A 54,069-nucleotide genomic window follows, 5' to 3' on the forward strand; every position below is an offset into this window, starting at 1 on the left:
GTAAGTTCAGCGCTACGAAGTCGCGGCCCTGTTTGGCCAGCATACCGATCAGTTTCCAGTTACCCACAACCAGGATGATATCGCCCAGCAGCAGAGGCTCATCCGCCAGCGAACCTTCCAGCGCCACGCCATTGCGCTTGAGCCCCACCACATTCAGTCCGTAGCGGGTACGAAAACCAATTTCGCGCACCGATTTACCAATCAGTTCTGACTCAGGAATTAATGAAATCTCTGCCATGCCCACATCAAGGGCCTGGTCAGAAAAATACTCGCCGCGCAGTACCATCGGCTCCAGCAATTGCTCACTACAAAATTGCCGGAGATCGACATCAGCCGCAGACATATCAATAAGCAAAACGTCACGCGCGCGAAATTCAGAAACCCCATTAACGTTCACGATAACGCGACGAAAACGCCGCCAGCGTTCAACACCGATGACGTTAGCGCCATAACGCTCACGTAATTTGAGATCATCCAGCCGTTGACCTATCATTGGCGATCCGGGGCGAATAGCCAGACGTCGCGCACGCCCGGTCAGTCGATATTCACGGATAAGATCGCGAAAGGTTCGACGCGTCCAGCCTTCGCGCTGCGGGGTCTGGGTATCCCCTTTCAGCATGAAACGCATCACTAACATATACAAAATACCCAGCACCAGCACGACCAGGCCAATAGGTGTTACGCTAAAGAAACTGAAGCCGTGATAGCCTTCACGCAGCAATTCACTGTTGACTACCAGGTTCGGCGGCGTCGCCACCAGCGTCATCATGCCGCTAATCAGCCCGGCAAAACTTAACGGCATCATCAGACGTGACGGCGAAGTTTGCATACGCATGGCAACGCTTAACACCACGGGAATAAAGATAGCGACAACGCTGGTTGAACTCATAAACGCGCCAAGCCCCGCGACGGTCAGCATCAACAAAACCAACATTTTGATTTCACTGTTGCCCGCCACTTTGACCAGCCATGTTCCCATTACGGTGGCAACACCGGTACGGACCAAACCATCGCCAATAATAAACAAGGCGGCAATCAGGACAACGTTAGGATCAGAAAAGCCGGAAAATACTTCGGGGACCGTCAGCGTTCCGCTTAATGCAAACGCGACAATAACAAACAAAGCGACCGCATCCATACGCACTCTGCCCGTCGCAAACAAGACGATGGCAACGGCCAGTAATGAAAGAACCCAAATCAATTCACCGTTCACAACTTATCCTTGTTAATTGAGGGGGATGACTTGATTCTGCCATAAAAAAGCCCCGACGAGACGGGGCTAAATCATGATCAGGTGTTTCACTGAATAATAACATCGCCATTTGGCTGTTTGGTCACAGTAATTTGCTCCAGACTGTGGAGGACCAAATCGACCTCATTCAGGCGCGGGGTATCTGCCGGAGCGTTAACCGCAATGACATGGCAACCCGCCGCTAGGCCAGAAAGCACGCCAGCGGGAGCATCTTCCACCACCACACACTCCTGCGGCGCAAGCCCCAGCAGCTGCGCACCTAACAGATACGCATCAGGTTCTGGTTTTCCGCGCTTCACTCGCTCAGCGGTTACAAACACCTCTGGTGCGGGAAGCCCCGCTATTTTATGGCGCGCTCGCGCTACCGGCATGGAGCCAGAAGTCACAATGGCCCACGGAATACCTGCTTTATTCAAATGATTGAGTAAGGCGATTGCCCCAGAAAGCGCGGTAATACCTTCGGTTTCCGTGGCCTCGATTTGCTCCAGACGCGTAAACTCGGCGGCAATATCAGCCTCGGATTTGCCCGCCATAAAATGGCGCAAAGAGGTGATCGCCTGTTTACCGTGAATGAAAGCCAGCACCTCTTCCGGCGCTAACCCATGACGTCTGGCCCAGTTGCTCCACGCCCGTTCTACCGCAGGCAGGGAATCCACCAGCGTTCCATCAAGATCAAACAGAAAACCTTTGCACCGCACGCGGGCCTCCTCAGGCGTTGATAATTTGATTAATTTCGTTGGCGCTCAAATGGTACTGACGCGGGCAGGCATGCCACACATTAAGCATGCGCTGATATTTTTCCCACATTGGCGTCTGGGCGTTAAAACCATGAGTCCCAGCGTCAAAATGGGTATAGCGCCCTTCCACATTAACCATAAAGCGGACATAACCGAGGTAACGTGCTTCAGTGGCGGCGTCAAAGCCGAGGAAGGTGACACGACGTTCATCGATGGATTGCTGGTCCTGCAAATTAGACCAGGAAACATGCAACGCATGATACATCTCCATAATGTCGATGATAGTGCGGCAGGTTTCTTCTTTCAGCTCGCCAAACTCGCGATCCAATTCACGCATCTGTAATCCGTAACCACGCTCAATAATTGTTTGCAGGCGACGGTAACGTTCAGCATTTGCCGGATCGAGCATAGTCATCATCTTGTACTGATTAGACAAAATAAGACGTTGCGCGTTGGTCATTTCCATTGTTGACTCCTGTATCACTCTACTACGGTGAAAAAAAAGAAGGCTGAGTATGCCTTCTTTTATATGCGTAATCAGGGGTCAATTACAAATCATCAAGGAAAGTTTTATCCAGTTGTTTGAAGGCGCGCTTAAGCGTGTCAGCTAATGCCTGGTAATCAGGCTTGCCTTCAACGGGTGCCAACACCTGTCCAGACTCCTGCAATTTACCGCGAACTTCATAAAACCAGTTAAGGATTGCAGGGGGTAATGGCGTTACAGAACGCTTGCCCAGCCACCACAATCCCTGCATGGGTAAACTTAAGGCGAACAGTGCAGTGGCAACTGCCGGCCCAAGCAGACCGCCCAGGGCAATCTGCCAGCAGAGAGTAAATACGGCGATCGGCGGCATAAAACGGATCGCATAACGCGTCATCTTGATAACGCGATTTTCGACAAAGACCGGGGCAAGGCGTTTTTCCAGTGGCCACGTCTTTGAGTAATGCTGTCCGCGGCGAAACAAGCTAAAAAAATTAACAGAACGATTATCCGGCGTTGACATGCTTCACCTCAACTTCACATATAAAGATTCAAAAATTTGTGCAAATTCACAACTCAGCGGGACAACGTTCAAAACATTTTGTCTTCCATACCCACTATCAGGTATCCTTTAGCAGCCTGAAGGCCTAAATAGTACATATTCATTGAGTCGTCAAATTCATATACATTATGCCATTGGCTGAAAATTACGCAAAATGGCATAGACTCAAGATATTTCTTCCATCATGCAAAAAAAATTTGCAGTGCATGATGTTAATCATAAATGTCGGTGTCATCATGCGCTACGCTCTATGGCTCCCTGACGTTTTTTTAGCCACGTATCAATTATAGGTACTTCCATGTCGAGTAAGTTAGTACTGGTTCTGAACTGCGGTAGTTCTTCACTGAAATTTGCCATCATCGATGCAGTAAATGGTGAAGAGTACCTTTCTGGTTTAGCCGAATGTTTCCACCTGCCCGAAGCACGTATCAAATGGAAAATGGACGGCAATAAACAGGAAGCGGCTTTAGGTGCAGGCGCCGCTCACAGCGAAGCGCTCAACTTTATCGTTAATACTATTCTGGCACAAAAACCAGAACTGTCTGCGCAGCTGACTGCTATCGGTCACCGTATCGTACACGGCGGCGAAAAGTATACCAGCTCCGTAGTGATCGATGAGTCTGTTATTCAGGGTATCAAAGATGCAGCTTCTTTTGCACCGCTGCACAACCCGGCTCACCTGATCGGTATCGAAGAAGCTCTGAAATCTTTCCCACAGCTGAAAGACAAAAACGTTGCTGTATTTGACACCGCGTTCCACCAGACTATGCCGGAAGAGTCTTACCTCTACGCCCTGCCGTACAACCTGTACAAAGAGCACGGCATCCGTCGTTACGGCGCGCACGGCACCAGCCACTTCTATGTAACCCAGGAAGCGGCAAAAATGCTGAACAAACCGGTAGAAGAACTGAACATCATCACCTGCCACCTGGGCAACGGTGGTTCCGTTTCTGCTATCCGCAACGGTAAATGCGTTGACACCTCTATGGGTCTGACCCCGCTGGAAGGTCTGGTCATGGGTACCCGTTCTGGTGATATCGATCCGGCGATCATCTTCCACCTGCACGACACCCTGGGCATGAGCGTTGACGCAATCAACAAACTGCTGACCAAAGAGTCTGGCCTGCTGGGTCTGACCGAAGTGACCAGCGACTGCCGCTATGTTGAAGACAACTACGCGACGAAAGAAGACGCGAAGCGCGCAATGGACGTTTACTGCCACCGCCTGGCGAAATACATCGGTGCCTACACTGCGCTGATGGATGGTCGTCTGGACGCTGTTGTATTCACTGGTGGTATCGGTGAAAATGCCGCGATGGTTCGTGAACTGTCTCTGGGCAAACTGGGCGTGCTGGGCTTTGAAGTTGATCATGAACGCAACCTGGCTGCACGTTTCGGCAAATCTGGTTTCATCAACAAAGAAGGTACCCGTCCTGCGGTGGTTATCCCAACCAACGAAGAACTGGTTATCGCGCAAGACGCGAGCCGCCTGACTGCCTGATTTCACACCGCCAGCTCAGCTGGCGGTGCTGTTTTGTAACCCGCCAAATCGGCGGTAACGAAAGAGGATAAACCGTGTCCCGTATTATTATGCTGATCCCTACCGGAACCAGCGTCGGTCTGACCAGCGTCAGCCTTGGCGTGATCCGTGCAATGGAACGCAAAGGCGTTCGTCTGAGCGTTTTCAAACCTATCGCTCAGCCGCGTACCGGTGGCGATGCGCCCGATCAGACTACGACTATCGTGCGTGCGAACTCTTCCACCACGACGGCCGCTGAACCGCTGAAAATGAGCTACGTTGAAGGTCTGCTTTCCAGCAATCAGAAAGATGTGCTGATGGAAGAGATCGTCGCAAACTACCACGCTAACACCAAAGACGCTGAAGTCGTTCTGGTTGAAGGTCTGGTCCCGACACGTAAGCACCAGTTTGCCCAGTCTCTGAACTACGAAATCGCTAAAACGCTGAATGCGGAAATCGTCTTCGTTATGTCTCAGGGCACTGACACCCCGGAACAGCTGAAAGAGCGTATCGAACTGACCCGCAACAGCTTCGGTGGTGCCAAAAACACCAACATCACCGGCGTTATCGTTAACAAACTGAACGCACCGGTTGATGAACAGGGTCGTACTCGCCCGGATCTGTCCGAGATTTTCGACGACTCTTCCAAAGCTAAAGTAAACAATGTTGATCCGGCGAAGCTGCAAGAATCCAGCCCGCTGCCGGTTCTCGGCGCTGTGCCGTGGAGCTTTGACCTGATCGCGACTCGTGCGATCGATATGGCTCGCCACCTGAATGCGACCATCATCAACGAAGGCGACATCAATACTCGCCGCGTTAAATCCGTCACTTTCTGCGCACGCAGCATTCCGCACATGCTGGAGCACTTCCGTGCCGGTTCTCTGCTGGTGACTTCCGCAGACCGTCCTGACGTGCTGGTGGCCGCTTGCCTGGCAGCCATGAACGGCGTAGAAATCGGTGCCCTGCTGCTGACTGGCGGCTACGAAATGGACGCGCGCATTTCTAAACTGTGCGAACGTGCTTTCGCTACCGGCCTGCCGGTATTTATGGTGAACACCAACACCTGGCAGACCTCTCTGAGCCTGCAGAGCTTCAACCTGGAAGTTCCGGTTGACGATCACGAACGTATCGAGAAAGTTCAGGAATACGTTGCTAACTACATCAACGCTGACTGGATCGAATCTCTGACTGCCACTTCTGAGCGCAGCCGTCGTCTGTCTCCGCCAGCGTTCCGTTATCAGCTGACTGAACTGGCGCGCAAAGCGGGCAAACGTATCGTTCTGCCGGAAGGTGACGAACCGCGTACCGTTAAAGCAGCCGCTATCTGTGCTGAACGTGGTATCGCAACTTGCGTACTGCTGGGTAATCCGGCAGAGATCAACCGTGTTGCAGCGTCTCAGGGTGTAGAACTAGGTGCAGGCATTGAAATCGTTGATCCAGAAGTGGTTCGCGAAAGCTATGTTGGTCGTCTGGTCGAGCTGCGTAAGAACAAAGGCATGACCGAAACCGTTGCCCGCGAACAGCTGGAAGACAACGTGGTGCTCGGTACGCTGATGCTGGAACAGGATGAAGTTGATGGTCTGGTTTCCGGTGCTGTTCACACTACCGCAAACACCATCCGTCCGCCGCTGCAGCTGATCAAAACTGCACCGGGCAGCTCCCTGGTATCTTCCGTGTTCTTCATGCTGCTGCCGGAACAGGTTTACGTTTACGGTGACTGTGCGATCAACCCGGATCCGACCGCTGAACAGCTGGCAGAAATCGCGATTCAGTCCGCTGATTCCGCTGCGGCCTTCGGTATCGAACCGCGCGTTGCTATGCTCTCCTACTCCACCGGTACTTCTGGTGCAGGTAGCGACGTAGAAAAAGTTCGCGAAGCAACTCGTCTGGCGCAGGAAAAACGTCCTGACCTGATGATCGACGGTCCGCTGCAGTACGACGCTGCGGTAATGGCTGACGTTGCGAAATCCAAAGCGCCGAACTCTCCGGTTGCAGGTCGCGCTACCGTGTTCATCTTCCCGGATCTGAACACCGGTAACACCACCTACAAAGCGGTACAGCGTTCTGCCGACCTGATCTCCATCGGGCCGATGCTGCAGGGTATGCGCAAACCGGTTAACGACCTGTCCCGTGGCGCACTGGTTGACGATATCGTCTACACCATCGCGCTGACTGCGATTCAGTCTGCACAGCAGCAGTAATCTCGTCATCATCCACAGCTTTGCGCTGCGGATATCTGAACCGGAAATAATCACTATTTCCGGTTTTTTATTCTCTTAATTTGCATTAATCCTTTCTGATTATCTTGCTTAACTGCGCTGCATCAATGAATTGCGCCATCTCACTTTGCATACTTACCACTTTGTTTTGTGCAAGGGAATATTTGCGCTATGTCCGCAATCACTGAATCCAAACCAACAAGAAGATGGGCAATGCCCGATACGTTGGTGATTATCTTTTTTGTTGCTATTTTAACCAGTCTTGCCACCTGGGTAGTTCCGGTGGGGATGTTTGACAGTCAGGAAGTGCAGTATCAGGTTGATGGTCAAACAAAAACACGCAAAGTCGTAGATCCACACTCATTTCGCATTCTGACTAACGAAGCAGGCGAACCTGAGTATCACCGCGTACAGCTGTTCACGACGGGCGATGAACGCCCGGGCCTGATGAACTTCCCGTTTGAAGGGTTAACCTCAGGATCGAAATACGGGACAGCCGTTGGCATCATCATGTTTATGCTGGTGATTGGCGGCGCGTTTGGCATTGTGATGCGTACAGGAACCATTGATAACGGTATCCTGGCGCTTATTCGCCATACCCGCGGGAATGAAATTCTCTTTATTCCTGCGCTGTTTATTCTGTTTTCACTTGGCGGCGCGGTATTTGGTATGGGAGAAGAGGCCGTCGCCTTTGCCATTATCATCGCACCGCTAATGGTCCGGCTGGGCTATGACAGTATTACCACCGTCCTGGTGACTTATATTGCCACGCAAATCGGTTTTGCCAGTTCGTGGATGAACCCGTTTTGTGTGGTTGTTGCTCAGGGGATTGCCGGCGTTCCGGTGCTTTCTGGCTCCGGGTTGCGCATCGTGGTGTGGGTTATCGCCACTCTGATTGGCCTGATCTTTACCATGGTGTACGCCTCACGAGTGAAAAAGAATCCTCTTCTGTCACGCGTGCATGAGTCCGACCGCTTCTTTCGTGAAAAGCAGGCGGATGTTGAACAACGTCCGTTTACCTTTGGTGACTGGCTGGTATTGATTGTCCTGACAGCCGTAATGGTCTGGGTGATTTGGGGCGTGATCGTTAATGCCTGGTTTATTCCAGAAATTGCCAGCCAGTTCTTCACCATGGGTCTGGTGATTGGCATCATCGGCGTTGTTTTCCGCCTTAACGGCATGACGGTTAATACCATGGCTTCATCCTTTACCGAAGGGGCGCGAATGATGATCGCCCCTGCCCTGCTGGTGGGTTTCGCCAAAGGGATTTTGCTGCTGGTTGGTAATGGTGAAGCAGGTAATGCCAGCGTGTTAAATACTATCCTCAACAGCATTGCCAATGCCATTAGCGGTCTGGACAACGCGGTCGCGGCCTGGTTTATGTTGCTCTTCCAGGCTGTATTTAATTTCTTCGTGACGTCCGGTTCTGGTCAGGCGGCATTAACTATGCCGTTACTGGCACCGCTTGGCGATCTGGTCGGTGTTAACCGTCAGGTTACCGTGCTGGCGTTCCAGTTTGGTGATGGCTTCAGCCACATCATTTACCCAACCTCAGCTTCGTTAATGGCAACGCTCGGTGTGTGCCGGGTGGACTTCCGTAACTGGCTGAAGGTGGGCGCGACCCTGCTTGGACTGCTGTTTATTATGTCCAGCGTCGTAGTGATCGGCGCTCAGTTGATGGGCTACCACTAAAAATGTTAAGAGCCGCAATTGCGGCTCTTTTTTCATTCTGCCGTTTCAGTCTCTACGGCTTCATTTTTGGCATTGCGCTTCATCCACAACGCCAGCGCTTTCAGCGAGTCTGGAGTGAACTCATCGCAGCGTGCGGTGATTTCTTCCGGCGTCAGCCAGCAAACTTCACTGACTTCATCTTCCTGTAGGGCGAAGGGACCGTGAGAGACGCAACTGAACAACGCGCCCCAGACACGGCAATTTTTATCTTCGAAATAGAACTGCCCGTGCTCGGCAAAGGGGACACCGGCAATGCCCAACTCTTCTTCCGCTTCGCGACGCGCGGATTCCAGCAGTTGCTCATCGGCCTGAACTACACCGCCTGCGGTCGCATCTAACATGCCGGGTAAAAAGTCTTTTGTCTCGGTACGACGCTGGACCAGAATTTTGCCCATGCCATCATGCACGACGATGTAAGTTGCACGATGACGCAGACACTGTGCCCGCATTTGTTCCCGGCTGGCTTGTGCAATGACTTCGTTCTCTTCATTGACAATATCCACCCATTCAGTACTTGCCAAACGACGCTGTTCCATTATCAGGAAACCTTCTTTTTCTGGCGCTCTTACGGCGCATTTTGAGTTGTGGGTAAATTACGGATTAATCGCGACCTGCGCAATGATACTTTGATCATTGAGTGCGATTACACTAAGTACGTCATTATCCAGCATGCCATAACTCGCCGGATTACCGCCTTTCGGAATACTCACCGAGCCGGGGTTGAAGTGGAAAATCTCCCCCCGCTGTTCTGCCACTGGCAGATGGGTATGACCGTACACCAGCACATCGTTCTGGTTTAAAGCAGGTAGATTTTCCGGGCCAAAAAGATGACCATGCGTCAAAAACAGACGTTGTTTTTCCAGTAATACCTGTTGCCACGGCGCGGTTATCGGGAAATGCAGCATCATTTGATCCACTTCGCTGTCGCAGTTGCCACGCACAGCGATAACCTTATGTGCCACTTCATTAAGCCGTTCAGCGACTTTGGCTGGCGCGTAACCCTCCGGTAAAGCATTACGCGGGCCGTGATTCAACACGTCGCCAAGGATCACCAGCCACTGGGCACCGCTTTGGACAAACAACTCCACAACACGTTCCGTCGCCGGTAACGACCCATGAATGTCCGATGCAAACATCAGTTTCATCACTCACTCCTCGTCGAAAAAACGTAAGCTATGATACTGGATTCTGTCGTTGCTATCAGCCAGATTGCTTCGCCGAAAGTGCAATAAAACGCTGGACAGACGCTCGCTGCCACTGGAATGTCGCATAATCCACCAGGCGTTCTGGCACCTCATCGCCATGTAGTACCAGGCGGTTAATCATTAGCGCCAGATCAGTATCAGCAATGCACCATTCACCAAATAAATTCGGCTGACCCAGTGCTAACAAATGTTCTGCCATCGCGAACAGTTTCTCTGCACTGGCTTTTCCCTCGGCCGTTAGTGGCGCTTTTTTCGCCCCCGCAAAGACAACATCCGTCGGACGCTCTTCGCGGATGGGCATCAGATCGCTGCGCAGCCAGGCCTGAATCTGTCGTGCACGCGCACGATTTTCTAAATCAAGCGGATAAATACGTTCCCAGGTCGGTGGCGCAAATCGATCTTCCAGATACTCCGCAATGGCAGAAGATTCACTCAACTCAAAATCATCGATTTGTAATAACGGCACACGGCGTGTCTGACCGTAACCTTGCCACGTCGGCTGCAAATGTTCACCGCTGTCGAGGTCGATGGTCTTGATATGAAACGACAGGCCTTTTTCCTGCAACGCCACCCAGGCGGATAACACATAAGGGGAGAAAAAGTGGGCATCTGACCAAAGCGTGATAGCGGGTTTACTCATTATGTCCTCGGCAATAAAGGGGGCTGGCTATCAAACTATAGAGCCTTTTTGTCACTGTCACGTGACGAATACTCACGTAAGTCGCCGCGCTTTCTATACTTGTGGTGTTCAGATGATTAAACAACCGGAGCTGCAATGATCGATCTCTATTTCGCCCCGACACCCAATGGTCACAAAATTACGCTGTTTCTCGAAGAAGCAGAGCTTGATTATCGCTTGATTAAGGTAGACCTGGGGAAAGGCGGTCAGTTTCGTCCGGAATTTTTGCGCATTTCGCCCAACAACAAAATTCCGGCAATTGTTGATCATTCTCCTGCCGATGGCGGCGAACCGTTAAGCCTCTTTGAGTCTGGTGCCATTTTGTTGTATCTGGCTGAGAAAACAGGACTCTTTTTGAGTCATGAAACGCGTGAGCGCGCCGCCACATTACAGTGGTTATTCTGGCAGGTAGGCGGACTGGGGCCGATGCTTGGGCAAAATCATCATTTTAATCACGCAGCCCCCCAAACCATTCCTTACGCTATTGAACGTTATCAGGTTGAAACTCAGCGTCTTTACCATGTACTAAACAAGCGGCTGGAAAACTCGCCCTGGCTGGGAGGCGAGAACTACAGCATTGCGGATATTGCCTGCTGGCCGTGGGTTAATGCCTGGACTCGCCTGCGAATTGACCTCGCAATGTATCCGGCAGTCAAGAACTGGCATGAGCGGATCCGTTCGCGCCCTGCCACCGGGCAGGCACTGCTAAAAGCACAACTCGGTGATGAGCGTTCGGATAGTTAACAGAAACAGGTTCTCGTGTATTATTTCATCCTAAGTAAAACAACGGAGAACCTGCAATGGCACAACCTGCCGCTATTATTCGTATAAAGAACCTTCGTTTGCGTACGTTTATCGGAATTAAGGAAGAAGAAATTAACAACCGTCAGGATATTGTTATCAATGTGACGATCCACTACCCCGCCGATAAAGCGCGCACTAGCGAAGATATCAACGATGCGCTGAATTATCGCACCGTAACGAAAAACATTATTCAGCATGTAGAGAATAACCGTTTCTCTTTGCTGGAAAAATTAACTCAGGATGTGCTCGATATCGCACGTGAACATCACTGGGTGACGTATGCTGAAGTGGAGATCGATAAACTGCACGCGCTGCGCTACGCCGATTCGGTATCCATGACCTTAAGCTGGCAGCGTTAATCGCCATATCGGGAGGCTGCATGAACATAGTGATCACCGGAGGGACGGGATTAATTGGTCGCCATTTGATTCCGCGTTTGCTGGAGCTGGGCCATCAAATTACGGTAGTGACGCGTAACCCGCAGAAAGCCAGTTCCGTTCTCGGCCCTCGGGTGACACTATGGCAAGGGCTTGCCGATCAAAGCAACCTCAACGGCGTTGATGCGGTAATCAACCTGGCCGGAGAACCGATTGCTGATAAACGCTGGACTCACAAGCAAAAAGAGCGTCTCTGCCAAAGCCACTGGAATATCACGCAAAAACTGGTCGATTTGATTAATGCCAGCGACACGCCGCCGTCGGTACTCATTTCCGGCTCGGCAACGGGCTATTATGGCGACTTAGGTGAAGTGGTGGTTACCGAAGAGGAACCGCCGCATAACGAATTTACTCATAAACTCTGCGCCCGCTGGGAAGAGATTGCCTGCCGGGCGCAAAGTGACAAAACGCGAGTGTGCCTGCTGCGAACCGGCGTGGTACTGGCACCGGACGGCGGTATTCTCGGTAAAATGCTGCCACCGTTTCGTCTTGGCCTGGGCGGGCCGATTGGTTCCGGTCGGCAGTATCTGGCCTGGATTCATATTGATGATATGGTCAACGGCATTCTCTGGCTGCTGGATAACGAGCTGCGCGGGCCATTTAATATGGTTTCGCCCTACCCGGTACGCAATGAACAATTTGCCCATGCGCTCGGTCATGCGCTGCATCGCCCGGCTATTTTGCGCGTCCCCACAACCGCCATTCGGCTGTTAATGGGCGAATCTTCAGTACTGGTATTAGGTGGACAACGCGCGCTGCCTAAACGGCTGGAAGAAGCGGGTTTTGCGTTTCGCTGGTACGATTTAGAAGAGGCGCTGGCGGATGTCGTTCGCTGATGTGGTTTACAGCAAACATCCGCCAGTTAACTCCCTGTGTTACAGGATTAGTGGCTTTGCGCGATAAGATCGTCTGGTGAAAGTCGGGTCACCATCATAACTAACTCTCTGTCTAAACCTCTATCCAGCATCTCCTGAGCAATACGCAGGGCTTCTTCGTGTTTGCCCTGCATTGCGCCTTCTTCACGTAATCTGTCAGCAATGGTCATCAGTTTCTCCTTTTCTTGTGGTGCGCGTTCTGTTATCTCACCAATAAATGCACGGAAACGCTGGGCATCCCCTGTTTGTAATACGTAATTAAACAGGGCTTTTAGCTGTCTGTCATTAGTGTTCCCTGTAACTAGCAGCGAAACAATTTGGTCGACTAATCCCAACAGATCGCGCTGACGAATATGTTTCTGAATTAACTCCAACAGCGCCATTTTGCGGTGTTGCATAATCTCGTCATCCGGCACCACGGCAATATCCACCAACGGAAACGCTGATGAATATATTTTGCGGGCTATAGCAGGCTCGGCAAATTCATCAAGCCAGCAGAGTGAATAAGGATAAGGACTTCTGCAACCATGATAAAACAGCATCGGGATCACCAATGGAAGCTCTTTATAGCCCGCATCAAGATGGTTTTGCATTGCCGCAATGGAATAACGCATCATGCGAAAAGCCATTAATTCTTCCGGCTTACTTTGGTGCTCTATCACTACATAAATATAACCCACTCCCTCCTGCGTTTTCACAGACCACAAGAGGTCGGAATAATATTGCCGCAGGTCTTCATCAATAAAACTGTTTGGTTCTAGTTTAAGCGTCGTTAAATCACACAGTTTGCGCAGCGGCGCGGGAAGATGAATATTAATAAAATTCCGCGCGGTGTCTGGATGGCGTAAAAAAGATTTAAATACCGCATCATGCGGCGTGGAAGTTGTCGATATTGTCATGGCGTTCCGTCACCCCTCAAATTTAAGATGACGCGACAATAACCACGATTAACACCCAATGCAGCAGGCAGTTTTTATCTTTGGACAGCGAATTCAGAAGTATTTTTAGCGGACTGCAACTTTTACATTTCAGCGGAAGCTGACTCGCAAATTCCCCTTGAAAATACTCCGGCAGCGTTAGCCACCGGAGAGGAAATTATTTCAGCGATCCCTTAAGGAACTGTTGCAGACGAGGGCTTTGCGGGTTGCCAAATAACTGCTCCGGCGCGCCCTCTTCTTCTATTTTCCCCTGATGGAGGAAAATGACGTGAGTAGAAACATGGCGAGCAAAGCCCATTTCGTGAGTCACTACCACCATGGTTTTCCCCTCTTCTGCCAGTTGCTGCATAATACGTAACACTTCGCCTACCAGTTCAGGATCGAGCGCCGAGGTAGGTTCATCAAACAGTAAAACTTCTGGTTCCATCGCCAGCGCCCGCGCGATAGAAACACGCTGTTGCTGACCGCCGGAAAGATGCACCGGATATTTCCCCTGCGCACGTTCGTCTATCCCGACTTTCGCCAGATACTTCACCGCCCGCTCGCACGCTTCCTGCTTGCTCAGGCCCAACACCTGAATCGGCGCTTCCATGACGTTTTCCAACACCGTCATATGGCTCCAGAGATTGAAGTGCTGGAATACCATCGTCAGGCGTGTGCGCAGTAAGCGCAGTTGATTTTTATCGGCGACTTTGAGTTGACCGTCTTTGTCGCGCACCAGATTGATCGTCTGGCCATTGACCACGATCGATCCTTCACTCGGTTTTTCGAGGAAGTTAATGCAGCGCAGAAAGGTACTTTTCCCCGATCCCGACGATCCGATGATGCTTATTACATCTCCGGCATTCGCTTGCAGTGAGACCCCTTTCAGCACTTCGTGTTCGCCATAGCGTTTGTGCAAATCGATAACGTTTAATTTATTCTCGGACATCGTATTCTCAGTGCGTTGAAGAAGGTTTCACATGCTGCAACCAGCGTTTTTCCGCTCTGCGAAAGAGGCTGATCAGGACATAAGAGATGATTAAATAGAGCACCGCGGCAATGCCGAAGGCGGTAAAAGGTTGATACGTGGCGGCGTTAATATCGCGGGCTATTTTCAGCAGATCCGGCACAGTGGCCGTAAACGCCAGCGCAGTAGAGTGCAGCATCAGGATCACTTCGTTGCTGTATGCCGGTAACGCAATACGCAGCGCAGAAGGCAAAATAATGCAGCGATACATTTTAAAGGTCGAGAAGCCATAGGCTCTGGCGGCTTCAATTTCCCCATGCGGAACCGAACGGATTGCCCCAGCAAAAATCTCGGTAGTGTAAGCGCAGGTGTTAAGCGTCAGCGCCAGCACGGTACAGTTCAGGCCACTGCGGAAGAAAGCGTTAAGGAATTCGGTTCCCTTAACAATCTCAAGCGTGTACATGCCGGAATAGAACACCAGCAACTGAACATACAGCGGCGTACCGCGAAAAATATAGGTAAATAACCAGATTGGAAACTGGATGTATTTATTACTGGAGACACGACCAATCGCCAGAAACAGCGCCAGGACTCCGCCTATCACTACCGACAAAATAAGCAGCCACAGAGTGATCGCCACACCAGTAAAGCGATAACCGTCGGTCCACAGCAGCGGTTTCCAGTATTCATGTAAGATTTCGATCACAGGTCAGCCCTCTTCACACCCACGGAGTAGCGGCGCTCAAGGAACAGCAGCACACCATTGGAAACGGTGGTGAAAACCAGGTAAATCACGCCACAGACGATGGCGAAATAGAACGGTTCCCAGGTACTTTTGCCTGCCAGCTGCGTGGCTTTGACCACATCTTCCAGGCCGAGTAACGAAACCAGTGCGGTAGATTTGAGGATCACCTGCCAGTTGTTGCCAATGCCTGGCAGGGCGTAACGCATCATCGCCGGAAACATGATCCTCCGAAACACTTGCCCGCGAGTAAAACCGAACGCCGTCGCCGCCTCTATATGCCCTTTCGGCACTGCCATAAACGCGCCACGGAACGTTTCGGTAAAATAAGCACCGTAGATAAAACCGAGAGTGATAATACCAGCGACCATCGGATCGATATCAATCTGCCCGACGCCCATCGCCTCCGTCACCATGTTTAGCGCAATCTGCAAACCATAGAAAATCAGCAGCATCAACACCAAGTCCGGCACGCCTCGAATCAGCGTGGTGTACCCTTCGAAAATCAGCCCCAAAAGCCGATTTTGCGAGAGCTTACCGCCAGCGCCAATTAAACCGATGATTACAGCGAGCACTACAGAGCTGATAGCCAGCTCCAGCGTGACGAGCGCACCCTGTAAAATAACACCTGAAAACCCATACAACATGCTGCCTGTCCTGTCGTGTGTGGTGAATTACCGCCTCTTGTCTCCCTCCGGTTACCCGAAGGGAGCGGGCTTTCTTTCACCGATGGCGATTAACCACCATAAACATCAAAATCGAAGTACTTTTTCGCTAATTTCTCGTAAGTACCGTCAGCGCGCATTTCGGCAAAGGCTTTGTTCAGTGCCTCGCGCAGTTCGTTATCTTCTTTACGCAGGCCCATGCCGGTCCCTACGCCAAACAGTTTTTCATCTTTAACAGACGGACCACCGAATTTGTAATCTTTACCGACGGGTTGTTTGAGGAAACCTTCGCTGGCAGCGACCTCATCCTGGAACGCGGCATCAATACGTCCGGCAGTCAGGTCAGAATAAATGTTGTCCTGCCCCTGATACGAGACGATTTCAATGCCTTTTGGTGCCCAGTGTTCATTACCGAACGTCTCCTGGGTGGTGCCCTGCAATACGCCTACCCGTTTGCCTTTCAGCGACTCGACTGTCGGCTGAATGTCAGAATTTTTCGCCACCACCAGACGAGAATCGGCAGCGTACAGTTTGTCGGTGAAGGCAATTTCTTGCTGACGTTTTTCCGTAATGGAAAGCGATGACATGATGGCGTCAATCTTCTTCGCTTTTAAGGACGGGATTAACGCATCCAGCGGGTTTTCGACAAACGTACATTGCGTATTGATGCGCTTGCACAACTCCTTCGCCAGCTCGATATCGAAACCAACCAGTTCGCCTTGTGAATTTTTTGATTCAAATGGCGCATAGGTCGGGTCGGTACCGATGCGGATGTTTTGCGGAATTGCAGCAAGTGCCGCAGTTGCGCTGGAGAAGGCCAGAACCAGAGAGAGCGATAGCACCAGTTTTTTCATAATGTCCTCAACTGACAGTCTTTTTATAGGGAATATTTACAGGTTTGTTACACTTATCGTGCCATAAAATTGACCATCAAGGCAAAATATCCCGCCCCGTTAGACGTATTATTTTTCATTAAAAATGCTTAAGTATGCATTTCAATGCACCACGATAGTGCAACAAACCTGGCGTGCACCATGATGATCATTCCATCAGGTACAGCTTCCCAGCGACGTATCAGTCACCGTAGACATTAAAGTCGAAATACTTTTTCGCCATCTTGTCGTAGGTGCCGTCCTGACGCAGCTCGCCAAGCGCCTTATTGAAGGCAGCCGTCAGTTCAGCATCATCTTTACGTAGCCCTACACCGGTGCCATCACCGAAGTATTTTTTGTCTTTTACTGATGAGCCAGCAAAGGCGAAATCTTTACCAGCAGGTTGCTTGAGGAATCCTTCGCTGGCAGCAACTTCATCTTGTAACGCAGCATCCAGACGTCCTGCAGCCAGATCGGAATAGACCAAATCCTGGTTGGCATAGGCCACCACATCCACGCCTTTACTACGCCAGGTCTCGTTAGCGTAAGCTTCCTGGGTTGATCCCTGCAGCACACCAACATGTTTACCTTTCAGTGAATCCAGCGTTGGCTGAATCGGTGAACCTTTGGCAGCAATCAAACGAGAATCTGCGGCGTACAGCTTGTCGGAGAAGGCAATCTCCTGCTGACGTTTATCGGTAATGGAAAGCGACGAAATAATAGCGTCGATTTTTTTCGCTTTCAGTGAGGGGAGCAGCGCGTCAAAGTCACTGGCAACCCAGGTACATTTCACCTGCATCCGTTTGCACATCTCGTTACCGAGATCGATATCAAAGCCAACAAAATCACCTTTAGCATCTTTCGACGAGAACGGCGCATAGGTGGTATCGGTTCCGATACGTACCGTCTCCGGTAGCGCCGCATAGCTGGAAGCCGCTGCGGAGAGACCGACTAATAAAGACAGAGCGAGAATCGACTTCTTCATACATAACCCTCAAGTGAAAATGGCTTTTTTATGTTGTGTATTGTGTTGTGTGTTTGCAGGCTCTTTCATGCAGGTCTTATGCCATCTTGACGACAACAGTAACATTCAACGTTAAATATGTTAATAAGACGTTGCATTATTGTCCTGAAGTTGAAGATAGCAGGTATAGCGGTTGAATCGCAGCGTTTCGATTGAATGGCAGAAACAAAATGTCGAGGATTTGATCGCGGTTGCAAAATTGCCCTGAAACAGGGCAACAGCGGAGTTATGCGCCCTGCCAGCGGGCAAAGAGATCTTCAGGAAGGGTTATTGCAAACTGGTCAAGAACACGATTAACCGTCTGATTTATCACATCATCAAGGGATTGCGGGCGATGATAAAACGCCGGAACGGGAGGCATAATCACCGCACCGATTTCTGCCGCCTGAGTCATTAAACGCAGATGGCCTAAGTGCAATGGTGTTTCACGCACGCAGAGCACCAACGGGCGACGCTCTTTCAGCACCACATCTGCCGCACGGGTCAGTAAGCCATCAGTATAGCTATGGACAATGCCGGACAGGGTTTTGATTGAACAGGGTAAAATCACCATCCCCAGCGTCTGGAAAGAACCGGAAGAGATGCTGGCGGAAATATCGCGCGCATCGAGCGTGACATCAGCTAATGCCTGCACTTCGCGCAGGGAAAAATCCGTTTCGAGGGATAAGGTCTGGCGCGCCGCCTGGCTCATCACCAGATGCGTTTCGATATCTGTGACATCGCGCAGAACCTGTAATAAGCGCACGCCATAAATCGCGCCGCTGGCACCGCTGATGCCTACAATGAGTCGTTTCATAAATAGTTGCCCTGTCAGACTTGCAGGCAGACTTTGCAGTATTTCGGCGGGAGTTGCAAGTCAGGGTGCCAGACCGGCACCCTCAGCGAAGGCATCATCCTTCGTTATGCATTTCGAGATTTTCCACTTCGTTCTGACGTTGCACTGCTTTGGCGTCATCATTACGTAACGTATCGAGGAAATCGAGGTAGCCCTGATCAACATCTTTGGTGACGTAGACGCCGTTGAACACCGAGCATTCAAACTGCTGGATATCCGGATTTTCAGCGCGAACGGCGTCGATCAGATCGTTCAGATCCTGGAAAATCAACCCGTCAGCACCGATGATCTGGCGAATTTCATCAACTTCGCGACCGTGAGCGATCAGTTCCGTGGCGCTCGGCATATCAATACCATAAACGTTCGGGAAGCGAATTTCCGGTGCCGCAGAAGCGAGGTACACTTTCTTCGCTCCGGCTTCGCGTGCCATCTCGATAATCTGCTCAGAAGTGGTGCCACGGACGATGGAGTCGTCGACCAGCAGGACGTTTTTATCGCGGAACTCGGCGCGGTTGGCATTCAGTTTACGGCGCACGGACTTACGACGCAGCTGCTGGCCCGGCATGATAAAGGTGCGGCCAACATAGCGGTTTTTAACGAAGCCCTGGCGGTACGGTTTGCCCAGAATACGAGCAATTTCCAGCGCGATATCACACGAGGTTTCTGGGATCGGGATCACCACGTCGATATCCAGATCTTCCCATTCGCGGGCAATTTTCTCGCCCAGTTTCGTGCCCATATTCACACGCGCGCTGTAAACGGAAATTTTGTCGATAAACGAGTCCGGGCGGGCAAAGTATACATACTCAAACAGGCACGGATTGCTGACCGGATTGTCAGCACATTGACGGGTAAACAACTGCCCTTCTTCAGTGATGTAAATCGCTTCGCCCGGCGCGACGTCACGCAGGAAATCAAAGCCCAGCGTATCGAGCGCTACGCTTTCGGAAGCGACCATATATTCTGTACGGTTCTCGTCAATATCACGTTTTCCCAGTACCAGCGGACGAATCCCGTTTGGATCGCGGAAAGCAACCATACCGTGGCCGATAATCATCGCCACACAGGCATACGCGCCGCGGATTAAGCGGTTTGTGGCAGCAATGGCAGCGAAAATATTGTCGGCTTCCAGCGGGTAGTGGCGGAAGTTGTCCAGCTCGCTGGCGAAGATATTAAGCAGAATTTCCGAGTCGGAAGTGGTGTTGATGTGGCGGCGTTTTTCTTCAAACAGTTTTTTACGCAACTCGTGAGCGTTGGTCAGATTGCCGTTGTGGGCAAGCGTAATGCCATACGGGGAGTTAACGTAAAACGGCTGCGCTTCAGAGGCGCTGGAGCTGCCAGCCGTAGGGTAACGCACATGACCAATGCCCATATTGCCCTGCAAACGCTGCATATGGCGAGCTTCAAATACATCGCTCACCAGCCCGTTCGCTTTACGCAAACGGAAGCAGTTATTGGCATCTATGGTGATGATGCCGGCGGCATCCTGACCGCGATGCTGAAGCACCGTTAAGGCATCATAAATCGACTGGTTAACCGGCATAACACCGGCGATACCGACAATACCGCACATACGTCTTTTTCCTCGTTAAGCCACATCTCAGAGCACTTACGCTCTGGGCAAGAAACTTGACGAGCTTTGCAGATAATCAAAAAACCATCTGATGATAAAACTGAATTGCGGGATCAGCTGTGATTTGCTCCAGTCTTCACTTTTCGACACCCCGGTAAAGGAGTCGAGAAAGAAGAGAATGGCGGCAACAATCAACACACCGCGCAACGCACCGAAACAGACGCCCAGCACCCGATCGGTGCCTGACAACCCCGTTTTCTCCACCAACTGGCCTATCACGAAGTTCACGATAGCACCAACGATCAGGGTAGCGATAAACAGTACCGCGATGGCAATCCCATTTCGAACCAGTTCGTCTTCAAAGCCCGTAAACCAGACTGACAGGTAAGTGTAGTAATGACTGGCAACAAAGAAAGCACAACCCCATGTCACCAGCGATAACGCTTCACGAACAAAGCCGCGGATCAGGCTAACCAGAGAGGAAAAAGCAATCACCGCGATTATGGCGTAATCAATCCAGACCATATGTGTCCCACGATTTTACGCCCTGTCATCCTGTTCGGGGCGCATTCTAACAGAAAAAGAAAACGTTTGCGTAGGGATTTCCTTCCCGCGCATCAATAAAAATGGCGCTGAAAAAATATTCAACGCCATCGACTTTTTATGCCTTTGCGGCATCGTGCAATGCGTGTCGGATGCGGCGTAAACGCCTTATCCGACCTACGGTTCTAACACTGCCCAAGCCTGATAAGACGCGCCAGCGTCGCATCAGGCAAGACTGTGTTAATTCGGCGTATAGCCCATTACCACGCCACTTAAGCCAGAAAGTTGCTTCAACTCACCCAGCGAACCTTTCAGCTTATCTTTCGAGGCATCCGGCCCAACCAGAATACGGGTAATTTTACCCTGCACTGGCGTGGATGGCGACGTATAAACCCGATAACCGGCACCGCGCAGCTTACCGACAATCTCATTCACTTTATCGGCATTTTTCAGCGCACCCAGTTGCACAACATAGGCTTTACCCGTTGGCGCTGCTTTTTCTTCCACGACCGGCTTCGGTTCTGGCTTCGGCGCAGGTGGTGCTTCAACCTTTGGTTTAGGCGGCTCCACCGGTTTCGGCTTCGGTGGGGCGACCGGTGCAGGTTCCGGTTCAAACTCGGTGTTATTGGCTGCAATAGTGGCCGGATCGAGCGACGGTGCTGCGGCATCACCTGCCCGCACCTCTTCCGCTGCGCCTTCCGGCGGCTGCGTCGGCAACGCCTGGGTGGCGGCTGGCATCATATCAGGCTCATCACGATCGCCCGCTTTCGGCACCAGCGGGATAGCCGCGAACTCATCCTGATAATGTTTTTTCTGCCCGTCCAGCAGCCCTGGAAGTACAATCACCCCCAGCGCCACCAGCACGATCGTGCCCACTAACCGATTCTGAAACTTACTTGCCACCGCTTCTCCTCGCGTCAATCACTTCCATGACATGTGCGACCGTGTGGAAAGAACCACACACCAGCACGGTGTCTTCCGCTTTAGCGTCCGCCATTGCGGCATCCCATGCCTGCGCAACGCTATCAAATGATTTGCCGTTACCCAAATGCTCAAGCAGTTGTTCTGCCGTGGCACCGCGCGGCCCTTCCAGTGGCGCACAATACCAGTCATCAACCACGCTTTTCAACCAGGCCAGAGTTCCGGCAATATCTTTATCATGTAGCATACCGATAACCGCCAGCACGCGCCCGTTTTTCGGTAGCGCTTTCATACGCCCGGTGAGATATTCCGCCGCATGTGGATTATGCGCGACATCAAAAATAACGCGTGGCGACTCGCTCACAATCTGGAAACGTCCCGGCAAAATTGCGCTGGCAATCCCGTCGCGAATGGCATTTTCACTGACTTCCAGCCCGCTGGCACGCAGTGCCGCCAGCGCCGTTGCGGCATTCGGTTGCGGGACAAGCGGCAACGGCAGATTTTCCAGCGTGCCGTGAGCATCGCTAAACGCCCAGTCATGATCGGTGACGGAATAGTTCCACTCAACGCCCCGACGTTGTAACAGTGCACCTTTTTCCTGCGCCACATCAGCAATGGTAGAAGGCATTTCCGGCTCACCGACAATTGCCGGTTTTTCGCTGCGGAAGATGCCTGCTTTCTCGCGACCAATACTTTCGCGATCTGGACCCAGCCAGTCGGTATGATCCAGCGCAATACTGGTTACTACCGCGGCATCGGCATCGACAATATTGGTTGCGTCCAGACGACCGCCCAGCCCTACTTCCAGAATCACCACGTCAAGTTGTGCCTGCTTGAACAGCCACAACGCCGACAGCGTACCGTACTCGAAATAGGTCAGGGAAATATCACCGCGTGCCGATTCAATCTCCGCAAAAGAGGCGGTGTGGGCCGATTCCGGCAATTCCCGGCCCTGCACACGTACGCGCTCGGTATAACGCACCAGATGAGGCGAACTGTAGACGCCCACTTTGTACCCTGCCGCCATCAGAATCGACTCCAGCGTACGGCAGGTGGTGCCTTTGCCATTCGTACCCGCAACGGTAAACACAAATGGCGCTGGTTTCAGGACGCCAAGACGCGCCGCGACCTGGCTCACGCGCTCAAGGCCGAGCTCGATAGTTTTACTGTGCAGGTTTTCCAGATAAGAAAGCCACGAAGCCAGAGGCGACGCGGCTTGAGGAGTGCGTTTGATAATCATGGTATCCGCTGATTCGTTACGGTGAGAATAGCAAAAGGGCAGAGCCAGTGGCCCTGCCCTTATCAGTTATCAGGCCTCAGGTTCCTGATCCGGTACCGGGGGTACCACTACGCCTTCACGCGGCGCTTCAGGATTCGGCGCTGGCAGATTCATCAACTTCGCCAGAATGCTCGCCAGTTTCAGGCGCATTTCCGGACGACGGACGATCATGTCGATCGCGCCTTTCTCGATCAGGAATTCACTGCGCTGGAATCTAGGCGGCAGTTTTTCGCGAACGGTCTGTTCGATAACACGCGGACCGGCAAAGCCGATTAACGCTTTAGGTTCAGCGATGTTGAGATCGCCCAGCATGGCGAAACTTGCAGAAACACCGCCCATCGTCGGGTCGGTCAGCACGGAGATGTACGGCAAGCCGCGCTCCTGCATTTTTGCCAGTGCCGCAGAGGTTTTCGCCATCTGCATCAGCGACATCAGTGCTTCCTGCATACGTGCGCCACCAGAGGCGGAGAAGCAGATCAGCGGGCAGTTATCTTCCTGCGCCTGCTCAACGGCACGCACGAAACGTGCACCCACAACAGACCCCATTGAACCGCCCATAAAGGCGAACTCGAATGCCGCAGCGACAACCGGCATTCCATACAGAGTGCCTTTCATCACCACCAGCGCATCTTTTTCGCCGGTTTCTTTCTGCGCAGATGCCAGACGGTCTTTATACTTCTTGGAGTCACGAAACTTCAGCTCATCTTTCGGCTCAAGCTCGCTACCCAGCTCCACAAGGCTTCCTTCATCTAACAGGCTATGCAGGCGATTACGCGCTGTCATACGCATGTGATGGTCACACTTCGGACAGACCTCAAGATTACGTTCCAGCTCAGCGCGGTATAAAACCTGACCGCAGCTATCACACTTAGTCCACACCCCTTCAGGAATGCTCGCCTTGCGGGTGGGAGTAATGTTGCTTTTAATTCGTTCAATCCAGCTCATTAGGGACCTTTCTGTCTGAACTTGGTTCGATGCCAGTTTTATCTTTGGGGACGCATAATGCCATTTTTGCCCCCAACAGACCATGAATGTTGCACATTAAAACATAACAGCCCGAAACTTTGGATAAAAAAGTGGTCGAACCGCGGAGTTACTTTTTATTTTGCGGCGCGTGCCGCAGCGCGTTTGTGACGGATTATTTCGATGACGCCCGGCAAAATAGAAACCACAATAATCCCGACGATCAGCAGCTTAAGGTTATCCTGAACCATCGGGATTGTACCGAAGAAATAGCCTGCGTAGGTAAAAAGCAGTACCCACAACAGTGCGCCGATCACGTTATAAGCAGCGAAATGACGGTACGACATGTGGCCCATTCCCGCAACAAACGGGGCGAACGTTCTGACGATCGGCACAAAACGGGCGAGAATAATCGTTTTGCCGCCATGTTTCTCATAAAACTGATGGGTTTTGTCGAGATAACTGCGACGGAAAATTTTCGAATTGGGATTACTGAATAACTTTTCACCGAACAACCGCCCGATAGTGTAATTGACCGCGTCACCCACAATCGCGGCGATCAGCATCAGCACTACCATCATATGGACGTTGAGATCGTTGGTTTCCAGTGATGCCAACGCTCCGGCAACAAACAGCAATGAATCACCCGGTAAAAACGGCATTACCACCAGACCGGTTTCACAGAACAAAATTAAGAACAAAATGGCATAAACCCAGACGCCGTACTCCGCGACTAGCTCTGCCAGATGCACGTCAATGTGCAGGATAAAATCGATGAGGAAATAAATCAGGTCCATATTTGCCTATGCCTTGTACTCGTCATCTTTCAGGCTGTAACTACGTTGGCTACAGCCTGAAATGTTCCGAGCATTATTCTCGTTAGTCCGCCAGAAATAGCGGGCCCATTGGCGGTTTTGGAAGATCATACCGGTCAGGGTAATCCACCGCGACCAGATACAGCCCTTCCGCTTTTGCCGTTGCTGCCGCCAGCGTTCTGTCCTTTGCCGCCAGCAACTCTGCTATCCAGCTCTCCGGCTGGTTGTGGGCACCGACTTCCATCAGGCTGCCGACAATATTCCTGACCATATGATGTACAAAGGCATTCGCTTTGATATCAACCACCACATAAGGACCGTGACGCGTGACATTAATATGCATAACGTTGCGCCACGGGGTTCGGGACTGGCACTGCACCGCACGGAACGAGGTGAAATCATTCTCGCCCAGCAAGCATTGCGCAGCCCGATGCATCCGTTCAGCGTCCAGCGGTTCGTAAAAATGGGTTACCCCTTTACTCAGTACCGCCGGGCGCAGCCGATGATTGTAGATGATGTAGCGATAACGGCGAGCCGTGGCGCTAAATCGGGCATGAAAATCATCAGGTACAGCTTTAACCCAACGCACGGCGATGTCACCAGGTAAATTCGCATTTACGCCCAAGGTCCACGCCGCGTCTTTGCGCTGCGCGGTTGTTTCGAAATGCACCACTTGCCCGGTACCGTGTACCCCTGCGTCAGTACGCCCGGCGCAGAAGACGGTGATGGGTTCGTTCGCCACCTGGGAGAGCGCCTTTTCCAGCTTCTCCTGCACACTGCGGACTTCATTCTGCCGTTGCCAGCCGTAATACTTACTGCCGTCGTACTCAATGCCCAGCGCAATTTTATAAACTGGCAGTTGTTGCTGGTCGGACATTAGTACAGATACTCCTGCACCAGTTTCTCGGCGATTTTTACTGCCATCAGCGCGCCGCCAAAGCGAACGTTATCGGCCACCGACCAGAGCTGGACTTGCTCCGGCATACCGTAGTCATTACGCACGCAGCCAACAGAAAGATGCGGCGTACCCGAAGCATCCCCTACCTGAGTCGGGAATTCGTTCTCTTCAGAGAGCACAATATCTTCGCCCTGAGCAAACGCATCACGCGCTTCTTCTGCCGCCAGCGGACGCAGTGCTTCAAAGTTGACCATCTGGGCATGACCGTAGAATACCGGTGCCTGGACGACGCTTGCCGAAATCATCAGCCCTTCGTCCTGCAGGATTTTGCGTACTTCGTCAACGATACGACGTTCTTCACGCACGCTACCTTCGCTATCCGGCAACAACGGCAGCATATTGAACGCCAGTTGACGACCGAAGAAATCTTCTTCGTCAATCGGAATGCCGTTGAGCAATTTCGCACTCTGCCCCGCTAACGCATCGACCGCTTTTTTGCCCTGGGCGGAGGCTGAAATCAGGCTGGTAACACTGATACGCGACAAACCGCCCTGATCGATTAACGGTTTCAGTGCCGCCAGCAGCTGGCTGGTCAGACTGTCTGGTACGGCGATGACATTCCGGTTGCGGTAATCGGTCAGTACAAACGGGTTTACTTCCGGCACCACCAGCGGTACGTCGGGTTCGAGAGCAAACAGTCCGCTGCTGTCGATCACCAGGCAACCTGAGTTGGTCGCTTCTTCAACCCAGGCAGCGGTAGCTTCTTTGCCTGCGACAAAAAATGCCAGCTGCGCCTGCGTCCAGTCGAATTCAGCGGCATCCTGCACGGTGATTGTTTTACCACCAAAGCGCAGTTGTTCGCCTGCGCTTTCGTTACGTGCCAGTGCATAAATTTCCCCAACCGGGAACTGACGTTCAGCCAGCGTTTCAAGCAGGGCTTCGCCCATAGCGCCAGTTGCGCCCAGGACGGCAATGTTCCAGCCTTCAGACATGGTGGTTTACTCCAGAAATAGCAAAGCTCCCTGCCAATGTTACAGCAGAGAGCATGAAGAAGAGATTAACGTGCCGGATGATGAACGGCGTTAAAACCCAGTTTACACAGCAATGATGCCGCACTGGCGTCATCACAAATTACATACAGAGATGACCATTCACGGCGCTCAAGATAGTTTTTGCGCAGTTTATCGAACTCACCCGGTATCCCGGCGACTTTACGCAGCGGTGCGTCATCGCGGCGCACATCATACACCAAATGCACCAGCCTTTTCAGCGTCGGTTGATCGAGCGGACCATGCAGCGTAATGCGGCCAAACTCAGGCGCGGGCAGCAACGTATCCAGCGCAACGTGTTGTTCATGCCCAATAAACTTGCTATAGGCTTCAAACACTTGCGTCGTGCCACGCGCTTTACCCTCCAAGGTATAGCCTGCGATATGCGGCGTGCCGATATCCACTTTTGTCAGCAATTCCACATTAAGTTCCGGCTCGCCTTCCCAGACATCCAGCACCACGCTTAACTTCTGGCCTTCATTCAGGCAGGTCAGCAGCGCGGTATTATCGACGACTGCGCCACGGCAGGCGTTAATCAGAATCGCTCCGGGCTTCAGGCTACGGATCAGTTTTTCATCCGCCAGATGTAGCGTTTTGTACGGACCATCTTTAAAGAGTGGCGTATGGAAAGTCAGAATATCCGCGCGCTGGACTAACTCATCCAGCGAGCGGAAATCACCCTCATCCCCACGGTCGGCGCGAGGCGGATCGCAAAGTAAGGTTTTAATCCCTAACGCTTCCAGTCGCGCCTGCAATCGACGTCCAACGTTACCAACGCCCACGATCCCCACCGTACGGTCGTGCAGTGAAAATCCATCGCGTTCGGCAAGCATCAGCAGGGAGGAGAAAACATATTCCACCACCGCAATCGCATTACAGCCAGGTGCAGCGGAAAAACCAATTCCCGCCTGCTTCAACCATGCTTCATCGACATGGTCGGTCCCCGCAGTGGCAGTTCCAACAAATTTAATGGGTTTTCCTGCCAGCAAAGATTCATTCACTTTCGTGACCGAACGCACCATCAGCGCATCCGTGTCTGCCAGTTGAGCGACGGGGATTGGACGCCCGGGAACCGCGATCACCTCACCCAAACGGCTAAATAAGTCGCGGGCATAAGGCATATTTTCATCAACAAGGATTTTCACGTTTGTGTTACCTGTATGAGACGAGAGTTAACCGGACAAGTGTGCCATAATCTCGCGGCCAGGCATACTTGCGAAGATTTCAGGTATAAGGATACGTAATGATACAACCTATTTCCGGCCCTCCTCTTGGGCAGCCACCAGGTCAGGGAGATAACCTACCGTCTGGCGCGGGCAATCAGCCTTTATCCAGTCAGCAACGTACTTCGCTGGAAAGCTTAATGACGAAAGTGACCTCACTGACGCAACAACAAAGAGCAGAACTGTGGGCGGGTATCAGGCACGATATTGGTCTGTCGGGAGATTCACCGCTGCTTTCGCGTCACTTCCCTGCCGCTGAGCATAATCTGGCGCAACGTCTGCTGGCCGCGCAAAAAAGCCATTCTGCCCGCCAGCTTTTAGCGCAATTAGGGGAGTATTTACGTCTGGGGAATAATCGTCAGGCGGTCACGGATTATATCCGTCATAACTTTGGTCAGACGCCGCTGAATCAGCTCTCACCGGAGCAATTAAAAACCATTCTCACCCTGTTGCAGGAAGGGAAGATGGTTATTCCGCAACCACAGCAGCGCGAGGCGACCGACCGTCCTTTATTACCGGCGGAGCACAATGCGCTAAAACAGCTGGTGACCAAACTTGCGGCGGCAACGGGGGAACCCAGCAAACAGATCTGGCAATCGATGCTGGAACTTTCCGGGGTGAAAGATGGCGAGTTAATTCCAGCGAAACTGTTTAACCATCTGGTGACCTGGCTACAGGCGCGTCAGACGCTAAGCCAGCAAAATACGCCGACGCTGGAATCACTACAGATGGCGCTAAAACAACCTTTAGATGCCAGTGAACTGGCGGCGTTATCGGCATATATCCAGCAAAAATATGGCCTTTCTGCGCAATCATCGCTTTCTTCTGCCCAGGCCGAGGATATTCTTAATCAGCTTTATCAACGGCGGGTTAAAGGGATTGATCCGCGTGATATGCAACCGCTGCTTAATCCTTTTCCACCGATGATGGACACGTTGCAAAATATGGCAACGCGTCCCGCGCTGTGGATACTGTTAGTCGCGATTATCCTGATGCTGGTCTGGCTGGTTCGTTAACCCCGACGAAATGACAGTATCGTGACAATAATACCCAGCACCGCAGAGATCGCCCCGGCAAGAAATACCGAAGAGTAACCAAACGTGGTCGCCAGCATTCCCGCCAGCGGCCCGGAGACGCCGAGGGCGATATCCTGAAACGCGGCGTAACCGCCCAGTGCGGTGCCGCGAACTTGTGAGGGGACGCGTTTAACCACCTCCACGCCCAGCGCAGGAAAGATAAGCGAACATCCGGCTCCGGTTAACGCCGCGCCCGCTAATGCGACCCATGCACCTGGGGCTTGCCAGAGCAGCAACAAGCCCACCGTTTCTACAAGCAGAGAGACAATCGCCACTTTCACGCCGCCAAAACGGTCCGGCATCCAGCCAAACATGACGCGCATCACGACAAATGCGCCGCCAAACGCGGTAAGAGTAAAGCCCGCCATCGCCCATCCTTTGCTGGCAAAGCAGAGCGAAACGAAAGTCCCGATAACCGCAAAACCAACGCCTTGTAGTGCCAGCCCTAACCCTGGTTTCCAGATAAGCCCGACAACGCTCCACAGCGATGGACGTTCTCCCGCCAGGGCCGGTACTTTGCGCACTGTGCCGTTACAGGCCCACGCCAGTAAGGGTAATACCATTGTGGTGATCGCCAGTGCGGCAAAACCGTAATGGCTATGAATCAACAGGCCAAGCGGCGCACCAACAGCGAGGGCACCGTAAATCGCCATTCCGTTCCATGACATCACTTTGCCAGAGTGTTTTGGCCCTACGATGCCTAACCCCCAGGTCAGAGCGCCTGTCAGTAACTGGCTTTCACCAAACCCAAGAATCAAACGCCCGATGACCAACAGGGCAAATTTGAACGGTGCGGAGACAGGCAAAATCGCCGCCAGCAGCAACGCGCCGCCAGCCAGACCACAAGCTAACATCCCCTGAAGCGCCGAACGTTTTGCGCCATATTGATCGGCCAGTCGCCCGGCGTAACCACGCGTCAGCACCGTAGCCAGAAACTGAATCCCGACGGCAATGCCGACCATGGTATTGCCATAGCCCAGATCATGATGAACAAACAGCGGGATAACCGGCAACGGCAACCCTACGGTCATGTAGGTGAGAAAAACCGCAAAAGCGATGCGGAAGAGCGAAAAACTGGCAGAAGATCGTGTTTCGGTTTGGCTTACAGCAGTCATGCATTACTCCAGAATGCAGCGCAAGGCGAGGAGTATCCCCGTCTCATCTCTCTGGTTTCAGGGTTACGGTGCGTTGGCAGGATTTAACGCGTACGTCTTTTCAGAAGGAAATCGACAAAGCGGGAAGTTTGCCTAGAACTGGTGGCGATTGTCAATGATGTGAAAAAGGGAACCATCAGGTTCCCTTTTGCGTTAGTGCCGGAGGCCGCATTGGCGCGTAACGTCGGATGCGACGCTGGCGCGTCTTATCCGACCTACTCCGGCCTACTGCGAATTAATCTTTCAGCTTGCGCATTACCAGCGTGGCGTTGGTGCCGCCGAAGCCGAAGCTGTTAGACATAACAGTGGTCAGTTCGCGATCGGTCGTTTCGGTCACGATGTTCAGACCCGCAGCCTGCTCGTCCAGCTCTTCAATGTTGATGCTCGGGGCGATAAAGCCGTGTTCCAGCATCAGCAGAGAGTAGATAGCTTCCTGCACACCCGCAGCGCCCAGTGAGTGACCGGTCATGGCTTTGGTTGCAGAAATCGCCGGGCTCTTATCGCCGAACACTTCACGGATAGCTGCCAGCTCTTTCACGTCGCCAACCGGAGTCGAAGTACCGTGAGAGTTCAGGTAATCGATTGGAGTATCAACGCCATGCATCGCCATCTGCATACAACGTACTGCGCCTTCGCCAGACGGAGCAACCATGTCTGCACCATCAGAGGTTGCGCCGTAGCCAACGATTTCAGCATAGATGTAAGCACCACGCGCCAGCGCGTGTTCCAGCTCTTCAACCACTACCATACCGCCGCCGCCAGCGATAACGAAACCGTCACGGTGAGCGTCGTAAGTACGGGAGGCTTTTTCCGGGGTGTCGTTGTATTTAGTAGACAGCGCACCCATCGCGTCGAATTCGCAGGCCATTTCCCAGCACAGCTCTTCGCCGCCGCCAGCAAACACGATGTCCTGTTTGCCCAGTTGGATCTGCTCTACTGCGTTACCGATACAGTGTGCGGAAGTCGCACACGCGGAGCTGATGGAGTAGTTAACGCCATGAATTTTAAACGGCGTGGCGAGACAGGCAGAAACGCCGGATGCCATCGCTTTAGTGACCACATACGGGCCAACCGCTTTCAGGCCGCGCGGGCCGCGCATTGCGTCAGCGCCGAACACCTGGAAACGCGGGGAACCGCCGCCGGAACCTGCAATCAGGCCAACGCGCGGGTTATTCTGGTAAGCTTCCGGAGAGAGGCCCGCATCAGCGATTGCCTGCTCCATAGAAAGGAATGCATAAATGGATGCGTCGCTCATAAAGCGCACAACTTTGCGGTCAATGAGGCCAGTGGTATCCAGTTTTATGTTGCCCCAGACGTGGCTACGCATGCCGGAATCCTTCAGCTCCTGAGAGAAAGTGATCCCTGAACGTCCTTCACGCAGAGATGCCAGGACTTCCTGCTGGTTATTACCGATGCTGGAAACAATGCCCAGGCCAGTAATCACTGCACGTTTCATTCAATACCTCTGTAAGTCGCACATAGAGTAAGTTTCGAATGCACAATAGCGTACACTTGTACGCCGAACAAGTCCGATCAGCCATTTAATAGAGAAATTTGCGCAGCCTTACACACATCGCTAAGATCGAGCCACCGCCTGTAAGACGAGTAACTTACGTGAAACACTACTCCATACAACCTGCCAACCTCGAATTTAATGCTGAGGGTACACCTGTTTCCCGAGATTTTGACGATGTCTATTTTTCCAACGATAACGGGCTGGAAGAGACGCGTTATGTTTTTCTGGGAGGTAACCAATTAGAGGTACGCTTTCCTGAGCATCCACATCCTCTGTTTGTGGTAGCAGAGAGCGGCTTCGGCACCGGATTAAACTTCCTGACGCTATGGCAGGCATTTGATCAGTTTCGCGAAGCGCATCCGCAAGCGCAATTACAACGCTTACATTTCATTAGTTTTGAGAAATTTCCCCTCACCCGTGCGGATTTAGCCTTAGCGCATCAACACTGGCCGGAACTGGCTCCGTGGGCAGAACAACTTCAGGCGCAGTGGCCAATGCCCTTGCCCGGTTGCCATCGTTTATTGCTCGATGAAGGCCGCGTGACGCTGGATTTATGGTTTGGCGATATTAACGAACTGACCAGCCAACTGGACGATTCGCTAAATCAAAAAGTAGATGCCTGGTTTCTGGACGGCTTTGCGCCAGCTAAAAACCCGGATATGTGGACGCAAAATCTGTTTAACGCCATGGCAAGGTTGGCGCGTCCAGGCGGCACGCTGGCGACATTTACGTCTGCCGGTTTTGTCCGCCGCGGTTTGCAGGAAGCCGGATTCACGATGCAAAAACGTAAGGGCTTTGGGCGCAAACGGGAAATGCTTTGTGGGGTGATGGAACAGACATTACCACTCCCCTGCTCCACGCCGTGGTTTAATCGTACGGGCAGCAGCAAACGGGAAGTAGCGATTATCGGCGGTGGTATTGCCAGCGCGTTGTTGTCGCTGGCGTTATTACGGCGCGGCTGGCAGGTAGCGCTTTATTGCGCGGATGAAGCCCCCGCGCTGGGTGCTTCCGGCAATCGCCAGGGGGCGCTGTATCCGTTATTAAGCAAACACGATGAGGCGCTAAACCGCTTTTTCTCTAATGCGTTTACTTTTGCTCGTCGGTTTTACGACCAATTACCCGTTAAATTTGATCATGACTGGTGCGGCGTCACGCAGTTAGGCTGGGATGAGAAAAGCCAGCATAAAATCGCACAGATGTTGTCAATGGATTTACCCGCAGAACTGGCTGTAGCCGTTGAGGCAAATGCGGTTGAACAAATTACGGGCGTTGCGACAAATTGCAGCGGCATTACTTATCCGCAAGGTGGTTGGCTGTGCCCAGCAGAACTGACCCGTAATGTGCTGGAACTGGCGCAACAGCAGGGTTTGCAGATTTATTATCAATATCAGTTACAGAATTTATCCCGTAAGGATGACTGTTGGTTGTTGAATTTTGCAGGAGATCAGCAAGCAACACACAGCGTAGTGGTACTGGCGAACGGGCATCAAATCAGCCGTTTCAGCCAAACGTCGACTCTCCCGGTGTATTCGGTTGCCGGGCAGGTCAGCCATATTCCGACAACGCCGGAACTGGCAGAGCTGAAGCAGGTGCTGTGCTATGACGGTTATCTCACGCCACAAAATCCGGCGAATCAACATCATTGTATTGGTGCCAGTTATCATCGCGGCAGCGAAGATACGGCGTACAGTGAGGACGATCAGCAGCAGAATCGCCAGCGGTTGATTGATTGTTTCCCGCAGGCACAGTGGGCAAAAGAGGTTGATGTCAGTGATAAAGAGGCGCGCTGCGGTGTGCGTTGTGCCACCCGCGATCATCTGCCAATGGTAGGCAATGTTCCCGATTATGAGGCAACACTCGTGGAATATGCGTCGTTGGCGGAGCAAAAAGATGAGGCGGTAAGCGCGCCGGTTTTTGACGATCTCTTTATGTTTGCGGCTTTAGGTTCTCGCGGTTTGTGTTCTGCCCCGCTGTGTGCCGAGATTCTGGCGGCGCAGATGAGCGACGAACCGATTCCGATGGATGCCAGTACGCTGGCGGCGTTAAACCCGAATCGGTTATGGGTGCGGAAATTGTTGAAGGGTAAAGCGGTTAAGGCGCGGTAATCTGCTCTCGCAGTGTTTGCCGGATGCGGCGTGAACGCCTTATCCAACCTACGTGTGACGTGTAGGCCTGATAAGACGCGATAAGCGTCGCATCAGGCATGGTGCTCCAGACGCCGCAACTTACAGCTGTGACGCCTGCTGAAACAGGTTTTCCCACATATCGGTCACCAGCGCCTGGTCACGCGGCGACAATTCACCGGCACCAATGGCTTTTTCCAGACTCTGGCTAACGGTCGTATGCACCGCCTGAGCGGAGTGGTCATCACCACTTTCCAGTTCTGCGATGGCTAATGTCAGGTGGCCACGCAAATACCCACTGGCAAACAACTCATCATCACTGGCATGGTCAACCATGCCGTCGATTAATGCCAGAATGCGTGATTCAAACTCCGCGATCATCTTCTTTCCTCATTGTAAAACGTGGCGCTGGCTTCAGTTGAGCGCTTCCGGCCACGGGAACTGTTCCGCCGTAAGTTCCGGCGTGTGATAATAATTTTGTAGTGCTTTAATGAAGCGTGCCGGGCGTTCCGGAATGCCATTTGTCAGATAATCCATCACCTGCGCATGTACCCGCCGTTGAAACACCACACGATCCGGTTCGAAATCCCCTTCCAGATTGTCGCAACTGACGTTAAACGGATATCCAGCCGCCACGCAGAATAACCAGTCGAACGCCTGCGGCTTCACTTCAACATCTTCAAACTGGCTTTGCGTCTGGGCATCGCGTCCGTCCGGGCAATACCAGTAGCCGAAATCAACCAGCTCACGGCGCGCTTTTCCGGCAATACACCAGTGCGAAATCTCATGAATTGCGCTGGCATAAAAGCCATGAGCAAAGACGATTCGGTTATACGGTACTTCCGCATCAGCAGGAAGATAGATCGGTTCGTCGTCGCCTTTAATCAGACGGGTATTAAATTCATCGGCAAAGCAGCTATTAAAAATTTCAATCAACTGCTCGTAGTGGTGTGTACTGTTCATTAGTTCATCCCCAACCAGTGGAGGATCTCCTGTCCGTGGCTATCGTAAAGTAATTTGGCACTCATCACCGCCGAGACGATAACAATCATCGGGCGGATCAGCTTTTGTCCTTTGCTCAACACCAACCGTGAACCCATGCGCGCGCCGAGGAACTGCCCCACCAGCATGACAAAGCCCGTCGCCCAAATCACTTTGCCGCCGAGAATAAACAGCAGCAGACCGCCAATGTTTGACGTTGCGTTGAGTAATTTGGCGTGAGCCGTGGCTTTGGCGAGGTTGAATCCGCACAGCATAACGAAGGCCAGCGCGTAAAACGATCCGGCAGCCGGGCCAAAGAATCCGTCATAAAAACCGACGCAGCCACCGGCAATTAACGCAAAGGGTAAACCGTACATCCGGCGCTGGCGATCTTCTTCACCCAGCTTTGGCATCAGCAAGAAATAGAGGCCGATACAAATCACCAGAATGGGCAAAATCTGCCGTAAGACATCAGCCTGAACGTACTGTACCAACAGTGCGCCGCTCATTGAGCCGACAAAGGTCATGGCAATATTGAGTTTCTGATCGCTTAAACTAACCACTTTGCGGCGAATAAAGTAGATAGTGGCGGAAATAGAGCCGCCGCAGGCTTGCAGTTTATTGGTTGCCAGCGCGTTAGCGGGAGACATTCCCGCAGCCATCAATGCCGGAATGGTGAGTAACCCACCGCCACCGGCAATCGAGTCGATAAATCCCGCCAGCATGGCGACAAAAAAGAGAACTCCCAGCAACAGCGGAGAAACCATAAACAGGCTATTAAACGTTTCCATTAGATCACGTGCTCATCCAGTAGCGCCTGGCAGGAAGGCGGCAACGGAGGCGGTGTCTTCTTCTCAGGCTTTGTTGTTCCCGGTTTTGGAGGTTCAAACCAGCTTTGCAGTTCTGCCCCGCAACCATCGCCTGATGGCGGTAAAGGTTGATCTTCACACTCCAGACTATCGGCAGGGCAACGTAATCGTACATGCATATGCGCGCGATGCTGGAACCAGGGTCGCACTTTGCGCAACCAGTCGCGATCGGTGCCCGCATCAAGGCAAAGTTGTTGTTTAATCGCCGGATTAACAAAAATGCGCGTGACGTCTTTGTCCTGGGCGGCGAGTTTGATCAAGCTGAAAATTTCTGGCTTCCACAGCGTGGAGACAACGTGTTTACCGTCGCGGGAAACTAAGTCCAGTGCTTGCGGGCGCAAGAGCTGCGCGGAGGTCCAGCGAGTTTTCGGCAGTTGCAGAAAGATATCGACATCCAGTCCGGTCTGGTGGCTGGCATGACCGCCGTTGAAACGCCCACCAGCGGGCATCCCCATATCGCCAATCAGCACCGTACCCATGCCCAGATTGCTCACCTGGCTACTCAGACGCTGGATAAACATCACCAGATCCGGGTGACCGAAATAGCGACGCTGATCGGTACGCATGACCTGATAATGTTCGGACTGTATCGGCAACGTGTCAGCGCCGACAATACAGCCATTAGAAAAACTGCCTATCGATTGTGCGCTACCCGGCACAGGTTGGGTTATTTTTTGCCACGGCGTCGCTGCCAGGCTAGCGCTACTGGCAAGCAGAGCCAGCAGCGCAATCGCGGTTTTGTTCATTTTTTACCAGCGTGGAATATCAGTCTTCACATCGGCATTTTGCGCCCGCTGCCGTAACAGGTGATCCATTAAAACGATCGCCAGCATCGCTTCAGCGATCGGCACTGCACGGATCCCGACACAGGGATCGTGACGGCCTTTGGTGATCATCTCAACTTCTTCGCCAAAGCGGTTAATAGTGCGCCCCGGCACGGTAATGCTGGAGGTCGGTTTCAGCGCCATATGAGCAATGATTTGCTGCCCGCTGCTGATACCGCCGAAAATGCCGCCCGCATGGTTGCTCTGGAAACCCTCTTTGGTGATTTCGTCGCGGTTCTGGCTGCCGCGCAGCGCCACTACGTCAAAACCGTCGCCAATTTCCACGCCTTTCACCGCGTTGATGCTCATCAGCGCATGGGCGATGTCGGCATCCAGGCGGTCAAAGACCGGCTCGCCAAGTCCGGCGGGGACACCACTGGCAACAACGGTGACTTTCGCGCCGATGGAGTCGCCCTCTTTTTTCAGCGCGCGCATCAGTTCATCTAACGCGTCGATTTTGTCGGGGTCCGGGCAGAAGAACGGATTTTGTTCAACCAGCGACCAGTCTTTGATTTCCAGCGGAATGTCGCCCATCTGGGTCAGGCAGCCGCGGATTTCAATACCAAATTTCTCGGCGAGATATTTTTTGGCAATCGCCCCTGCCGCCACGCGCATGGCGGTTTCGCGGGCGGAAGAACGTCCACCGCCGCGATAATCGCGCAGACCGTATTTTTGTTCGTAGGTGTAATCAGCATGGCCTGGACGGAAGACGTCTTTAATTGCGCTGTAATCCTGAGAACGCTGGTCGGTATTTTCGATCAACAAGCCAATGCTGGTGCCAGTAGTAACGCCTTCAAAAACACCGGAGAGTATTTTGACCTGATCCGGCTCGCGGCGCTGGGTGGTATAGCGCGATGTCCCAGGGCGACGACGATCAAGGTCATGTTGCAGGTCCGCTTCCGTCAGCGGAATGCCTGGCGGAACACCATCGACGATGCAGCCGAGCGCCAGCCCGTGCGATTCGCCGAAGGTGGTTACGCGAAAGAGTTGTCCAATTGTGTTTCCAGCCATCACGGCTCCGTTATTGTTGTGTTTGCGTGTTTACTTAATCTTTATAAATCGCGAAATGTTCTCGTGCGGCAAGAAGCTGCTCTTTAGTGAGCATAAACACACCATCGCCGCCGTTATCAAACTCCAGCCAGGTGAACGGAACATCGGGATATTGTTCCATAAGATGTACCATGCTGTTGCCCACTTCACAAATCAACACGCCATCATCAGCAAGGTAATCTGCCGCGTTACCGAGAATGCGACGCGTCAGTTTCAGGCCGTCGGTGCCAGATGCCAGGCCCAGTTCCGGCTCGTGACGGTATTCGTTTGGCAGGTCGGACATATCTTCCGCGTCGACATACGGCGGGTTAGTGACAATCAGATCGTATTGCACTTTCGGCAAATCACGGAACAGATCGGAACGAATCGGAATGACGTTGTGGATCAGACCGTGTTCTTCGATGTTCTGTTCGGCAACCGCCAGCGCGTCGGGAGAGATATCTACCGCGTCGACTTCCGCTTCCGGGAAGGCATAAGCACAGGCAATGGCGATGCAGCCGCTACCGGTACACATATCTAAAATATGCTGCGGTTGCTTGCTGATGAGTCCGGCAAATTTATTGTTGATCAGTTCACCAATCGGCGAGCGCGGCACCAGCACGCGTTCATCGACGTAAAATTCATGACCGCAGAACCAGGCTTTGTTGGTCAGGTAAGCCACCGGAATGCGCTCGTTGACGCGGCGGATCACGCGTTCAACAATACGGTGTTTTTCGCTGGAGGTCAGACGCGCGGTGCGCATATCTTCCGGGATATCCAGCGGCAGGTAGAGCGATGGTAACACCAGCTGTACGGCTTCATCCCACGGGTTATCGGTGCCGTGACCGTACCAGATATTTGCCGCGCTGAAGCGGCTTACCGACCAGCGCAACATGTCCTGAATGGTTTGCAGCTCATTTACTGCTTCATCAACGAAAATTTTATCCACGTATTCCTCCAGGGCATGATCGCAATAATTTCGGCGGCTAGTTTGCCATGAAGATGACGATAAATCAGCATTCACGCGCGGTGAGTGAGGAAAAATACGTTTAAAACGATCGATTGTGCTACGAGTCGGGTAAACTGTAGGAAAATTAGAAATAGAGACAGATAAATGAAAAAGAAAACAACACTTAGCGAGGAGGACCAGGCTCTGTTTCGCCAGTTGATGGCGGGGACTCGCAAGATTAAGCAGGACACGATTGTCCACCGACCGCAGCGTAAAAAAATCAGCGAAGTGCCGGTGAAACGCTTGATCCAGGAGCAGGCTGATGCCAGCCATTATTTCTCCGATGAGTTTCAGCCGTTATTAAATACCGAAGGTCCGGTGAAATATGTTCGCCCGGATGTCAGCCATTTTGAGGCGAAGAAACTGCGCCGCGGCGATTATTCACCGGAATTGTTTTTGGATTTACACGGTCTGACGCAGCTGCAGGCCAAGCAGGAACTGGGCGCGTTGATTGCCGCCTGTCGCCGCGAACATGTGTTTTGTGCCTGCGTGATGCATGGGCACGGGAAGCATATTTTGAAGCAACAAACACCGCTGTGGCTGGCACAACATCCGCATGTGATGGCATTTCACCAGGCACCGAAAGAGTACGGCGGTGATGCGGCTTTGTTGGTGTTGATTGAAGTGGAAGAGTGGTTGCCGCCGGAGTTGCCCTGAATGCTGGCAGCAAATGCCGGAGCAGCGTAAACGCCTTATCCGGCCTACAAATATGTGATAATTCAATAAATTGCAATTCACTTCGTAGGCCTGATAAGACGCATCAGAGCAATACTACGAACTTCAGTTCATTCAATACATACTGAAAACGACACGTCGAATCAATCGGTTGCCCACTACTGGTATTCACATTCACCACAATATCGTGTAGTACTTTATCCGTTACCGGATGACGAGTTGGCGTAACCGTTACCGTTGATTTATCACAACCGTAAGAGGTAAAGGTTAACAATTCTGATACCGCGCGGCAGTATGCTCCTCTGCCATCATTATCAGAAAAATTACTGCCATCACAGAGTCTGCCGCCTTCCATCAGGTAGGTCGAAAGCGTGGTGGTCACTGTTGACCCCGTGGACTGAATTCGTAACGCCTTATTATGGCTGACATAATTTTCACTCCAGGAGATATCGTATGAAGCGACCGGTATCGTTGGGCATATTGTGTTATGCACTGTAGGGGCCGTATAGCTTCCAAATCCGGGTAAATCTGTATAGGAATAAAAGGATGCGATCCAAGGGCAACCATAATCATCAGATGCAACGGTAATTTTAAACGTCATATATGCACAACGAAAAATTTTCGTATCTATGCCAGGGCAATTTGAGTTATTAATTGTATCAAAGTCAGTCAGTACCAAAGTTGGAGCTGAACCCGACCCAGACCAGGAAATAACCCGCAACGTATCGCCTTTATACGCAAAAGAATCATATTTCCCATATGCAACCTCCTTTGGCGTTATCACCGTAACATTGAAAACACTGCTCGCTACAGCACCGGTTACCTTGTCCATGGCATAATAAACTCTCACACTGTCAAAACTCGCACTCATAAGTTTATCTCCAGCATAACTCTTAGATGCGCCGACAACACTCAGAACGAGCAGCATTAGGCTCGCGAAAATTATGGTCCATTTTTTCATTTCAGAAATACTCAAAGGTTGCCGTCACTGTGGCACTAAAGTCTCCGGACGTTACATCTCGCCCGCTCTTTGCCTGTAACTAGGTATTAAAATTTAGGCTGTTATTTCCCTGATTCAGCGGGAGCGTGACGCCTGTTGTATTGTTGATTGGCACCGATGTGCCTGCCGCAGTTTCAATACCAATCCCAGCGCCGGATGCTGATGACGAGGAGTCAAAGGCCAGAAAGCCGGGTAGAGCACTATCTTCTGTTCCTGTCAACGTTACTTTGACATTAAACAATGTAGAACTATGACAATCTTTCAATTGAAACACCAATGGCACTCGCTCTGACTGCCCAAGGTTCATTAAATCGCTGGCGGCAATGGCAGGAAAATGTACTTCTGCCAACTGGCTACCATTAATCACTGGCGTACACGATTTACTGATTAAATTGCCGGTAAAGTGCAAATTATCTCCTGCTATTGTGGTTCCACTGCCCAGCAACATCAGGCTACTAATAAAAAACAACGTACGCTTTTTCTTCATTGGTAATCTACCTGTAACGTGGCCCAGGCCTCAAAGTCCGCCTCTGGCAGAATGACACCACTCTTTTTTACTGGCACAGCCGTTAACACCGGTAAATCGGTTTCATTCACCACAAGTGGCGTATTGATCGTAAAACTCTGCCCTGCCTGTTTGAGCTGAATGCCTAAACCAGTGATATTGCTGCTTACTGCAGCATTATCAAAATCGCTTGGTGTGCCACTCCAGCTCAAGGTCATTTCCATTAATGGGTCGCGAACCGCCGTATCGCAGGTAATGGAATACGGCACGGTTTGCTCATAATTGCTGCCATTAATGTCATCAATAAGCACATCCTGAAAAGTTATTTCAATGGTTTGAGCGTTGCTAATCGTGCAGTTAGGCGGCTGCACTAAATAACCGTGAAAAGAGACGTTTGAGAGTGCCATCGAGCAAAAGCCCCACAGCAAAATAAGCGAGATCCGTTTCATTGGTAATCCACCACAATTGTGGCACTGGCGTTAAATTCAGCTGCCGCTAACGTTGTACCACTCTGTTTCACCGGCACAGCTTCCAGAACGGGAACTCCCGAGGAAAAATTAAATGGCAACCATGAGCCAGAGGTTAAGTCGAGTATTGTGTGATCACTACTTTTCTGAACCCGAATACCAAACCCAGGAATACCCGTGCTGATAACTGTTTCACCGTTAATCACGACCGTTGTCGCCTGCATCTGTAGACGCAGGTCATCCATTGCCAGATTGTTACAAACAAGCGAGTAGTCAATGGGACGTTTATAATCAACCCTATTGATCTTATTAATGAATACATTACCAAACTCAACTGCCGCACCATTTACCGTACAAGGAGGAGGGGCATCGACAAGCACCCGTAAATTCATACTTACTGACTTACTCGCTGCAACTGCAAAGCCGCTACCAACACAACATATCAGTAACCCAGTTACCGCCCAGACAGAACAAGATCCTTTCATACTGGCTCTCCCGGCCTCAGCCTTTGCGGCTCTGCTCTTCATCGACCTAGCAACTGTTACCGTTGCAAGTGAAAAAGAGCGGCATCCGAGCGCCATAGTCGTTGACATAGGTCAGTACCGGCACGCTACCCATCTTCACATTCAGCGGTGCAGAGGTTTTCGGCGACATCACTATTGGCGAGAAACCGGCTGCCGGATTGCCATTTTTCTGTGTGCTGGCATTACTGAAAATGACGTAATACGACGTCGGGTTATTGACGGTAAATTCCTGACCGTTGCGGGTTAAAGTAACCTTATATTGATAGGGGTTTTTCATGCTGACGTTCTCCAGCGCCTTCGGTCGCCAGAACAACTTAATACGCGTTTGTAGTGCTATTTGCAGCGTGTTGGCTTTGTTTGATTTTGGCGGGATCTCACGCACGTTGAAGTAGAACAGGCTTTCACGATCGGCAGGCAATTTGTTGATATCCGGCATTCCCTGCACTTTTACCTGCCCGTTCATCATTGAATCGATGCGTTGCACCGGTGGCAGAACAGTTAACGGTGAACTGATCTTGTTACCCTTTTCATCTTCGATCCAGCTTTGGGCCAGATAAGGCAGTTTCGGATCGTTATTGCGCAACGTCACGCTGATTGATTTGTCGCTTTCATTAAATATCAAACGGGTACGATCTGGCGTTACAGAAGCCTGGGCAGACAAACTGGCAGCGCTAAGCAGTAACGCTAGCGTCGTAGCACCCAATTTGGCAGAGCAAAGTAAATCAGACATGGATCATTCCTTAATCACGTTATTGGTTAGCTGAAACAGAAACAGGGGGATTGGTGGGTGTCACCTGTTGCGTCTGCTCCTGAATGACAGGCTTTATGTCATCAGGAACAACCGGCGCGACGTTGCCTTTATGCTGGCATGGCAGTAACAAGCCGTTAAACAGATCGGCAGGCAGCGGGTCCGGCAGGTTGATATCGCAATGCGCAACACCACTCCAGAACACACTCATGTGTTCGCCAGGTTTCACCCCAGCCAGATAAACATTGCCGTCATCATCGACAAGGCCCACTGTCTGCTCGTTATCATTTTTTACTTCTGCGCCAAACGGAGGATGGCTGCCGTCTTGTAAACGCAGCACCGCCATCGCTTTTTGACCACTGATGACGGCAAATTTGCGGTAGCCAATCGCCCCTTCAGTTAGCGTGGCTTGTACCACCGACTGGGTTGCTTCGGCGTTTTCCGGCAGTTTGTTGAGGTCGATATACGCCTGATTGCGGTAATAGTTATTGACGTCAGAAACGACGGCTTTACCAAACATATTGGTATAAACAGCAGCACCGTTACCTTCTACCGGAACATCGGCAACGCCATCGGCATCAATCAACAAGCGTGTCCCGCCCATATTCTGGGTACGGTGAAGTGCGCCACCGTGGGCAGTAAACGTTGCGCCGCCCTGTAACGACAAGCCCGCAGAGGTGTATTGCCCTTCATGGTAGTTCGCACTGAGGTCAACCTGCGCCAGCGAACCATCATGGCTGTAATAGCCGTCAACGCTGGTGTGTTTGTCACTGGTGCCGACGTTCAACTGATAGTGAGTCGCGTCATCGACACGGCTGAAATAACCGACCTGACTGCTGTCCGTCCCACTGCCATAGTACCGTTATAGCTAACGGTACTGTTGTCGCCCCACGGCATACTGAGCGAAATGTACATGCCTTTGTCGGCCTGGTTGTCATACTCGTAACGGTAGCCAGTCATCGAGATGCTGACATTACGAATACTGCCCATATTGAAATAGTGCGAGAGCATGATGTTGTAGTTTGTCTGCTCCTCGCGATCCCAGTAGGTATGGCGGGTATAGTTGAGATAAACCGAAACACCCGCATCGCGGAAGTTCTGGTTATAAGTGGCGGTGTACATCTCTTTGTCGTTGCCCGTGCGTACCATTCCGCTGTCACTGGCATCCAGATACTCGCTCATGGTCATAAAGTTCTCTTCCGAGAAGCGATATCCAGCAAAAGTAACGCGGCTGTTGAGCTGGTCAAAGTCTTTGGAATAACTCACACGGAAGGAGTTACCGTCCAGCGAACCTTTGCCATAAGCGGTGTCTTTATCCAGTTTGGTGTGCGAGTGAGTAACATCAAACGCGACCGCGCCGAATGTAGACAAATCGCGACCGACACCAAGCGCCGCAGACTGATAGTTTTCATCTCCCAGTGCGCCGCCATATAACGACCAGCCGTTAGCGATCCCCCAGGAAGCTTCAGCACCAGAAAAAAATTCACCCTCGACATGGTGTCCCCACTCTTGCGGACGGCCCATCATGATCTTATAGCGAACCTGACCTGGACGAGTGAGGTATGGCATCGAGGCGGTGCTGATGTCATATTCCTGCACCTGGCCGTTCTGTTCTTCAATGCGAATATGCAACGTACCGGAGACAGAATCACCAAGATCCTGAATACGAAACGGTCCAGCCGGAACCTGCGTTTCGTAAATCACACGCCCCATCTGGCTGACGGTCACTTTTGCTGTGGTGTGTGCCACGCCGGAAATGTCTGGCGCGTAGCCGCGCAGATTGGGAGGCAACATTTGATCGTCAGTACTGACACTGCCACCAACATAGTTAAAACCATCAAAAATATCGGATCTGAGGTAATCCTCGCCCAGCGCCAGTTTGGCTTTTAATGATGGTAACGCCCGCCTGGCATAGTAGCGACTCCACTCCCATTTTTTTTGAGTTTCATCGCCGCTGAATTCATCGTCATCATTACTGCGAGTATGTTGATAGTTAGTCTGCCAGTCAGCACGCATACGCCACGGCCCTAGGTTAACCCCAACCGTCCCGTTGCCGCTGATCTCGTTACTATCATCACCGCCATTTTCTTCGTGCCGGGTTTGTGCGTTGATGCTGTAGTCCGCGACGATCCCGGAGATGCCGTCATCCCAACGTGAAGGCGGATCCCAGTCGGGATAAGTATATTCGAGGTAAGCCTGTGGCAGTGAAATGACTAATGCGGACTGGCTTAAATCAGCCTTAATTTCCATGCCTTCCAGTTGACCGGATTTCAGGCATTTAGCATCGTGGCTCCATTGCAGATTTTTCGCCACGTCTTCTTTTAAACCAAACTGCGCTACCAGTTCCGGTGTCAGACAAGCATAGCTTTTGCTCGCGTCATCTTCACCAGCATACCAGTAAATATCGTACTCTTCCGCCAATGGCTGTTTATTTAGTTGAACCTGTAAATTGTATTTTCCGGGCTCAACATATCCCTGGCTGGAAAAACGCTTCAGATCAATTTTTGTGTCGCCTTTTAATTCCAGAAAACGGGAATCAAACTGAATGTCGTCTTCAGCCCAGACACTGCTATAACTCCCTGACATTGCCAGCGCAATGCACCACGGAAGAATCCGTAATCGAAAAAGAGAATGGTCAGGCATACACGTTTCTATCCGTTTTTATTCTTGTTCGGTCAAAATCCATTTAAATCCCCCATAGCAGTGTCGCTATGGGGGTATGCCTTACAGGTAAGTAATCTGGAAGGTGGTATTTGCTTCAAAATTACCCAGATCTGGCGCATCAGCTGCGCCGACCAGCCAGGCTTTAAAGTTCAGTGTCTGCTTCGCTTTGCCTTTGTTGGTAGAAGTGTCTTTCACTATTTTCTGGTCAATACCCATGCCGCTTTTGTAAGAGGTACCCAGAGAGTCACCGATCGCCAGGCTAACATTGTTAAATGCCGCACCGGTATCGGTATTGAAAATGGTGTAATAATTGCCGCTATTTGCAGAAGAAACGGTACCAGTAAAGGTAGTGGTCATTGTTTCCTGAGTATCAAATACGCAATCTTGCAGACGAATCTGGAAACTTTTCGGCGTGGTGGTGCCGTTATTTTTCAGTTTTTCGGCACCGATATCACCCATATCAACTTCCAGTTTGTGATCGTCCGGAACGATAGAACACACTGAGTCTTCAATGGTGCCGTAAAAACGTGCAGTACCGTTGTTACCCGCAGCGATTGTTGCCGTAGAGGTGAACACGCCCATCACCATTGCCGCAGCAATAGCTGTTTTAACAAACTTACTCATTATTTGTCCTTAAACTATAAATAATTAAAAATATAAACATTGCAATACATTGATTCAGTCAATAGCCAATGTTTATACCCAGCCATTGAATACGGCATGCGACCCAAAAAGAACAGGTCGTAGAAAATTGTATTCATTGGTGTGGGGCCGCATAGTGATGTTTCCACACCCCTGATCCAATTTAATTTTACTAAAGAGTAAATGTAGATTTAATTAATATATTGACAGAAGAAAGGTTATCTTAAGGACATCCTTAAAAAATACGGAATAAGTATTTAGAAAAAATAGAAAGTATATCAATAATGAATATCAACAGCTTAAAAAACAAACAATGAACATATAATGCGATTGGCATTTATCCACTTTTGACAATATAATATATAAACACTATAGCCAGAATTTAATCAAGTTTCAATTACATCCTGCCTGATTATTCAACTCTATTTTCTCTATTATCTGTATTAATAAATGACACTGAGTGTCAAACAGACATTATTCATTTCAACATGTAACTTTGGGCAAAATCAAGATACGCGCAGAAGAATAATTTCCGAATGAATGTAGAAAGTGTTTTATTTATAGATAAGGAGAGTCTTCGATAGTAGTGAGGTTGACAGATATCCGCTGCCTAATGAGCAATTATGCCCAATGAATCTACCTCATTGGGCATAATTTGGAACACATCAGATAGCTTTTGCCATCTTCAGATTACACGGGCTCATCTGCCAGTTGAATGTACCGTTTCCGCTTTCATCAAGCGTTACGCTGGCAATGGCCGAGGTGGTAAACATAGGCGGCGTTTCGCCCGGACATAACTCGGCAACCAGATACCCGACTAACGGTAAGTGAGAGATCACCAGTACCGAAGCAACACCTTCATTGGTCAACGCCTGCAAATAGGCACTGACCAGACCAACATCGCCGCAGGGCGTTAACTCCGGCAGAACTTCTGCACTGGAAGGCAGGTTCAGACAATCCCCTACTTCTTCCAGTGTTTGCTCGGCTCGCAGGAACGGGCTCACCAGAACGCGTTCGATTTCCACTTTTTGACCTTTCAGCCAGTTCGCCATCAGGCGAGATTCGTCACAACCATTAGTGGTCAGAGGACGAACCGAATCACTGGCGGCATCGAGGGCTGCGTCGCCGTGACGCATGATAAAAACTTGCATATTGCACCGCTTTTGTTAACCAGATTCGCCCGTTTTCTTTCATCTGAAACCAGAGAAAGAAAACGGTGGCCGGCATTGTGCCTTATCCATTCACCGAATGAAACGCTGTTTTTTACCTCAATGGCGTAAGTATAGTCAATATGCGTTTACATTTTGACCAACACTCCGCCATTCAGCGCGGATTCATATAGCTTTGACCTTCTTATTGCAGGTCAGTTGCAGTTGTTTTCCAAAAACTTTCCCCACGCGCGCCCATCTCGACCAAACGCTCGCAAGGGGTAAAACGGGAACCATACTGCGTGGCCAGTCGTTGCATTATTGCAACCACTTCGCCCGCGCCGAGAGAATCGATATAGCGGAACGGTCCACCGAGAAATGGCGGAAAACCAATGCCAAATACCGCACCAATATCCCCGTCACGCACGCTACGGATAACCTGCTCATCAACACAACGTACTGCTTCATTCAGCATCAACATCACACACCGTTCAGCAACCTGCGGTGCGGAGAGTCGCCCCTGCCCTTGTGCGCCAATGAGCGGGTAAATGGCAGGATCGACCTGTTTTTTGCTTTTACGCCCTTTCTGACCATAAAGATAGAAACCCCGACCATTTTTTCTGCCTTTGCGATCGTCGTTCAAAATTGAAGAAACAACATTTGCAGGCGCGCTAAAACGTTCTCCATAAGCGGCTTCCAGTACAGGAATAATTTTAGTCCCGGTGTCGATTCCTACCTCATCCAAAAGTTGGATTGGGCCTACCGGAAAACCAAATTTCACTAGCGCGGCATCAATGTGCTCTACCCGTTCACCTTCGGTCAGCATGCGGATAGCTTCATTAATGTAAGGCGCTAAGATGCGATTGACGTAAAACCCGGCTTTGTCACGCACGACAATGGGCGTTTTGCCCTGTTTTTTCGCCAGTTTTACCGTAGTGGCGATGGTTTGCGCCGATGTACCCGCATGAGGAATAATCTCTACCAGCGGCATTTTTTCCACCGGACTGAAGAAATGCAGGCCAATAACTTGCTCAGGTCGCGCGGCGTGAGCGGCGATATCACCAATCGGTAAAGATGACGTGTTCGAAGCAAAAATGGTATGAGCGGCGCAATTTTGCTCCACTTCCGCCACCATCTGTTGTTTTAATTCGAGATTTTCAAACACCGCTTCAATAATCAGATCGCGATGGGCAAAGCCGCGATAGTCCGTCGTTCCGGAGATTAATGCCAGCTGTTTGTCACGTTCGCTGGCTTTGAGATGACGACGGCGAACTTTGCCCTCCAGCTGATCCCAACTGTACTTCAGCGCATGATTTATGCCCTGCGGGTTGATATCTTTAATTCTGACCGGAAGCCCCGCTTTACAAGCAGTGACATAAGCAATACCGCCGCCCATCAAGCCACCACCTAAAATTCCCACGCTGTTTAATGGCGCAGGCGGTGCATCACTACCGGGATCTTTCTTCACGTCCGTACTGGCAAAAAAGATACTACGCAAAGCTTGCGATTGCGGCGTCATCGCCAGTTCGCCAAAGGCGCGAGCTTCAGCGTCATAGCCGCTGCTGGTGCCCTGCGCTAATCCCGTTTCAACAACCTCCAGGATGCGTTCTGTCGCCGGATAATTGCCTTGAGTTTTGTGTTCTGTTTTCTTGCCGACCATTTTGAACAGCAGCGCACGACCTAACGGCCCCGCCAGAATACGCTCGCGTACAGGTAGAGGGCGGGAAGATGGGCGATCCTTCTTCGCCAGCTCAACAGCGGCTTCCAGCAAAATGGAGTGCGGAACAACGTCATCCACCAGCCCCAGCTTTAATGCCTGTTTCGCCCGAAGTTGTTTTCCGGTGAGAATCATCTCTAATGCTGTACTGACGCCTATCAGACGCGGTAAACGCTGGGTGCCGCCTGAACCGGGTAACAATCCAAGTTGTACTTCAGGCAAACCGAGCACCGTTTTGGGATCGTCAGTACAAACGCGACCGTGGCACGCCAGCGCCAGCTCCAGCCCACCGCCCAGGCAAGCGCCATGAATAGCCGCGATAACCGGAATGGGCAAAGCATGAATCTCCGCCATCAACTGTTGGCCCTGCCGCGCCAGTGCTTCCGCTTCTTGCGCCGTTTTGCAGTTGCCAATCATGTTGATGTCTGCTCCGGCGATAAAATTGTCCGGTTTCGCGGAGATAAACACCACGCCGCGCAACTCTTTGTTTTCACGGAGTTGCTTAATAATGGCGCGCACCTGCGAGGCAAATTCCGCCTTCAGGGTATTCATTTTCTCATCCGGTACGTCGATGGTGATGATAGCAATGTTGTCCAGACGAACATTAAGAGTAAACGCTGATGCCATTTCCATTATTCCGCCTCCAGAACCATTGCCGCGCCAAGCCCACCGGCAGCACAGGCGGTAACTAAACCAAATCCACCGCCGCGACGGCGAAGTTCATGCAATGTCTGGGTAATCATCCGCGCGCCGGTCGCCGCGAAGGGATGTCCGTAAGCAATCGAACCGCCAAGCACGTTAAATTTGCTATCGTCCACTTCGCCAGTGGCATGTGCACGCCCCAGTACTTCACGAGCAAAACGTTCACTACCCAGCAACTGAATATTCGCCAGTGTCTGAGCTGCAAAGGCTTCGTGCATATCGATCAATGTCAGTTCGCTCATCGTCAAACCGGCACGTTCCAGCGCCAGCGGTGTTGACCAGGCTGGACCGAGCAACATGTCCTGCCAGACATCAATCGCAGTAAATGCGTAGCTGCGCAGATACCCCAGCGGCACCAGCCCTAATTCTTTCGCCCGGGATTCAGTCATCAGGATCACCGCTGCCGCGCCATCGGTCAGCGGCGTACTGTTTGCCGCCGTTACCGTTCCGTGTTTGCGATCAAACGCCGGGCGCAGCTTTGCGTAATCGGCAAGCGAGGAATTACCGCGAATATTGTTGTCTTCGACAAGCGGTTGTTTATAAGGAGGGATAAAGGCAGTCATCACCTCTTCTTTGAGTTTTCCGTCTGACCATGCCTGAGCGGCACGCTGATGCGAACGGTGCGCTAATGCATCTTGCTGTTCTCGGGTGATGCCGTAGGTTTTCGCCATTTGTTCGGCGGTGTCGCCCATCCGCAAGCCAGTAGAATATTCTGCTACCGCAGGCGGTACGGGCATTAAGTCGCGCAAACGCAGGCGAGAGAAGAGTTTCAGGCGCTGGCTCATGGTTCGAGCTTTGTTGACATCAACCAGCACGTGCGCCAGTTTTTTACTGACGCCAATTGGCAATACGGAAGAGGAATCTGCCCCACCGGCAATCCCCGCTCGGATAGTTCCCGCCATCAGGCTTTCTGCGACGTTTGCAACCGCCTGGAAACTGGTAGCGCAAGCGCGGCTGACGCTGTAAGCATCGGTATGCACATTCATTCCGGTACCGAGAACAATTTCACGCGCAATGTTGGGGGCTTCAGGCATTTGTACGACCTGACCAAAGACCAGCTGTTCAATCACTTCAGCGGGGATCTCGCTGCGTGCCAGCAGTTCGCCTACCACCATCTTCCCTAAATCAACCGCGGGAATGCCATGAAAAGCCGTCGCCTGGCGGGCAAAAGGCGTACGTAAACCGCTAACAATGGCGATACGATCGCCCTGGCGGGTAACCAGTGGTAAAACCTGACCCATAACACTCCCCTGTAAAAAAATAAATAAAGTGGTCTGACCTGATCATAGTATTAACCATTTTTTTACATTTAGCCAAGCGGAGAAAAAGGAAAGTGGGAGCTATGACACAGTGAAGACAGAAGAAAGAAAAGAAAACGCCCCTGCCAGCAACTGACAGGGGCGTACGTACCCGAGAGGAATTAACGCAGACCCAGCTGGAAGATCAGCATTTCAGCTTCGCAGGCAAAAGTGAAATCGATATCCAGGCGCACACCGTCAGACTCTTCAGTGAAAGTCGGGGAGATTTTGCACGGTTCGGATTCCACGCTACGGGATTTTTCAGTCAGCGCCGCCAGCGTTTGTTCTGCTTCTGCGCGGTTTGCAAACACGCGGCTGTAAGACGCGGTGCAGTCGGAGTTGTCCATAATGGTGCCAACATCCATACAGCAGCAAACCGGGGTTTCATCAGCACTACATTTACTCATCGTTGATTTCCTCTGTATGTGCACCCAAGGTGCCAGATAAACGTTGTGGATATTTTACGCTTCCGGAAAGTGCTGCTCCAGTTGTTAATTCTGCAAAATCGGATAAGTGACCGAAATCACACTTAAAAATGATCTAAAACAAAATTCACCCGAATCCGCGAGTGCGCAACCTCCAAATTTTGCCAGCTGGATCGCGTTTCTTAGATCATATTTGAAAAAAGATGGAAACATACTTGCAACATTCTAGCTGGTCCGACCTATACTCTCGCCACTGGTCTGATTTCTAAGATGTACCTCAGACCCTACACTTCGCGCTCCTGTTACAGCACGTAACATAGTTTGTATAAAAATAAATCATTGAGGTTATGGTCATGAGCCAGAAAACCCTGTTTACAAAGTCTGCTCTCGCAGTCGCAGTGGCACTTATCTCCACCCAGGCCTGGTCGGCAGGCTTTCAGTTAAACGAATTTTCTTCCTCTGGCCTGGGCCGGGCTTATTCAGGGGAAGGCGCAATTGCCGATGATGCAGGTAACGTTAGCCGTAACCCCGCATTGATTACCATGTTTGACCGCCCGACATTTTCTGCGGGTGCGGTTTATATTGACCCGGATGTGAATATCAGCGGAACGTCTCCGTCTGGTCGTAGCCTGCAAGCCGATAACATCGCGCCTACGGCATGGGTTCCGAACATGCACTTTGTTGCACCGATTAACGACCAATTTGGTTGGGGCGCTTCTATTACCTCTAACTATGGTCTGGCAACAGAGTTTAATGATACTTATGCAGGCGGCTCTGTCGGGGGTACAACTGACCTTGAAACCATGAACCTGAACTTAAGCGGTGCGTATCGCTTAAATAATGCATGGAGCTTTGGTCTTGGTTTCAACGCCATCTACGCTCGCGCGAAAATTGAACGTTTCGCAGGCGATCTGGGGCAGTTGGTTGCTGGTCAGATTATGCAATCTCCTGCCGGGCAAACTCCTCAAGGGCAAGCATTGGCAGCTACCGCCAACGGTATCGACAGTAATACCAAAATCGCTCATCTGAACGGTAACCAGTGGGGCTTTGGCTGGAACGCCGGAATCCTGTATGAACTGGATAAAAATAACCGCTATGCACTGACCTACCGTTCTGAAGTGAAAATTGACTTCAAAGGTAACTACAGCAGCGATCTTAATCGTGCGTTTAATAACTACGGTTTGCCAATTCCTACCGCGACAGGTGGCGCAACGCAATCGGGTTATCTGACGCTGAACCTGCCTGAAATGTGGGAAGTGTCAGGTTATAACCGTGTTGATCCACAGTGGGCGATTCACTATAGCCTGGCTTACACCAGCTGGAGTCAGTTCCAGCAGCTGAAAGCGACCTCAACCAGTGGCGACACGCTGTTCCAGAAACATGAAGGCTTTAAAGATGCTTACCGCATCGCGTTGGGTACCACTTATTACTACGATGATAACTGGACTTTCCGTACCGGTATCGCCTTTGATGACAGCCCAGTTCCGGCTCAGAATCGTTCTATCTCCATTCCGGACCAGGACCGTTTCTGGCTGAGTGCAGGTACGACTTACGCATTTAATAAAGATGCTTCAGTCGACGTTGGTGTTTCTTATATGCACGGTCAGAGCGTGAAAATTAACGAAGGCCCATACCAGTTCGAGTCTGAAGGTAAAGCCTGGCTGTTCGGTACTAACTTTAACTACGCGTTCTGATAACGCGTTCGCCTGGATAAAGTCACCTGCTATGCAGGTGACTTTAACTCCCCCACTTCACCGAAAGTAGTTTCCTCATTGCTTGCCTCCTGAGTTTTGCAAACAGCCTGATGGCAGCTTGCCCTTTCAAATCAGTAAGTGGTATCCACAGACAAACCTGAAGGGAAATGCATATTTTCAAGCGTTCTGCTCGTCCTTCTCAAAGAGTTTACTTTTCTGCATTTCCAGGATACTCAACCCCCCTGGCTATTGTGCGCTTATACACTCAAATTAAAGATAGGTTCTAAATAAATGAGCGTTTTTTGATAGTCTATTTCATTAGGTAATATATATTTGTAACAAATCAATCAACATAGAATAAAATCATGCTACCATCTATTTCAATCAACAATACCAGCGCAGCTTACCCAGAATCCATCAATGAAAATAACAATGATGAAATTAATGGATTAGTACAAGAGTTCAAAAACCTTTTTAATGGTAAGGAAGGAATAAGCACCTGTATTAAACATCTACTTGAGCTTATAAAAAACGCCATACGAGTAAACGACGATCCTTATAGATTTAATATTAATAATTCCTCAGTTACTTATATTGATATTGGCTCCAATGATACAGACCATATTACTATTGGTATCGACAACCAAGAACCAATAGAATTACCTGCGAACTATAAAGACAAAGAACTCGTCCGTACTATCATTAATGACAACATAGTTGAGAAGACTCATGATATCAATAACAAGGAAATGATCTTCAGCGCATTAAAAGAAATATATGATGGAGATCCTGGTTTTATCTTCGATAAGATATCACACAAACTCAGACATACGGTAACGGAATTTGATGAGAGCGGGAAAAGCGAACCAACGGACTTATTTACCTGGTACGGTAAAGATAAAAAAGGCGACTCTCTCGCTATTGTAATTAAAAATAAAAACGGAAATGATTACTTATCTCTCGGTTACTACGATCAGGACGACTACCACATTCAAAGAGGAATTCGTATTAATGGTGATAGTCTCACCCAATATTGTAGTGAAAACGCCAAGAGTGCTTCAGCGTGGTTTGAAAGCAGTAAAGCTATCATGGCAGAATCATTTGCAACTGGTTCCGATCATCAGGTTGTAAACGAGCTCAACGGGGAAAGACTGAGAGAACCTAACGAAGTTTTTAAACGTTTAGGTCGAGCAATAAGATATAATTTTCAAGTGGACGATGCAAAATTTAGACGCGATAATGTAAAAGAAATAATTTCTACTTTATTCGCTAACAAAGTTGACGTTGACCATCCTGAAAATAAATACAAAGACTTTAAGGATCTCGAAGATAAAGTTGAAAAAAGACTTCAAAATTGCCAGGCGAAATATCAAAATGAAATTAATCAACTATCTGCACTAGGTGTTAATTTTGATGATATTTAAAATTATTTTTCCAGTTTTTTGATTTTTCAACGCCTGAATATCGGAAATAGTCAGTGACAAACATC

At 51.0% G+C, this 54,069-nt stretch carries 51 protein-coding genes and 2 pseudogenes (1 of these 53 cut by a window edge); 11 read left to right on the forward strand and 42 right to left on the reverse strand.

The features are described 5' to 3' along the window. The 4 genes from ACUU1I_RS00945 to yfbV form a co-directional block, all read right to left on the reverse strand. Positions 1–1,213, reverse strand: the 5' portion of a protein-coding gene (locus tag ACUU1I_RS00945) for an SLC13 family permease (RefSeq protein ID WP_001012912.1). The gene continues 620 nt to the left of window position 1, outside the view; the window shows 1,213 of its 1,833 coding nt (coding positions 1–1,213); its start codon is at positions 1,211–1,213; the stop codon falls past the left edge of the window. 86 nt (positions 1,214–1,299) lie between these two features. Continuing rightward, entirely contained in the window at positions 1,300–1,950 is a 651-nt protein-coding gene (hxpA, locus tag ACUU1I_RS00950; protein ID WP_001203407.1) for a hexitol phosphatase HxpA, read from the reverse strand. Positions 1,951–1,960: 10 nt separating this feature from the next. Beyond that, on the reverse strand, positions 1,961–2,455 hold the full coding sequence (locus tag ACUU1I_RS00955) for a YfbU family protein (protein WP_000426124.1): 495 nt from the start codon (positions 2,453–2,455) through the stop codon (positions 1,961–1,963). 82 nt (positions 2,456–2,537) lie between these two features. Next, entirely contained in the window at positions 2,538–2,993 is a 456-nt protein-coding gene (yfbV, locus tag ACUU1I_RS00960) for a terminus macrodomain insulation protein YfbV (RefSeq protein WP_000106622.1), read from the reverse strand. 337 nt (positions 2,994–3,330) lie between these two features. On the opposite strand from yfbV, the gene ackA reads away from it, so the two are divergent. The 3 genes from ackA to yfcC all read left to right on the forward strand — a co-directional run bounded on the left by ackA (position 3,331) and on the right by yfcC (position 8,462). Continuing rightward, complete coding sequence (gene ackA / locus ACUU1I_RS00965; protein WP_000095707.1) at positions 3,331–4,533, forward strand: acetate kinase; 1,203 nt, start codon at positions 3,331–3,333, stop codon at positions 4,531–4,533. A 74-nt stretch (positions 4,534–4,607) separates the two neighbouring features. Further along, positions 4,608–6,752 carry a phosphate acetyltransferase gene (gene pta / locus ACUU1I_RS00970; protein ID WP_000086722.1) on the forward strand — a complete coding sequence of 715 codons (2,145 nt, stop codon included), beginning with the start codon at positions 4,608–4,610 and terminating at the stop codon, positions 6,750–6,752. Between the two features lie 189 nt (positions 6,753–6,941). Next, entirely contained in the window at positions 6,942–8,462 is a 1,521-nt protein-coding gene (gene yfcC, locus ACUU1I_RS00975) for a putative basic amino acid antiporter YfcC (protein WP_001274496.1), read from the forward strand. A 32-nt stretch (positions 8,463–8,494) separates the two neighbouring features. Here the strand turns inward: yfcC and yfcD are convergent, their stop codons facing one another. Genes yfcD through yfcF form a run of 3 tightly spaced genes read right to left on the reverse strand, consistent with a single transcriptional unit; the run spans position 8,495 to position 10,346 of the window. Beyond that, a complete protein-coding gene (gene yfcD / locus ACUU1I_RS00980; protein ID WP_000437935.1) occupies positions 8,495–9,037 on the reverse strand; it encodes an NUDIX hydrolase YfcD in 543 nt (180 codons plus the stop codon). 57 nt (positions 9,038–9,094) lie between these two features. Then, positions 9,095–9,646, reverse strand: coding sequence for a phosphodiesterase (gene yfcE, locus ACUU1I_RS00985; protein WP_005069953.1), 552 nt, complete (start codon positions 9,644–9,646; stop codon positions 9,095–9,097). A gap of 55 nt (positions 9,647–9,701) precedes the next feature. Then, on the reverse strand, positions 9,702–10,346 hold the full coding sequence (gene yfcF / locus ACUU1I_RS00990) for a glutathione transferase (protein WP_000042440.1): 645 nt from the start codon (positions 10,344–10,346) through the stop codon (positions 9,702–9,704). Between the two features lie 135 nt (positions 10,347–10,481). Between yfcF and yfcG the strand changes: the two genes are divergently transcribed. Genes yfcG through ACUU1I_RS01005 form a run of 3 tightly spaced genes read left to right on the forward strand, consistent with a single transcriptional unit; the run spans position 10,482 to position 12,462 of the window. Further along, a complete protein-coding gene (gene yfcG, locus ACUU1I_RS00995; RefSeq protein WP_000566470.1) occupies positions 10,482–11,129 on the forward strand; it encodes a GSH-dependent disulfide bond oxidoreductase in 648 nt (215 codons plus the stop codon). 56 nt (positions 11,130–11,185) lie between these two features. Further along, entirely contained in the window at positions 11,186–11,548 is a 363-nt protein-coding gene (gene folX, locus ACUU1I_RS01000; protein WP_000068457.1) for a dihydroneopterin triphosphate 2'-epimerase, read from the forward strand. A gap of 20 nt (positions 11,549–11,568) precedes the next feature. Beyond that, complete coding sequence (locus tag ACUU1I_RS01005) at positions 11,569–12,462, forward strand: TIGR01777 family oxidoreductase (RefSeq protein ID WP_001028344.1); 894 nt, start codon at positions 11,569–11,571, stop codon at positions 12,460–12,462. A gap of 47 nt (positions 12,463–12,509) precedes the next feature. Here ACUU1I_RS01005 and rpnB read toward each other — a convergent pair whose 3' ends face one another. From rpnB to pdxB, 16 genes are all read right to left on the reverse strand, one after another. Beyond that, a complete protein-coding gene (gene rpnB, locus ACUU1I_RS01010) occupies positions 12,510–13,400 on the reverse strand; it encodes a recombination-promoting nuclease RpnB (RefSeq protein WP_152030556.1) in 891 nt (296 codons plus the stop codon). A gap of 196 nt (positions 13,401–13,596) precedes the next feature. Next, entirely contained in the window at positions 13,597–14,370 is a 774-nt protein-coding gene (gene hisP, locus ACUU1I_RS01015; protein WP_001293605.1) for a histidine ABC transporter ATP-binding protein HisP, read from the reverse strand. Between the two features lie 7 nt (positions 14,371–14,377). Beyond that, complete coding sequence (locus tag ACUU1I_RS01020) at positions 14,378–15,094, reverse strand: ABC transporter permease (protein WP_000569958.1); 717 nt, start codon at positions 15,092–15,094, stop codon at positions 14,378–14,380. Beyond that, the gene (gene hisQ, locus ACUU1I_RS01025) at positions 15,091–15,777 is read right to left on the reverse strand and encodes a histidine ABC transporter permease HisQ (RefSeq protein ID WP_000965506.1); all 687 of its coding nucleotides are present in this window, start codon (positions 15,775–15,777) and stop codon (positions 15,091–15,093) included. Before hisQ ends, ACUU1I_RS01020 begins: the two co-directional genes overlap by 4 nt. Before the next feature lie 89 nt (positions 15,778–15,866). After that, entirely contained in the window at positions 15,867–16,649 is a 783-nt protein-coding gene (gene hisJ, locus ACUU1I_RS01030) for a histidine ABC transporter substrate-binding protein HisJ (RefSeq protein WP_000737628.1), read from the reverse strand. A 220-nt stretch (positions 16,650–16,869) separates the two neighbouring features. Next, a complete protein-coding gene (gene argT, locus ACUU1I_RS01035) occupies positions 16,870–17,652 on the reverse strand; it encodes a lysine/arginine/ornithine ABC transporter substrate-binding protein ArgT (RefSeq protein ID WP_000748269.1) in 783 nt (260 codons plus the stop codon). A 265-nt stretch (positions 17,653–17,917) separates the two neighbouring features. Beyond that, positions 17,918–18,487, reverse strand: coding sequence for a flavin prenyltransferase UbiX (ubiX, locus tag ACUU1I_RS01040; RefSeq protein WP_000825706.1), 570 nt, complete (start codon positions 18,485–18,487; stop codon positions 17,918–17,920). A gap of 94 nt (positions 18,488–18,581) precedes the next feature. Continuing rightward, positions 18,582–20,099 carry an amidophosphoribosyltransferase gene (gene purF / locus ACUU1I_RS01045; protein WP_000334220.1) on the reverse strand — a complete coding sequence of 506 codons (1,518 nt, stop codon included), beginning with the start codon at positions 20,097–20,099 and terminating at the stop codon, positions 18,582–18,584. A gap of 36 nt (positions 20,100–20,135) precedes the next feature. After that, positions 20,136–20,624, reverse strand: a complete 489-nt coding sequence (gene cvpA, locus ACUU1I_RS01050) for a colicin V production protein (RefSeq protein WP_000262113.1) — start codon at positions 20,622–20,624, stop codon at positions 20,136–20,138. A 258-nt stretch (positions 20,625–20,882) separates the two neighbouring features. Continuing rightward, positions 20,883–21,545, reverse strand: coding sequence for a cell division protein DedD (dedD, locus tag ACUU1I_RS01055; protein ID WP_000146992.1), 663 nt, complete (start codon positions 21,543–21,545; stop codon positions 20,883–20,885). Continuing rightward, positions 21,535–22,803 (reverse strand): bifunctional tetrahydrofolate synthase/dihydrofolate synthase, encoded by a 1,269-nt coding sequence (folC, locus tag ACUU1I_RS01060; RefSeq protein WP_000584603.1) that lies wholly within the window; start codon positions 22,801–22,803, stop codon positions 21,535–21,537. The genes dedD and folC overlap by 11 nt, the downstream gene beginning before the upstream one ends. A gap of 69 nt (positions 22,804–22,872) precedes the next feature. Continuing rightward, complete coding sequence (accD, locus tag ACUU1I_RS01065; protein ID WP_000118391.1) at positions 22,873–23,787, reverse strand: acetyl-CoA carboxylase, carboxyltransferase subunit beta; 915 nt, start codon at positions 23,785–23,787, stop codon at positions 22,873–22,875. Positions 23,788–23,942: 155 nt separating this feature from the next. Continuing rightward, positions 23,943–24,602 carry a DedA family protein gene (locus ACUU1I_RS01070; RefSeq protein ID WP_000364322.1) on the reverse strand — a complete coding sequence of 220 codons (660 nt, stop codon included), beginning with the start codon at positions 24,600–24,602 and terminating at the stop codon, positions 23,943–23,945. An 82-nt stretch (positions 24,603–24,684) separates the two neighbouring features. Further along, positions 24,685–25,497, reverse strand: a complete 813-nt coding sequence (gene truA / locus ACUU1I_RS01075; protein ID WP_001283581.1) for a tRNA pseudouridine(38-40) synthase TruA — start codon at positions 25,495–25,497, stop codon at positions 24,685–24,687. After that, positions 25,497–26,510 (reverse strand): aspartate-semialdehyde dehydrogenase, encoded by a 1,014-nt coding sequence (locus tag ACUU1I_RS01080; RefSeq protein ID WP_001289146.1) that lies wholly within the window; start codon positions 26,508–26,510, stop codon positions 25,497–25,499. The genes truA and ACUU1I_RS01080 overlap by 1 nt, the downstream gene beginning before the upstream one ends. A gap of 65 nt (positions 26,511–26,575) precedes the next feature. Further along, entirely contained in the window at positions 26,576–27,712 is a 1,137-nt protein-coding gene (pdxB, locus tag ACUU1I_RS01085; protein WP_152030557.1) for a 4-phosphoerythronate dehydrogenase PdxB, read from the reverse strand. Positions 27,713–27,810: 98 nt separating this feature from the next. Between pdxB and flk the strand changes: the two genes are divergently transcribed. Further along, positions 27,811–28,806 carry a flagella biosynthesis regulator Flk gene (flk, locus tag ACUU1I_RS01090; RefSeq protein ID WP_000615793.1) on the forward strand — a complete coding sequence of 332 codons (996 nt, stop codon included), beginning with the start codon at positions 27,811–27,813 and terminating at the stop codon, positions 28,804–28,806. Here the strand turns inward: flk and ACUU1I_RS01095 are convergent. After that, a complete protein-coding gene (locus tag ACUU1I_RS01095; protein WP_000127802.1) occupies positions 28,803–29,981 on the reverse strand; it encodes an MFS transporter in 1,179 nt (392 codons plus the stop codon). The two genes, flk and ACUU1I_RS01095, sit on opposite strands and share 4 nt — an antisense overlap. Before the next feature lie 274 nt (positions 29,982–30,255). Next, the gene (gene fabB, locus ACUU1I_RS01100; protein ID WP_000817166.1) at positions 30,256–31,476 is read right to left on the reverse strand and encodes a beta-ketoacyl-ACP synthase I; all 1,221 of its coding nucleotides are present in this window, start codon (positions 31,474–31,476) and stop codon (positions 30,256–30,258) included. Positions 31,477–31,634: 158 nt separating this feature from the next. Between fabB and mnmC the strand changes: the two genes are divergently transcribed. Continuing rightward, entirely contained in the window at positions 31,635–33,641 is a 2,007-nt protein-coding gene (gene mnmC, locus ACUU1I_RS01105) for a bifunctional tRNA (5-methylaminomethyl-2-thiouridine)(34)-methyltransferase MnmD/FAD-dependent 5-carboxymethylaminomethyl-2-thiouridine(34) oxidoreductase MnmC (protein ID WP_000683816.1), read from the forward strand. 120 nt (positions 33,642–33,761) lie between these two features. Here mnmC and ACUU1I_RS01110 read toward each other — a convergent pair whose 3' ends face one another. The 6 genes from ACUU1I_RS01110 to prmB are packed head-to-tail and all read right to left on the reverse strand — an operon-like array spanning position 33,762 to position 38,311. Next, positions 33,762–34,040, reverse strand: a complete 279-nt coding sequence (locus ACUU1I_RS01110; protein ID WP_000559763.1) for a YfcL family protein — start codon at positions 34,038–34,040, stop codon at positions 33,762–33,764. A gap of 33 nt (positions 34,041–34,073) precedes the next feature. Beyond that, positions 34,074–34,622, reverse strand: coding sequence for an elongation factor P hydroxylase (epmC, locus tag ACUU1I_RS01115; protein WP_001089233.1), 549 nt, complete (start codon positions 34,620–34,622; stop codon positions 34,074–34,076). Continuing rightward, positions 34,622–35,431: a sulfite exporter TauE/SafE family protein gene (locus ACUU1I_RS01120; RefSeq protein ID WP_000447357.1), complete on the reverse strand. Its 810-nt coding sequence runs from the start codon at positions 35,429–35,431 to the stop codon at positions 34,622–34,624. Before ACUU1I_RS01120 ends, epmC begins: the two co-directional genes overlap by 1 nt. After that, positions 35,431–36,255 (reverse strand): penicillin-insensitive murein endopeptidase, encoded by an 825-nt coding sequence (gene mepA / locus ACUU1I_RS01125; RefSeq protein WP_001043825.1) that lies wholly within the window; start codon positions 36,253–36,255, stop codon positions 35,431–35,433. Before mepA ends, ACUU1I_RS01120 begins: the two co-directional genes overlap by 1 nt. A 3-nt stretch (positions 36,256–36,258) precedes the next feature. Then, positions 36,259–37,344 carry a chorismate synthase gene (gene aroC, locus ACUU1I_RS01130; protein ID WP_000918472.1) on the reverse strand — a complete coding sequence of 362 codons (1,086 nt, stop codon included), beginning with the start codon at positions 37,342–37,344 and terminating at the stop codon, positions 36,259–36,261. A gap of 34 nt (positions 37,345–37,378) precedes the next feature. Then, on the reverse strand, positions 37,379–38,311 hold the full coding sequence (gene prmB, locus ACUU1I_RS01135) for a 50S ribosomal protein L3 N(5)-glutamine methyltransferase (protein ID WP_001306448.1): 933 nt from the start codon (positions 38,309–38,311) through the stop codon (positions 37,379–37,381). Positions 38,312–38,476: 165 nt separating this feature from the next. On the opposite strand from prmB, the gene smrB reads away from it, so the two are divergent. Next, positions 38,477–39,028: an endonuclease SmrB gene (gene smrB, locus ACUU1I_RS01140; RefSeq protein ID WP_000730806.1), complete on the forward strand. Its 552-nt coding sequence runs from the start codon at positions 38,477–38,479 to the stop codon at positions 39,026–39,028. 103 nt (positions 39,029–39,131) lie between these two features. Here smrB and ACUU1I_RS01145 read toward each other — a convergent pair whose 3' ends face one another. The 11 genes and pseudogenes from ACUU1I_RS01145 to ACUU1I_RS01195 form a co-directional block, all read right to left on the reverse strand. Next, entirely contained in the window at positions 39,132–40,022 is an 891-nt protein-coding gene (locus ACUU1I_RS01145; RefSeq protein WP_011069456.1) for a StfH/YfcO family fimbrial adhesin, read from the reverse strand. Beyond that, positions 40,009–40,533 (reverse strand): annotated as a pseudogene (locus ACUU1I_RS01150) (fimbrial protein). The gene ACUU1I_RS01145 and the pseudogene ACUU1I_RS01150 overlap by 14 nt, the downstream one beginning before the upstream one ends. Next, positions 40,530–41,000, reverse strand: a complete 471-nt coding sequence (locus ACUU1I_RS01155) for a fimbrial protein (protein WP_000822648.1) — start codon at positions 40,998–41,000, stop codon at positions 40,530–40,532. Before ACUU1I_RS01155 ends, ACUU1I_RS01150 begins: the two are co-directional and overlap by 4 nt. Then, on the reverse strand, positions 40,997–41,545 hold the full coding sequence (locus ACUU1I_RS01160) for a fimbrial protein (protein WP_000842083.1): 549 nt from the start codon (positions 41,543–41,545) through the stop codon (positions 40,997–40,999). Before ACUU1I_RS01160 ends, ACUU1I_RS01155 begins: the two co-directional genes overlap by 4 nt. A 4-nt stretch (positions 41,546–41,549) precedes the next feature. Continuing rightward, positions 41,550–42,272, reverse strand: a complete 723-nt coding sequence (locus tag ACUU1I_RS01165; RefSeq protein ID WP_001281619.1) for a fimbria/pilus periplasmic chaperone — start codon at positions 42,270–42,272, stop codon at positions 41,550–41,552. Between the two features lie 19 nt (positions 42,273–42,291). Then, positions 42,292–44,933 (reverse strand): annotated as a pseudogene (yfcU, locus tag ACUU1I_RS01170) (fimbrial usher protein YfcU). 81 nt (positions 44,934–45,014) lie between these two features. Further along, positions 45,015–45,578 (reverse strand): fimbrial protein, encoded by a 564-nt coding sequence (locus ACUU1I_RS01175; protein ID WP_000033328.1) that lies wholly within the window; start codon positions 45,576–45,578, stop codon positions 45,015–45,017. A 683-nt stretch (positions 45,579–46,261) separates the two neighbouring features. Continuing rightward, positions 46,262–46,747 carry a phosphohistidine phosphatase SixA gene (sixA, locus tag ACUU1I_RS01180; protein ID WP_001195819.1) on the reverse strand — a complete coding sequence of 162 codons (486 nt, stop codon included), beginning with the start codon at positions 46,745–46,747 and terminating at the stop codon, positions 46,262–46,264. 202 nt (positions 46,748–46,949) lie between these two features. Further along, on the reverse strand, positions 46,950–49,094 hold the full coding sequence (gene fadJ, locus ACUU1I_RS01185; RefSeq protein WP_000424986.1) for a fatty acid oxidation complex subunit alpha FadJ: 2,145 nt from the start codon (positions 49,092–49,094) through the stop codon (positions 46,950–46,952). Further along, entirely contained in the window at positions 49,094–50,404 is a 1,311-nt protein-coding gene (fadI, locus tag ACUU1I_RS01190; RefSeq protein ID WP_000531928.1) for an acetyl-CoA C-acyltransferase FadI, read from the reverse strand. Before fadI ends, fadJ begins: the two co-directional genes overlap by 1 nt. A 179-nt stretch (positions 50,405–50,583) precedes the next feature. Continuing rightward, complete coding sequence (locus ACUU1I_RS01195; protein WP_005070009.1) at positions 50,584–50,868, reverse strand: YfcZ/YiiS family protein; 285 nt, start codon at positions 50,866–50,868, stop codon at positions 50,584–50,586. Positions 50,869–51,239: 371 nt separating this feature from the next. Between ACUU1I_RS01195 and fadL the strand changes: the two genes are divergently transcribed. Both fadL and yfdF read left to right on the forward strand, forming a co-directional pair. Next, positions 51,240–52,580, forward strand: a complete 1,341-nt coding sequence (gene fadL / locus ACUU1I_RS01200; protein ID WP_005070013.1) for a long-chain fatty acid transporter FadL — start codon at positions 51,240–51,242, stop codon at positions 52,578–52,580. Between the two features lie 365 nt (positions 52,581–52,945). Next, on the forward strand, positions 52,946–54,004 hold the full coding sequence (gene yfdF / locus ACUU1I_RS01205) for a protein YfdF (RefSeq protein ID WP_449144803.1): 1,059 nt from the start codon (positions 52,946–52,948) through the stop codon (positions 54,002–54,004). Positions 54,005–54,069: the final 65 nt, after the last annotated feature.

It is taken from the genome of Shigella sp. SIG3, from assembly GCF_053555855.1.

Excerpts from the sequence above, each read along its gene's own strand:
- cvpA (WP_000262113.1), bottom strand. The coding sequence starts at position 20,624 with ATGGTCTGGATTGATTACGCCATAATCGCGGTGATTGCTTTTTCCTCT.
- yfcE (WP_005069953.1), bottom strand. The coding sequence starts at position 9,646 with ATGAAACTGATGTTTGCATCGGACATTCATGGGTCGTTACCGGCGACG.
- aroC (WP_000918472.1), bottom strand. The coding sequence starts at position 37,344 with ATGGCTGGAAACACAATTGGACAACTCTTTCGCGTAACCACCTTCGGC.
- fadL (WP_005070013.1), top strand. The coding sequence starts at position 51,240 with ATGAGCCAGAAAACCCTGTTTACAAAGTCTGCTCTCGCAGTCGCAGTG.
- mepA (WP_001043825.1), bottom strand. The coding sequence starts at position 36,255 with ATGAACAAAACCGCGATTGCGCTGCTGGCTCTGCTTGCCAGTAGCGCT.
- ACUU1I_RS01195 (WP_005070009.1), bottom strand. The coding sequence starts at position 50,868 with ATGAGTAAATGTAGTGCTGATGAAACCCCGGTTTGCTGCTGTATGGAT.
- ACUU1I_RS01095 (WP_000127802.1), bottom strand. The coding sequence starts at position 29,981 with ATGACTGCTGTAAGCCAAACCGAAACACGATCTTCTGCCAGTTTTTCG.
- yfcC (WP_001274496.1), top strand. The coding sequence starts at position 6,942 with ATGTCCGCAATCACTGAATCCAAACCAACAAGAAGATGGGCAATGCCC.
- yfcD (WP_000437935.1), bottom strand. The coding sequence starts at position 9,037 with ATGGAACAGCGTCGTTTGGCAAGTACTGAATGGGTGGATATTGTCAAT.
- ACUU1I_RS01175 (WP_000033328.1), bottom strand. The coding sequence starts at position 45,578 with ATGAGTAAGTTTGTTAAAACAGCTATTGCTGCGGCAATGGTGATGGGC.
- ACUU1I_RS01120 (WP_000447357.1), bottom strand. The coding sequence starts at position 35,431 with ATGGAAACGTTTAATAGCCTGTTTATGGTTTCTCCGCTGTTGCTGGGA.
- yfdF (WP_449144803.1), top strand. The coding sequence starts at position 52,946 with ATGCTACCATCTATTTCAATCAACAATACCAGCGCAGCTTACCCAGAA.
- ACUU1I_RS01110 (WP_000559763.1), bottom strand. The coding sequence starts at position 34,040 with ATGATCGCGGAGTTTGAATCACGCATTCTGGCATTAATCGACGGCATG.
- rpnB (WP_152030556.1), bottom strand. The coding sequence starts at position 13,400 with ATGACAATATCGACAACTTCCACGCCGCATGATGCGGTATTTAAATCT.
- yfcG (WP_000566470.1), top strand. The coding sequence starts at position 10,482 with ATGATCGATCTCTATTTCGCCCCGACACCCAATGGTCACAAAATTACG.
- accD (WP_000118391.1), bottom strand. The coding sequence starts at position 23,787 with ATGAGCTGGATTGAACGAATTAAAAGCAACATTACTCCCACCCGCAAG.
- fadI (WP_000531928.1), bottom strand. The coding sequence starts at position 50,404 with ATGGGTCAGGTTTTACCACTGGTTACCCGCCAGGGCGATCGTATCGCC.
- ACUU1I_RS01005 (WP_001028344.1), top strand. The coding sequence starts at position 11,569 with ATGAACATAGTGATCACCGGAGGGACGGGATTAATTGGTCGCCATTTG.
- fadJ (WP_000424986.1), bottom strand. The coding sequence starts at position 49,094 with ATGGAAATGGCATCAGCGTTTACTCTTAATGTTCGTCTGGACAACATT.
- ACUU1I_RS01070 (WP_000364322.1), bottom strand. The coding sequence starts at position 24,602 with ATGGACCTGATTTATTTCCTCATCGATTTTATCCTGCACATTGACGTG.
- hisJ (WP_000737628.1), bottom strand. The coding sequence starts at position 16,649 with ATGAAAAAACTGGTGCTATCGCTCTCTCTGGTTCTGGCCTTCTCCAGC.
- ACUU1I_RS01160 (WP_000842083.1), bottom strand. The coding sequence starts at position 41,545 with ATGAAGAGCAGAGCCGCAAAGGCTGAGGCCGGGAGAGCCAGTATGAAA.
- sixA (WP_001195819.1), bottom strand. The coding sequence starts at position 46,747 with ATGCAAGTTTTTATCATGCGTCACGGCGACGCAGCCCTCGATGCCGCC.
- smrB (WP_000730806.1), top strand. The coding sequence starts at position 38,477 with ATGAAAAAGAAAACAACACTTAGCGAGGAGGACCAGGCTCTGTTTCGC.
- yfcF (WP_000042440.1), bottom strand. The coding sequence starts at position 10,346 with ATGAGTAAACCCGCTATCACGCTTTGGTCAGATGCCCACTTTTTCTCC.
- fabB (WP_000817166.1), bottom strand. The coding sequence starts at position 31,476 with ATGAAACGTGCAGTGATTACTGGCCTGGGCATTGTTTCCAGCATCGGT.
- ACUU1I_RS01165 (WP_001281619.1), bottom strand. The coding sequence starts at position 42,272 with ATGTCTGATTTACTTTGCTCTGCCAAATTGGGTGCTACGACGCTAGCG.
- hisP (WP_001293605.1), bottom strand. The coding sequence starts at position 14,370 with ATGTCCGAGAATAAATTAAACGTTATCGATTTGCACAAACGCTATGGC.
- hisQ (WP_000965506.1), bottom strand. The coding sequence starts at position 15,777 with ATGTTGTATGGGTTTTCAGGTGTTATTTTACAGGGTGCGCTCGTCACG.
- argT (WP_000748269.1), bottom strand. The coding sequence starts at position 17,652 with ATGAAGAAGTCGATTCTCGCTCTGTCTTTATTAGTCGGTCTCTCCGCA.
- purF (WP_000334220.1), bottom strand. The coding sequence starts at position 20,099 with ATGTGCGGTATTGTCGGTATCGCCGGTGTTATGCCGGTTAACCAGTCG.
- ACUU1I_RS01080 (WP_001289146.1), bottom strand. The coding sequence starts at position 26,510 with ATGTCTGAAGGCTGGAACATTGCCGTCCTGGGCGCAACTGGCGCTATG.
- folX (WP_000068457.1), top strand. The coding sequence starts at position 11,186 with ATGGCACAACCTGCCGCTATTATTCGTATAAAGAACCTTCGTTTGCGT.
- ACUU1I_RS01155 (WP_000822648.1), bottom strand. The coding sequence starts at position 41,000 with ATGAAACGGATCTCGCTTATTTTGCTGTGGGGCTTTTGCTCGATGGCA.
- ackA (WP_000095707.1), top strand. The coding sequence starts at position 3,331 with ATGTCGAGTAAGTTAGTACTGGTTCTGAACTGCGGTAGTTCTTCACTG.
- truA (WP_001283581.1), bottom strand. The coding sequence starts at position 25,497 with ATGTCCGACCAGCAACAACTGCCAGTTTATAAAATTGCGCTGGGCATT.
- ubiX (WP_000825706.1), bottom strand. The coding sequence starts at position 18,487 with ATGAAACGACTCATTGTAGGCATCAGCGGTGCCAGCGGCGCGATTTAT.
- yfbV (WP_000106622.1), bottom strand. The coding sequence starts at position 2,993 with ATGTCAACGCCGGATAATCGTTCTGTTAATTTTTTTAGCTTGTTTCGC.
- ACUU1I_RS00955 (WP_000426124.1), bottom strand. The coding sequence starts at position 2,455 with ATGGAAATGACCAACGCGCAACGTCTTATTTTGTCTAATCAGTACAAG.
- folC (WP_000584603.1), bottom strand. The coding sequence starts at position 22,803 with ATGATTATCAAACGCACTCCTCAAGCCGCGTCGCCTCTGGCTTCGTGG.
- epmC (WP_001089233.1), bottom strand. The coding sequence starts at position 34,622 with ATGAACAGTACACACCACTACGAGCAGTTGATTGAAATTTTTAATAGC.
- flk (WP_000615793.1), top strand. The coding sequence starts at position 27,811 with ATGATACAACCTATTTCCGGCCCTCCTCTTGGGCAGCCACCAGGTCAG.